This is a genomic window from Sulfuricaulis sp. (assembly GCF_040901545.1).
GTDB lineage: Bacteria > Pseudomonadota > Gammaproteobacteria > Acidiferrobacterales > Sulfurifustaceae > Sulfuricaulis.
Genome location: NZ_JBBDYL010000045.1, coordinates 1 through 56,005 on the forward strand (window position 1 = coordinate 1; position 56,005 = coordinate 56,005).

General features: G+C 59.9%; 58 protein-coding genes, 1 pseudogene and 1 riboswitch (1 of these 60 cut by a window edge). Of the genes and pseudogenes, 26 read left to right on the plus strand and 33 right to left on the minus strand.

Annotated elements, in window-relative coordinates:
• On the minus strand, nt 1–742 hold a 742-nt coding region (locus WD823_RS08345), incomplete at its 3' end, for a phosphomethylpyrimidine synthase ThiC (protein ID WP_368429034.1).
• A gap of 55 nt (nt 743–797) precedes the next feature.
• A riboswitch (TPP riboswitch) is annotated at nt 798–893 on the minus strand.
• 155 nt (nt 894–1,048) lie between these two features.
• Here WD823_RS08345 and WD823_RS08350 point away from each other — a divergent pair.
• The 4 genes and pseudogenes from WD823_RS08350 (at nt 1,049) to WD823_RS08365 (ending at nt 3,961) form a co-directional block, all read left to right on the plus strand.
• On the plus strand, nt 1,049–1,702 hold the full coding sequence (locus tag WD823_RS08350; protein ID WP_368429035.1) for a protein-L-isoaspartate O-methyltransferase: 654 nt from the start codon (nt 1,049–1,051) through the stop codon (nt 1,700–1,702).
• Between the two features lie 161 nt (nt 1,703–1,863).
• Nucleotides 1,864–2,186: pseudogene (locus tag WD823_RS08355) on the plus strand (rhodanese-like domain-containing protein).
• A gap of 18 nt (nt 2,187–2,204) precedes the next feature.
• On the plus strand, nt 2,205–3,548 hold the full coding sequence (locus WD823_RS08360; protein ID WP_368429036.1) for a TolC family outer membrane protein: 1,344 nt from the start codon (nt 2,205–2,207) through the stop codon (nt 3,546–3,548).
• Entirely contained in the window at nt 3,545–3,961 is a 417-nt protein-coding gene (locus tag WD823_RS08365; protein WP_368429037.1) for a nuclear transport factor 2 family protein, read from the plus strand. The genes WD823_RS08360 and WD823_RS08365 overlap by 4 nt, the downstream gene beginning before the upstream one ends.
• 195 nt (nt 3,962–4,156) lie before the next feature.
• Here the strand turns inward: WD823_RS08365 and waaA are convergent, their stop codons facing one another.
• Genes waaA through WD823_RS08380 form a run of 3 tightly spaced genes read right to left on the minus strand, consistent with a single transcriptional unit; the run spans nt 4,157 to nt 7,580 of the window.
• Nucleotides 4,157–5,428, minus strand: a complete 1,272-nt coding sequence (waaA, locus tag WD823_RS08370) for a lipid IV(A) 3-deoxy-D-manno-octulosonic acid transferase (RefSeq protein ID WP_368429038.1) — start codon at nt 5,426–5,428, stop codon at nt 4,157–4,159.
• Nucleotides 5,428–6,444, minus strand: coding sequence for a lipopolysaccharide heptosyltransferase I (gene waaC, locus WD823_RS08375; protein WP_368429039.1), 1,017 nt, complete (start codon nt 6,442–6,444; stop codon nt 5,428–5,430). Before waaC ends, waaA begins: the two co-directional genes overlap by 1 nt.
• Before the next feature lie 8 nt (nt 6,445–6,452).
• Entirely contained in the window at nt 6,453–7,580 is a 1,128-nt protein-coding gene (locus WD823_RS08380; protein WP_368429040.1) for a glycosyltransferase family 9 protein, read from the minus strand.
• A 305-nt stretch (nt 7,581–7,885) separates the two neighbouring features.
• Between WD823_RS08380 and WD823_RS08385 the strand changes: the two genes are divergently transcribed.
• Nucleotides 7,886–9,028, plus strand: coding sequence for a glycosyltransferase (locus tag WD823_RS08385; RefSeq protein ID WP_368429041.1), 1,143 nt, complete (start codon nt 7,886–7,888; stop codon nt 9,026–9,028).
• Between the two features lie 6 nt (nt 9,029–9,034).
• On the opposite strand, the gene WD823_RS08390 is transcribed toward WD823_RS08385, so the two are convergent.
• The 8 genes from WD823_RS08390 to WD823_RS08425 all read right to left on the minus strand — a co-directional run bounded on the left by WD823_RS08390 (nt 9,035) and on the right by WD823_RS08425 (nt 17,698).
• Nucleotides 9,035–9,808, minus strand: coding sequence for a glycosyltransferase family 2 protein (locus WD823_RS08390; RefSeq protein ID WP_368429042.1), 774 nt, complete (start codon nt 9,806–9,808; stop codon nt 9,035–9,037).
• 7 nt (nt 9,809–9,815) lie between these two features.
• A complete protein-coding gene (locus tag WD823_RS08395; protein WP_368429043.1) occupies nt 9,816–11,054 on the minus strand; it encodes an O-antigen ligase family protein in 1,239 nt (412 codons plus the stop codon).
• Between the two features lies 1 nt (nt 11,055).
• A complete protein-coding gene (locus WD823_RS08400) occupies nt 11,056–11,931 on the minus strand; it encodes a glycosyltransferase (RefSeq protein ID WP_368429044.1) in 876 nt (291 codons plus the stop codon).
• A complete protein-coding gene (waaF, locus tag WD823_RS08405; RefSeq protein ID WP_368429045.1) occupies nt 11,928–12,980 on the minus strand; it encodes a lipopolysaccharide heptosyltransferase II in 1,053 nt (350 codons plus the stop codon). The genes WD823_RS08400 and waaF overlap by 4 nt, the downstream gene beginning before the upstream one ends.
• A 211-nt stretch (nt 12,981–13,191) precedes the next feature.
• Complete coding sequence (locus WD823_RS08410) at nt 13,192–13,365, minus strand: zinc-finger domain-containing protein (RefSeq protein ID WP_368429307.1); 174 nt, start codon at nt 13,363–13,365, stop codon at nt 13,192–13,194.
• Nucleotides 13,366–13,459: 94 nt separating this feature from the next.
• The gene (locus WD823_RS08415; protein ID WP_368429046.1) at nt 13,460–14,383 is read right to left on the minus strand and encodes a branched-chain amino acid transaminase; all 924 of its coding nucleotides are present in this window, start codon (nt 14,381–14,383) and stop codon (nt 13,460–13,462) included.
• 103 nt (nt 14,384–14,486) lie between these two features.
• Nucleotides 14,487–17,471 carry a bifunctional [glutamate--ammonia ligase]-adenylyl-L-tyrosine phosphorylase/[glutamate--ammonia-ligase] adenylyltransferase gene (gene glnE / locus WD823_RS08420; protein WP_368429047.1) on the minus strand — a complete coding sequence of 995 codons (2,985 nt, stop codon included), beginning with the start codon at nt 17,469–17,471 and terminating at the stop codon, nt 14,487–14,489.
• A 71-nt stretch (nt 17,472–17,542) separates the two neighbouring features.
• Nucleotides 17,543–17,698, minus strand: a complete 156-nt coding sequence (locus WD823_RS08425; RefSeq protein ID WP_368429048.1) for a hypothetical protein — start codon at nt 17,696–17,698, stop codon at nt 17,543–17,545.
• 58 nt (nt 17,699–17,756) lie between these two features.
• Between WD823_RS08425 and glnA the strand changes: the two genes are divergently transcribed.
• The 3 genes from glnA (at nt 17,757) to WD823_RS08440 (ending at nt 21,018) form a co-directional block, all read left to right on the plus strand.
• Complete coding sequence (glnA, locus tag WD823_RS08430; RefSeq protein ID WP_368429049.1) at nt 17,757–19,178, plus strand: type I glutamate--ammonia ligase; 1,422 nt, start codon at nt 17,757–17,759, stop codon at nt 19,176–19,178.
• A gap of 234 nt (nt 19,179–19,412) precedes the next feature.
• Complete coding sequence (locus WD823_RS08435; protein ID WP_368429050.1) at nt 19,413–20,264, plus strand: sterol desaturase family protein; 852 nt, start codon at nt 19,413–19,415, stop codon at nt 20,262–20,264.
• A 112-nt stretch (nt 20,265–20,376) separates the two neighbouring features.
• Nucleotides 20,377–21,018 carry an O-methyltransferase gene (locus WD823_RS08440; protein WP_368429051.1) on the plus strand — a complete coding sequence of 214 codons (642 nt, stop codon included), beginning with the start codon at nt 20,377–20,379 and terminating at the stop codon, nt 21,016–21,018.
• A gap of 47 nt (nt 21,019–21,065) precedes the next feature.
• Here WD823_RS08440 and WD823_RS08445 read toward each other — a convergent pair whose 3' ends face one another.
• The 8 genes from WD823_RS08445 to WD823_RS08480 form a co-directional block, all read right to left on the minus strand.
• Nucleotides 21,066–21,482 carry a type II toxin-antitoxin system VapC family toxin gene (locus WD823_RS08445; RefSeq protein ID WP_368429052.1) on the minus strand — a complete coding sequence of 139 codons (417 nt, stop codon included), beginning with the start codon at nt 21,480–21,482 and terminating at the stop codon, nt 21,066–21,068.
• Nucleotides 21,469–21,702 carry a DNA-binding protein gene (locus WD823_RS08450; RefSeq protein WP_368429053.1) on the minus strand — a complete coding sequence of 78 codons (234 nt, stop codon included), beginning with the start codon at nt 21,700–21,702 and terminating at the stop codon, nt 21,469–21,471. Before WD823_RS08450 ends, WD823_RS08445 begins: the two co-directional genes overlap by 14 nt.
• A 191-nt stretch (nt 21,703–21,893) precedes the next feature.
• Nucleotides 21,894–22,577 (minus strand): Eco29kI family restriction endonuclease, encoded by a 684-nt coding sequence (locus WD823_RS08455; RefSeq protein WP_368429054.1) that lies wholly within the window; start codon nt 22,575–22,577, stop codon nt 21,894–21,896.
• Nucleotides 22,574–23,812 (minus strand): DNA cytosine methyltransferase, encoded by a 1,239-nt coding sequence (locus WD823_RS08460; protein WP_368429055.1) that lies wholly within the window; start codon nt 23,810–23,812, stop codon nt 22,574–22,576. Before WD823_RS08460 ends, WD823_RS08455 begins: the two co-directional genes overlap by 4 nt.
• Nucleotides 23,809–24,222, minus strand: coding sequence for a very short patch repair endonuclease (locus WD823_RS08465; RefSeq protein ID WP_368429308.1), 414 nt, complete (start codon nt 24,220–24,222; stop codon nt 23,809–23,811). Before WD823_RS08465 ends, WD823_RS08460 begins: the two co-directional genes overlap by 4 nt.
• A 418-nt stretch (nt 24,223–24,640) precedes the next feature.
• Nucleotides 24,641–26,278 carry a chaperonin GroEL gene (groL, locus tag WD823_RS08470; protein WP_368429056.1) on the minus strand — a complete coding sequence of 546 codons (1,638 nt, stop codon included), beginning with the start codon at nt 26,276–26,278 and terminating at the stop codon, nt 24,641–24,643.
• 37 nt (nt 26,279–26,315) lie between these two features.
• On the minus strand, nt 26,316–26,606 hold the full coding sequence (groES, locus tag WD823_RS08475) for a co-chaperone GroES (protein ID WP_368429309.1): 291 nt from the start codon (nt 26,604–26,606) through the stop codon (nt 26,316–26,318).
• 191 nt (nt 26,607–26,797) lie between these two features.
• Nucleotides 26,798–27,238 (minus strand): FxsA family protein, encoded by a 441-nt coding sequence (locus WD823_RS08480; RefSeq protein WP_368429057.1) that lies wholly within the window; start codon nt 27,236–27,238, stop codon nt 26,798–26,800.
• Nucleotides 27,239–27,389: 151 nt separating this feature from the next.
• Here WD823_RS08480 and cutA point away from each other — a divergent pair, with 151 nt between their 5' ends.
• The 6 genes from cutA (at nt 27,390) to accC (ending at nt 33,066) form a co-directional block, all read left to right on the plus strand.
• Nucleotides 27,390–27,716 carry a divalent-cation tolerance protein CutA gene (cutA, locus tag WD823_RS08485; RefSeq protein WP_368429058.1) on the plus strand — a complete coding sequence of 109 codons (327 nt, stop codon included), beginning with the start codon at nt 27,390–27,392 and terminating at the stop codon, nt 27,714–27,716.
• Entirely contained in the window at nt 27,713–29,998 is a 2,286-nt protein-coding gene (gene dsbD / locus WD823_RS08490) for a protein-disulfide reductase DsbD (RefSeq protein WP_368429059.1), read from the plus strand. The genes cutA and dsbD overlap by 4 nt, the downstream gene beginning before the upstream one ends.
• Before the next feature lie 48 nt (nt 29,999–30,046).
• Nucleotides 30,047–30,601 (plus strand): TlpA family protein disulfide reductase, encoded by a 555-nt coding sequence (locus tag WD823_RS08495; RefSeq protein ID WP_368429060.1) that lies wholly within the window; start codon nt 30,047–30,049, stop codon nt 30,599–30,601.
• A 211-nt stretch (nt 30,602–30,812) separates the two neighbouring features.
• The gene (gene aroQ, locus WD823_RS08500; protein ID WP_368429061.1) at nt 30,813–31,253 is read left to right on the plus strand and encodes a type II 3-dehydroquinate dehydratase; all 441 of its coding nucleotides are present in this window, start codon (nt 30,813–30,815) and stop codon (nt 31,251–31,253) included.
• Nucleotides 31,254–31,266: 13 nt separating this feature from the next.
• Nucleotides 31,267–31,722 (plus strand): acetyl-CoA carboxylase biotin carboxyl carrier protein, encoded by a 456-nt coding sequence (gene accB / locus WD823_RS08505; RefSeq protein WP_368429062.1) that lies wholly within the window; start codon nt 31,267–31,269, stop codon nt 31,720–31,722.
• A 3-nt stretch (nt 31,723–31,725) separates the two neighbouring features.
• Entirely contained in the window at nt 31,726–33,066 is a 1,341-nt protein-coding gene (gene accC, locus WD823_RS08510; RefSeq protein ID WP_368429063.1) for an acetyl-CoA carboxylase biotin carboxylase subunit, read from the plus strand.
• 56 nt (nt 33,067–33,122) lie between these two features.
• Here accC and WD823_RS08515 read toward each other — a convergent pair whose 3' ends face one another.
• The 10 genes from WD823_RS08515 to WD823_RS08560 all read right to left on the minus strand — a co-directional run bounded on the left by WD823_RS08515 (nt 33,123) and on the right by WD823_RS08560 (nt 42,608).
• On the minus strand, nt 33,123–33,863 hold the full coding sequence (locus tag WD823_RS08515) for a DUF3592 domain-containing protein (RefSeq protein ID WP_368429064.1): 741 nt from the start codon (nt 33,861–33,863) through the stop codon (nt 33,123–33,125).
• Between the two features lie 101 nt (nt 33,864–33,964).
• Nucleotides 33,965–34,297, minus strand: coding sequence for a hypothetical protein (locus WD823_RS08520; RefSeq protein WP_368429065.1), 333 nt, complete (start codon nt 34,295–34,297; stop codon nt 33,965–33,967).
• 82 nt (nt 34,298–34,379) lie between these two features.
• Nucleotides 34,380–34,595, minus strand: coding sequence for a hypothetical protein (locus WD823_RS08525; protein WP_368429066.1), 216 nt, complete (start codon nt 34,593–34,595; stop codon nt 34,380–34,382).
• A gap of 126 nt (nt 34,596–34,721) precedes the next feature.
• The gene (locus WD823_RS08530) at nt 34,722–35,645 is read right to left on the minus strand and encodes a DUF3592 domain-containing protein (RefSeq protein ID WP_368429067.1); all 924 of its coding nucleotides are present in this window, start codon (nt 35,643–35,645) and stop codon (nt 34,722–34,724) included.
• A gap of 457 nt (nt 35,646–36,102) precedes the next feature.
• Nucleotides 36,103–36,696, minus strand: a complete 594-nt coding sequence (locus WD823_RS08535; protein ID WP_368429068.1) for a hypothetical protein — start codon at nt 36,694–36,696, stop codon at nt 36,103–36,105.
• Nucleotides 36,697–37,006: 310 nt separating this feature from the next.
• Entirely contained in the window at nt 37,007–38,086 is a 1,080-nt protein-coding gene (locus tag WD823_RS08540; protein WP_368429069.1) for a hypothetical protein, read from the minus strand.
• Nucleotides 38,087–38,311: 225 nt separating this feature from the next.
• Nucleotides 38,312–38,641 carry a hypothetical protein gene (locus WD823_RS08545; protein WP_368429070.1) on the minus strand — a complete coding sequence of 110 codons (330 nt, stop codon included), beginning with the start codon at nt 38,639–38,641 and terminating at the stop codon, nt 38,312–38,314.
• 373 nt (nt 38,642–39,014) lie between these two features.
• Complete coding sequence (locus WD823_RS08550) at nt 39,015–40,109, minus strand: hypothetical protein (protein WP_368429071.1); 1,095 nt, start codon at nt 40,107–40,109, stop codon at nt 39,015–39,017.
• Nucleotides 40,110–40,287: 178 nt separating this feature from the next.
• A complete protein-coding gene (locus tag WD823_RS08555) occupies nt 40,288–41,559 on the minus strand; it encodes a CARDB domain-containing protein (protein WP_368429072.1) in 1,272 nt (423 codons plus the stop codon).
• Nucleotides 41,560–42,041: 482 nt separating this feature from the next.
• Nucleotides 42,042–42,608, minus strand: coding sequence for a hypothetical protein (locus WD823_RS08560; RefSeq protein WP_368429073.1), 567 nt, complete (start codon nt 42,606–42,608; stop codon nt 42,042–42,044).
• Nucleotides 42,609–42,909: 301 nt separating this feature from the next.
• Here WD823_RS08560 and prmA point away from each other — a divergent pair, with 301 nt between their 5' ends.
• From prmA to WD823_RS08620, 12 genes are all read left to right on the plus strand, one after another.
• Nucleotides 42,910–43,800 (plus strand): 50S ribosomal protein L11 methyltransferase, encoded by an 891-nt coding sequence (gene prmA / locus WD823_RS08565; RefSeq protein ID WP_368429074.1) that lies wholly within the window; start codon nt 42,910–42,912, stop codon nt 43,798–43,800.
• 129 nt (nt 43,801–43,929) lie between these two features.
• Nucleotides 43,930–44,733 carry a zinc-ribbon and DUF3426 domain-containing protein gene (locus tag WD823_RS08570; protein WP_368429075.1) on the plus strand — a complete coding sequence of 268 codons (804 nt, stop codon included), beginning with the start codon at nt 43,930–43,932 and terminating at the stop codon, nt 44,731–44,733.
• 271 nt (nt 44,734–45,004) lie between these two features.
• A complete protein-coding gene (gene dusB / locus WD823_RS08575; RefSeq protein WP_368429076.1) occupies nt 45,005–46,042 on the plus strand; it encodes a tRNA dihydrouridine synthase DusB in 1,038 nt (345 codons plus the stop codon).
• Nucleotides 46,039–46,281: a DNA-binding transcriptional regulator Fis gene (gene fis / locus WD823_RS08580; RefSeq protein ID WP_368429077.1), complete on the plus strand. Its 243-nt coding sequence runs from the start codon at nt 46,039–46,041 to the stop codon at nt 46,279–46,281. The genes dusB and fis overlap by 4 nt, the downstream gene beginning before the upstream one ends.
• A 79-nt stretch (nt 46,282–46,360) precedes the next feature.
• Complete coding sequence (gene purH / locus WD823_RS08585; RefSeq protein WP_368429078.1) at nt 46,361–47,932, plus strand: bifunctional phosphoribosylaminoimidazolecarboxamide formyltransferase/IMP cyclohydrolase; 1,572 nt, start codon at nt 46,361–46,363, stop codon at nt 47,930–47,932.
• A gap of 30 nt (nt 47,933–47,962) precedes the next feature.
• The gene (locus WD823_RS08590; RefSeq protein WP_368429079.1) at nt 47,963–48,388 is read left to right on the plus strand and encodes a GNAT family N-acetyltransferase; all 426 of its coding nucleotides are present in this window, start codon (nt 47,963–47,965) and stop codon (nt 48,386–48,388) included.
• Nucleotides 48,389–48,435: 47 nt separating this feature from the next.
• On the plus strand, nt 48,436–49,725 hold the full coding sequence (gene purD / locus WD823_RS08595; protein ID WP_368429080.1) for a phosphoribosylamine--glycine ligase: 1,290 nt from the start codon (nt 48,436–48,438) through the stop codon (nt 49,723–49,725).
• A gap of 102 nt (nt 49,726–49,827) precedes the next feature.
• Nucleotides 49,828–50,376, plus strand: a complete 549-nt coding sequence (purE, locus tag WD823_RS08600; protein WP_368429081.1) for a 5-(carboxyamino)imidazole ribonucleotide mutase — start codon at nt 49,828–49,830, stop codon at nt 50,374–50,376.
• A 5-nt stretch (nt 50,377–50,381) separates the two neighbouring features.
• Nucleotides 50,382–50,927 carry an L-threonylcarbamoyladenylate synthase gene (locus WD823_RS08605; RefSeq protein WP_368429082.1) on the plus strand — a complete coding sequence of 182 codons (546 nt, stop codon included), beginning with the start codon at nt 50,382–50,384 and terminating at the stop codon, nt 50,925–50,927.
• A gap of 114 nt (nt 50,928–51,041) precedes the next feature.
• Nucleotides 51,042–51,962: an oxygen-dependent coproporphyrinogen oxidase gene (hemF, locus tag WD823_RS08610; RefSeq protein ID WP_368429083.1), complete on the plus strand. Its 921-nt coding sequence runs from the start codon at nt 51,042–51,044 to the stop codon at nt 51,960–51,962.
• Nucleotides 51,959–52,360: an acyl-CoA thioesterase gene (locus WD823_RS08615; RefSeq protein WP_368429084.1), complete on the plus strand. Its 402-nt coding sequence runs from the start codon at nt 51,959–51,961 to the stop codon at nt 52,358–52,360. The genes hemF and WD823_RS08615 overlap by 4 nt, the downstream gene beginning before the upstream one ends.
• 52 nt (nt 52,361–52,412) lie before the next feature.
• The gene (locus WD823_RS08620; RefSeq protein ID WP_368429085.1) at nt 52,413–52,991 is read left to right on the plus strand and encodes a hypothetical protein; all 579 of its coding nucleotides are present in this window, start codon (nt 52,413–52,415) and stop codon (nt 52,989–52,991) included.
• A 12-nt stretch (nt 52,992–53,003) separates the two neighbouring features.
• Here the strand turns inward: WD823_RS08620 and WD823_RS08625 are convergent, their stop codons facing one another.
• The 3 genes from WD823_RS08625 to mtnB form a co-directional block, all read right to left on the minus strand.
• Complete coding sequence (locus WD823_RS08625) at nt 53,004–53,762, minus strand: slipin family protein (protein WP_368429086.1); 759 nt, start codon at nt 53,760–53,762, stop codon at nt 53,004–53,006.
• A 1-nt stretch (nt 53,763) separates the two neighbouring features.
• Nucleotides 53,764–55,155 carry a nodulation protein NfeD gene (locus WD823_RS08630; protein ID WP_368429087.1) on the minus strand — a complete coding sequence of 464 codons (1,392 nt, stop codon included), beginning with the start codon at nt 55,153–55,155 and terminating at the stop codon, nt 53,764–53,766.
• Between the two features lie 398 nt (nt 55,156–55,553).
• Nucleotides 55,554–56,005, minus strand: the 3' portion of a protein-coding gene (gene mtnB, locus WD823_RS08635) for a methylthioribulose 1-phosphate dehydratase (protein ID WP_368429310.1). Its footprint extends 184 nt past the window's final position; the window shows 452 of its 636 coding nt (coding positions 185–636); its start codon lies off the right edge, out of view; its stop codon occupies nt 55,554–55,556.

Here is a 56,005-nt window from a genome sequence, read left to right on the forward strand (position 1 = left end):
TGATCTTCACCAGGAAATTGCGGCCGATGATCATCGGCTCGGATTCCGGGTGGTTGATGTTGTTGGGGATGATGGCGCGCCCGCGCGCGACTTCCGCGCGCACGAACTCGGGGGTGATTTCATCGGTCGCTCCCGGCATCCTGCCTCCCGCGACATTAGCACGTCCCTGTGCGTCAGAATGCGCGCCCCAATGCGTTCCGCGATGCTGCCGGAGGAGCTTGGCGTAGCGCGGATCTTTGCGCAGCTCGTTCAGCCGCAGGGTCTCGCGGATGGCGATGTATTCCATCTCGGGCGTGATCATGCCCTGGCGCGCGTAATGCATCTGCGAGACGTTCGCGCCCGGTTTGGCGCGCTGCGGCGTGCGAATGTGCTCGAAGCGCAGGCTCGCCGTCCTCGGGTCGCGGGCGCGCGTGCGGCCGAATTCGGAGCTGGGGCCGTCGAGCTGCACCGTGTCGTGGCGCTCCAGAATCCACGGCTCGCGCAGGGCCGCGAGACCGGCACGCAGGTCGATACGTGCCGCGGGATCGGTATACGGTCCGGAGGTGTCGTACACCGTAATAGGCGGATTTTCCTCGGCGCCGTGGCTCGAGGGCGTGGGGCTTAGCGTGACTTCACGCATGCCAACCTTGAGGTCAGGGCGCGAACCCTGCAGGTAAATCTTGCGCGAGGCCGGGAACGGACGGATGGCCTCGGCGGAAAGTGTGGAGGTCGGCTGCAGAAAATCTTTCGGGTTGGCGCTCATGGAACTACCTCTCTCAATACAAATAAACAAGGGTATGAGCGCGGGGTGAAACTGAAGAAGCGTCGGATAGCTTTCCTACGCCGGGATTAACCGGTTCAGGTTCGAAGGGTGTATCTCAGCTGGCCACCAGCCAGCACCCCTAGCTCACACAGATGGTTTCAAGCTAAAGGATTCGTGCAGGGATTGCAACCGCGGCCCCGGTTTATGATTGATATTTATGCTTCAACCTTGCGCGCCCCGGCCAAACTGCTTAGGCTAGTCAGCCCTTTACCCCAGTTTTTCGTGAGTTTTATGTCTATGTCCGCCATGAATTTCGATGAGGCGCGTCGGAACATGATCCAGCGTCAAGTCCGGACGTGGGAAGTAATCGATCAAACCGTGCTCGATCTCATCGCCCGCATGCCGCGCGAAGATTACGTGCCCGCCGCGAGCCGCAACATTGCTTATGTCGACATGAATATTCCGCTCGGCCACGGTGAGGTGATGCTGGCGCCGAAACTTGAAGCTCGCCTGCTGCAGGAACTGGAAATCGACCCGCAGGACAAGATACTCGAAATCGGCACCGGCAGCGGTTACATGGCCGCGCTGCTCGCGAACCTGTGCCGGGAAGTGGTGAGTGTTGAAATCCGCCCGGAATTTTCCGCCGCCGCGGGCAGCCGGCTGGCGCAGCACGGCGTGCGCAACGTCACGCTTGAAATCGGCGACGGCGCGCGCGGCTGGGACCGTCAGCCACCCTACAACGCGATTCTCATCACCGGGTCGCTGCCGATTCTGCCGCATGCCTTTCGCGATACCCTGGCTCCCGGCGGGCGCCTGATTGCCATTGTGGGCCAACATCCCGCGATGGAGGTCAAACGCATCCGGCGTCTTGATACGCGTTCGTTCCAGGAACAGTCGCTGTTCGAAACCAGCCTCCCGCCGCTGCGCAATGCCATCGAACCTTCCCGGTTCGTGTTCTGATGAATAGACAGGATTAACAGGATTTACAGGATCAAAAATTTTTAAGTAAAAATCTTGTTGGTCCTGAGAGAGAAATCATGAAAATCTACCGGGGTACTCCTCTGTGATCTCTGTGTACTCTGTGGCGAAAATTCATATTTCAGAGGTTTTGTAAACATTCCATGATCCGGCAAATGACCGTCAACGAGCTCGAGAAACGGCTTGGCGAGGACAACGCTCCGCCTGTCTTGCTCGACGTGCGCGAGCCGTGGGAATGGGACGCCTGCCGGATGCCGGGGGCCATCACCCTCTCCCTGGGCGAGATTCCGGCGCGCGCGGAGGAATTGCCCGCGACGCCGAGATCGTCGTGCTGTGTCATCACGGCATTCGCAGCGTGCAAGCGGTGATGTACCTCGAACGCGCCGGGTTAACCCATCTCCATAATCTGGTGGGCGGCCTCGACGCCTGGGCGCGCGAAGTCGACCCGATAATGCCGATCTACTGAGCAACCCGGCACGGAACGATGCTGACCCAGCGATTTTGCAAAGGCTTGCCGGTGCTGCTGGCGGCGTTGCTGCTCCTGCCGGCCGGCGCCAAGGCGGAGGACCTGGTCGCGGTTTATAATCTCGCGCGGCAAAACGATCCGAAATTCCGCGCCGCCGAATCCAATTATCTCGCCGGCTTGCAGAAACTGCCGCAGGCGCGCGCCACCCTGATGCCGACCCTCAACGCCCGCGCGGCGCGCGACCGCAACGACACCGAAACCGTCACCGACGCGTTCATTCCCGGACGGCCGTCGGGACGCTTCGAATTCTCCAGCTCGGAATATTCGCTCAGCCTCAGCCAGCCGGTTTACAACGGCGTGGTGTTCGCCGGGCTGAAGCAGGCGAAGGCCGAGGTGCGCCGGGCCGAGGCCGAGTACGCCGCCGCGGGGCAGGACATGATGCGGCGCGTGGCCGAGGCCTACTTCGGGCTGCTCGCGGCGCAGGACAGCCTCGATTTCGCCCGGGCCGAGAAGCGCACGATTCAGCGCCAGCTCGAATCGGCCGAGGGCCGGCTCAAGGTCGGCCTCACCACCATCACCGACGTGCACGACGCGCGGGCGCGTTATGAAATCGCCTCGGCCCAGGAGATCGAGGCCGATAACCAGTTACAGGACCAGCGCGAGGCGCTGCGCGAACTCATCGCCCGCGCCCCCGGGACGCTGTCGAGGGTGGGAACCGCCATGCCGCTGGTGACGCCCGAACCCGCGGACATCGACCAGTGGGTGGAGCAATCGGTGGCGCAGAATTATTCGCTGCTGGCGAAACGGGAAGCCGCGGAAAGCGCGCGCGAGGAAGTGAAGCGCCTGCAGGCCGGGCACTATCCCACGCTCGACCTGGTCGGCACGCGCACGCGCAATGACGCCGACGGCAGCATCACCGGCACCGGGATCCGCAGCGACAACACCGTGGTGGGGTTACAATTGAACGTGCCGCTGTATCAAGGCGGACTCGTCAGCGCGCGCACCGAGGAAGCGTCGCATCGCTTCGACGCCGCGCAACAGGAACTCGAGGCGAGCCGGCGCCAGATCGAGCGCAGCACGCGCGCCGCCTACCTCGGGGTGGCGGGCGGCGCGGCCAAAGTCACGGCCCTGTTGCAGGCGGTGACGGCCGGCGAATCCGCGCTGGCGGCCAAAACCGAGGGCTTTGCCGCCGGCGTCAACACCAATCTCGAGGTGCTGGATGCCAGCCGCGACCTGTTCCGCGCCAAGCGCGATCTGGCCTCCGCGCGGTATGATTACCTGCTCAACCTGCTGCGCCTGAAGCTGGCGGCGGGAACCCTGAGTGAAACTGACCTGGTGCAGATCAACGGATGGCTGCAATGAGCGAGGCCCGCTTCGACACCCCGCAGGAAGCCGAAAGCGCGTTTTACGCCGCGTTCATCAAGCGCGACGCCGACGCCATGATGGCGGTGTGGGCCGCGCACGAAAACATCAGTTGCATCCATCCGCTCGGTCCGATACTCCGGGGGCCGGAGGCGATTCGTGAATCCTGGGAAGCGCTGTTTCGCAACGCGCCGGACATGCAATTCATGATCAAAGAAAGTTCCCGCACCCAGAACGGCGAACTCGCGATCCATATCGTGGAGGAACACATCCGCATCAAGAACCGGGCGCCGGGCTCGCCGGTCCAGGCCACCAACGTTTATCGCCTGACCGAAAACGGCTGGCGCATGATATTGCACCACGCCTCGCCGTCGCCGCCCGAGTCAAAACCCGAGCCGCAGACGCTTCATTGAAAAGAACGAATCGACAGGATTTACAGGATTTACAGGATTAACAGGATTAACAGGATTACTTCAAAAACCACAAGACCAAAAGTATTTAACAAAACAAAGTGCGGTGACTAAAACTAGCGCGAAAAAATATACAGGATGCGATTAGTCTTGCAATTTCAGCTTTTTAATCCTGTTAATCCTGAGAATCCTGTCCATTTATTTAATTAGCTGTTCAATCAGGCGCATGTTGGCCGCGAGCGCGCCGCGGTTTTCTTCCACCATTTTTCTTCCGGCTTCGCCGGCGCGGTCGCGGCGGTTGGCATTGCCGAGAAAATCGGAAACCGCGGGCGCGAGCTGCGCCGGAGTCCTGATCTGCACGCCGGCCCCGCGCTCCAGCGTCATCAGGCTGATCTCCTGAAAGTTGAACATGTGCGGCCCGAAGACGACGGGCTTGCCCACGGCCGAGGCCTCGAGCAGGTTATGCCCGCCGATCGGAACCAGGCTCCCGCCGATAAAGGCGCAGTCGGCCGCGGCGAAAAACAATGGCAATTCACCCATGGTGTCACCGACCAGAATCTCCACCGCGGGATCCACGGCGCCGGGGGTGTCACTGCGCAGCGCGGTCTGAAATCCCTGCTTGCGGCATAATTTGGCCACCGAGGAAAATCGTTCGGGATGGCGCGGCACGAGCACCAGCAGCATGTCAGCAAATCGCGGTTGTTGCTTCAGCTCCGCCAGCGCCGCCAAGACCATCTCTTCCTCGCTGGCGTGCGTGCTCGCGGCCAGCCACACCGGCCGACCCTGTCCCCAGGCCAGCCGCAGCACTTCCGCGGATTCCCGCAGGCTCGCGCCGCCGTTCAGCTCGAATTTGATGCTCCCGGTCACCTCCACCGACTCCGGCGCCGCCCCGAGAGCATACAGCCGTTCCGCGTCCGCATGCGATTGCGCCGCAAAACGGTTCACCTGCTGCAATGTCGTGCGCACCAGACCGGCGAATCGCCGGTACTTGTCCGTCGAGGGCAATGACAGGCGCACGTTGGTGACGAACACCGGAATGGAACGCTCACGGCACAGATGAAAAATATTCGGCCACAGCTCGGTTTCCATGATGATCGCCAGCGCGGGCCGGGTACGGTCGAGAAAGCGGCTGACCGCCGAGGGATAGTCGTAAGGGACGTAACAATGCGCCACCGAATCGTCGAAGAGTTGCCTGACCTGCGCCGAGCCGGTTGGTGTCATGGTGGTAATGAGTATTGTGTAATCGGGATAACGTGACATGAGTTCACGCACGAGCGGCACGGTCGCGCGCACTTCCCCGACGGACACGGCGTGAATCCAGATGACGCGCGCGGTCGACAGCGGCGCGATGAATCCGAAACGCTCCTTGATTCGTTTCCAGTAATCCGGGTTGCTCAGTCCGCGCCAGCACAGGCGCACCAGCACCAATGGCAGCAGCAGACGCAGTAACCATATATATAAGTCACGCATCACACGACCTTCAATTCCGTCAGCGCCTGCCAGACCGACTCCGCATTGGGAATCTGCCGGGAATCGCCTACATTACGCACCCGTTCCGGCCGGGCCGCGACCACGCCGGTGAGCGTCGGCGAGGTGTCGGTAAAAATCGCCACCGTCGGGCGCTCGAGGGCCGCACTAAGGTGCACCAGCCCGGTGTCCACGCCCACCACGGCCGGCGCGCGGCCCATGAGCGCGGCCAGTTCGCGCAGGCCCAGCCGCGGCAATACGACGGCATTCGCCAGTTGCTGCGCAAGCTTTTGGGCATGCCGCTGCTCATCCGGACTTCCCCACGGGAGTAACAACGGCATTCCCCGGCCGGCCAGTTTATTTCCCAGTTCAATCCACTGCGCGTCCGGCCAGCGTTTGCTGGCACGGCTCGTGGCGTGCAACCCGACGATGCTTTTTCCGGGAACGGAAAATGGAGATGTTATCTCGGGGGGGCGGATGCCGTAATCGGGTGGGCTTTGCGGCAGCGGATATCCCAATGCCTGCGCGGCGAGATCGCGGTTGCGTTCGACCGCGTGGCGCCCGCGCGCGACGTGAAATGCCTGATCGTAAAAACACGCGGCCAGCGATTCACGCGCCGTGGTTCGGCCCGGCCCGCGGGTCGGGCCGCGTGCCAGGCGCGCCAGCAACGCGCTTTTCAACAATCCCTGAGAATCGAGCACGATGTCATAGGTTTTGGTCTGAAGATCACGGCGGAAACGCGCGATATCGCGCCACGTGGCGGGTGCCATCAGTCGACGACGCCAACGACGCATGCCCACGGGGATCACCCGCCGGACGCGAGGATGCATGGCCGGGATGTCGGCAAAATCTTCCTCCACCACCCAGTCTATTTCAGTCCCGGGTGACTGCGCGAGCATGTCCGCCACCACCGGCAGATTGTGGACGACATCGCCCAATGAAGAAGTTTTAACGATCAGCAGCTGCATGCCCTGCCAAACCCGATCGGTGCACGCGCGACGCGGACGGATGCCGGCCAATCGTTATCCTACTGTCGGCCACTCTGCCTCCCGGCACCGTCAGCCAAGGCCTGCTCCACCGCGGTGATCACCATCGCCGCCGGAAGATCGTCCAGGCAACGGCTGTAACTTTCCTTGTGCCGCTCGCATCCCTCCATGCGGCACGGCATGCATTCGGCGATCCCCTGCACCAGCAATACATTGCCCGCGTGCTGCCAGGGGCGGTTGAGCATGGCATAGGGGCTGGGATCGCTGTTTCCGTGCGCCGGCCATGGTCCCCACTTCACCGGGTTGGTCGGCCCGTAGATGGCCACCACTGGCACACCCACGGCGGCCGCCTGATGCGTCACGGAGGTATCCGGCCCGACAAAGATCGCCGCGGAGCGCAGCAACGGCGTGATCGCGCCGAAGCCGGTCGTACCCGCCAGGCTTGCCACACCGGTGTCAAACGACTTAGCAAGTGAAGCACAGAACGCGCGCTCGTCCGCGTCCGGACCTCCGGTCAGAACGACGTCGAGTCCTCGAGTGCGGAGGTGCGCGATGAGCGCGACCCAGCCCGCGCGGGTCCAGCGCTTGTAACGCCACATCGGGTAAGGATGCACCACCGCGTACGTTCCCGGGGCCAGGGTTTGCAACAGGTGGGGACGGACCGCGTCCGCGGCATTCGGAACTTGCGGCGGGACCACTTCGTAATGACGGGCGATCGCAAGCAAATCGGCCAGACGCAGGTTTTGCACGACCGTGTGGGTGGTCACGTCGTCGAGCACCGTCACCGCCTCGCAGGACCAGCGTTTCCACGCGCTCTTCCAGCCATTGTCCGGGACGATGCCGATACGCCGGGACGACGCGAGCAGCGCATAAAAATGCCCGCGGTCGTTGGCCTGGGTGGTGAGCGCCAGATCGTAACGGCGAAAAATGCGCCGCGCGAGCGCGCGGTAACCCGCCAGGTCGGGATGCTCGTCGCTTTCGATGACCGTATTGCAATCCGGATTGCCTTCGAGCATTCCACCCTTGTTCGTGTACACCAGTGCGTCGATGACCGCCGCCGGATAAGCGCGCCGCAACGACCTGAGCAACGGCGTTACCAGCAGCACATCGCCGACCTGTCGGGTCGCGATGAGCAGGATGCGTTGGGGAGCCGCGGCGGTCGCCGTCATGGTTGACGCCCGTGCGGTTTCGGGTTTCGGTGTATCAACGGGTGCGCACCGTCTCGCGACCGGGACGATTCGGCCGGCAAATAATGATCGGCGAATTCCATGTTAATTTTTCTTGCACGCATGCCGGGCTTGATTTGATTGTAGAGACAGCCACCATGGCGCATCGATTCTCTTCATAATAAGGCCGGCGATATTCACGGCATGCCGGGAACTGTGTACACTCCGGTTCCTTCCCTATTGTAACTGATCGTCGTCGCGTCACGATTCAACACGCGACGGTCGTGCCAAGGCGGCGTGGCCCGGACATGGACAAAGCTGAAACCCTACACGTTGTCGAGCCCACGCTGCAGGATGAGACCGGTCACTGTCTCAGTTTCCTCGAATCCGTATTCCTCGCGAGGGACCGGCCTTTTCCGGTTGTCTTCTGGGTGGGCCGCAAGGCCCGCCTGCGGCATTTCGTGGCGTCAGGCGCGAGCGTCCGGCCCTATTTTCACCGGCGATTCCGCAAGCTCCAAGCCTTTCTGCTCTATCGCGCTTTGCTCGCCGGGACCGGGCGGTTGTTCCTCCCGACCGCCGGGAGAACCGACCTGATCCTGCTCCATTGGGCCGCGAGAAAACCGATACCGCCCGGAAAGGTGATCCTCTATTTCCACTGGCTGCGTTCCTCACCGGAGCGGTTGCGTTCTCTCGCGCGGTTGGCGCGGAAGCAGCCGCAGCTGACGGTACTGGGGCCCACCGAAACCGTGGCCAAAATCCTGCGCGACAGCGGTTTCGCCGATGCGCGCATGGCTCCGTATCCGCTTACGCCGCATCCGTTTCCCCGCGCCGTTCCGTTCACGCATGTGCTCTATGCCGGGGCCGCGCGCCAGGACAAGGGGATCGCGGCCGTCGTGGATTTTGTCGCGCGCCTCGCCGCCTCGGGATCAAATCTGCCGGTCATCGTGCAGACATCGCCCGACCACCAGCACCGTTACGATTCCAAAACCGCGGACGATCTCGCACGGCTGGAGCGGATCGGCTATCCGCGCCTGACGATCCGGCCGGAAACCCTGTCGAAGGAAGATTACGCCGCGCTTTATGCCGGGGCTGTCTGTTTGCAACCGTATCGCCGGCAGGATTTTAGCGACCGCGTGAGCGGCATCACGCTGGATGCCCTGTCGTTGGGCGCGCCCGTCATCACGACTGCCGGCACCTGGATGGGTCGGCTGGTGGAGCGCTACGGAGCCGGACTGACCGTGAAGGATTTCTCACCGGCATCGCTCCAAGTGGCCGTGGAAACCGTCCGGAAGCAGTACGACGTCTACGCCAGCCGCGCGTGCGAGGGCGGTGCCGCCCTGCGTGTGGAGCACAGCGGCCAACACCTCATGGATATTTTCACCGAAAAACCGGGATCATCGCCGGCGTCAGCCGGCGGCCGGCGCGGCCTGGCTGCTCATCCGCCCGGGTGAACCGGGTCACCGATCGTCGATGCGCGTGCCGATCGTCTGCTCCAGGTACATCAACTTCAGATAGCGGTAGTAGGACGACTGCGCGCCGGCAACCGCCAGGATGATGCCCTCGCGACCGTCCAGGAAACCGCGGCGGAACAGATACGCGCGCACGAATGACCACAGACCGTGTGTCAGGGCGCGCCCTATACCGCCGCGACGCCCTTTCTGATACATGGCGCGCGCGCCGGCGCTCGTATACCGATTGAGTTTTTCCAGCAACTGATCGAGGCTATGATACGCGAGATGTGACAACGGATTCACGAGCCTTCCGGGATGACCGTCGAACAGCAACCGTTCATGGACGATGTCATCGCTGAAGCGCGCCGCGGTTCGCCGGAACAGGCGCGCCACGTAATCCGGCCACCAATCGCCATGGCGGATTTCACGCCCGCAAAAGACCGACAGGCGCGGGATTTCGAATGCGCTCACCCTGCCCGGTTCGCGCAACGCCGCCTGAATCTCCGCGCGCAAATTCCCGGTGACCCGCTCGTCCGCGTCCAGCGACAGCACCCATTCGCCGGTCGCATGAGTCAGCGCGCGATTTTTCTGCGCGCCGAAGCCCTGCCAGTTGGCGTTGACGTGGACCTGGCCGGTGTACTCGCGGCATATGCTCACGGTACCGTCGGTGGAACCCGAATCGAGAACGACGATCTCGTCCGCCCACCGCACGCTCTCGAGACAGTCGCGGATGTTGTCGGCCTCGTTGAGCGTGATGATGACGACGGAAAGTCTGGCCATTACCGGTTCACACGGATTCCGGCGTTGAGGGCGTGGCGCGGCGGCGCGGCAAGGCCGCGAACACCACGCCGGCCATCACGGTATAGACCTTGCCCTCGTGGGTATAAAGCAGCGAGGTATTGAACAGCCCCGCCACCGCCATCATCGCCACGATGCCCTGCGCCAGCACCCGCCAGTCCGGTGTCAGGGCCGCGGTTGCCCGCCACTGGCGGATTAGCATCACGAGATAAACCACCAGTCCCGCCAGGCCCAATTGCGTCGCGATCATGAGATATTCATTGTGCGCGTCGGAAAGCTTGATTGTCTCGCGGCCGGAGACAAGCTCGGCGTATTCCTTTTTCCAGCTCCCCGTGCCGCCGCCGAAAACGGGATGGCGCGCGATCAATGTCAAAGTATTGAGGTAATGCTCGAGACGAAGACTGACGCCGCCCTCGGTACTCGCGTTAGATTTTCGATCGACGGAGGAACTGAATTCGTGAATCTCATTGACGGCCAGATGCACGCGCTCCTCGAACACGGCGGACGTGGCATACAGCAAACCCACCAGCGTCACGGCCAACAACGACGCAATCATGGCTCCGCGCCAGCGCCACTGCTGCAAGCACAGCGCTCCCACGAGCACGAAAAACACCACCCAGCCGGTGCGTCCCGAGGTCATGAAAAACAGATTGTAGGCGGTAAGTACCGCGCCGAGCACGCACGGCCAGCGCCAGCGTGGATGGCGCAGCGCCCAGCTCAATAGGAGATAGAGCAACAGGGCCATGAGCACCCCGTGAAGGATGTGGGTCTTGGCGATGGAATAATCTTCGGCAAAGGCATCCGGAGGCAAAAGTCCGAGCAATTTTGCGTAGGAGAGCAGCAGCACGAACCCCATCGAGACCACGAACGACGCGTACGCGCGTGTCCGCCACTCGGTCTGGTCCAGGATAGAAATCACGACCGGAATGTACAGCAGCTTACTGTACTTGCCGAGCACGGCGCGGACGTCCTCAAACCCTGCGCTCGAATAAAGCCCACCCAGGCATAGCAGCCCGAAGAACACGATCGCGTAACGTGCCACCGGATTCTCCCAGATTCGGAATAGCTTACCGGCCCAGTCACCGGTGGCGAGCCAGGCCAGAACCGATAGCGAGCTTGCCACTGCAAAAAGGGTTGTCGAGAACGGCAATGAGAATATGGAAATCACGGCCAGGCCCTTGCCCGTCGCGTCGATTCGCCGTGACCAGACGGTGTCACGCCAGGCCATGCTAGGCGCCCTTTACGATCCGGTAATGTCGCTTGCTCAATTCCCAGCCGAAGGCGCGCTCCAGCGACATGAGCCACCGGTGCTTGCGCTCGCGTCGCGTCGGCGAATGGCCGGGGTCCGGAACGAACGAGGTTTCCACTTCGCGCGCCAGCCAATCCCGCATGATTGCCGGATGCGTGCCCTCAAAACAGCGCAATGCCTGCGGATCGATGGTGTAGGAATTGAACGCGGGCGGCGCGTGGCCCCAGTAGCGGCTGACGCGCTGGATTTTTTCGCGCATGCGATCCTGCCGGCGCGCATGACCATAGTGATAGATATGGGCACCGGCCAGCGCCGCATACGGGTAGCGTCCGCGCTTATTGTGATCCATGACGACAAAAAACAGGCCGTCGGGCGAGTAGTTGCGAATGCTGTTCCGGATGATGCGCGGCGCCCGGCGGTACCAGCCCGGACTGACCGCGATCCATTCGCTGCCGCCGAAAAAATGGTAATAGTCGAAAACCAGGGCTTCGACCCCGGGATTGTCCGCGTGCCGCTCCATGGCGGCCCGGATCGCAGGCAAATCGCTTTCGTGCACCACCTCATCCCCTTCCAGGTAAAACGCCCAGTCACCGGCGCAATTGAACTGCGCGATCATCTTCTGTTGCGCGTAGACGTATCCCCGGTCGGTCATGGACTCATTCCACTGCGTCTCGATCGTGCGCAGCTTGGGCTCCTCCCGCGCCAGCGCGCGCAGGCGCTCCGGCGTGTCGTCATCGCCCCGCGCCACCGCCACCACGAACTCGTCGCAAATCGGCAGCACCGAGCGGATGCTTTCGATGAAGGGATAGCCGAGCAGCGTGCCATTGCGCACGAAGGTGAACCCGCTGACTTTCATGGTCTGATTTCCACCGCGGTGCCTTTCGGCCCGGCCAGGCGGTAAAGCGTATGGAGCACGGCGGCGGGCATGATATCACGCAGACATCGATAATGACCGAACGGGCACTCGCGCTCGAAACAGGGACTGCACTCGACACTCAGATACAAAATCGACGCCTCCTCGCTCATGGGCGGGGTGTGACCGGGGTCGGTCGAGCCGTAGATGGCAATCAACGCGCGCCCCAGCGCCGCCGCAACGTGCATGAGTCCCGAATCGTTGGTCACCACCGCCGTGGTCAACGACATCAGGTCAATCGCCTCGCTGAGCGTGGTCTTGCCGCTGAGATCGAGGCAGCGATTTCCGGTCAATGACTGAATGGCGCCGGATACCGGGGCATCGTTTTCCGATCCGAACAGCCAGACCTCCCAACCCTCATCGAGTTTCGCCTTGGCCACGTCGGCGTAATATTCCGCGGGCCAGCGCTTGGCCGGACCATACTCCGCGCCGGGGCACAGCCCCAACACCGGCTTCACCGGCAGGCTCCTCACCAGCCGCGCCAGCGCCATGCGGGCCTTGTCGACGTCCGCGCGGATCCGCGGCGACGGTATTTCCGGGAGCGGCTCGTCCGGCGCGAGCGCGAGCGCGACGAACCGGTCCACGGTGCGGGGGAATTTATCCTGATCGAGTCGGCGAATATCGTTGAGCAGTCCGTAACGCAGTTCACCGGTAAATCCGGTGCGCACGCGGGCGCGCGCGGCAAAAGGAACCAGCGCGGATTTGAATGAATTGGGTAAAACGATGGCGCGGTCGTAGCGGCGCTTACGCAGCTGGCGTCCGAGCCGCAGGCGCGCGCCGAGTTTCAATTCGCCATGGCCGATGTCCAGCGCGATGGCCTCATCCACTTCGGGCATGCGCTCGAGCAGCGCGCGTGTCCAGCCCGGGGCAAGGACTTCGATTCGGGAACCGGGATGACGCTGTTTAAGGAAAATAAACAGGCTTTGCGCGAGCACCATGTCGCCGACCCAGGCCGGGCCCACGACGAGGAAACGTTCTGCCAGGCTTGCCACGTGGTTGTTAATTTAATTATCACGCATGACGAAAGAATCTTCGTAACTGATCATCCGGCCATTAACATTCGAGTCGGCAAGATTCTAGGCAGTACCAGAGTCGGGTTCAACCGGAAAAAGAAAAGCAGAAAATTAACTGACTGGAAATAACCCGCCCAGCAACAAAAAAATACCCCTAGGGACAGGCGCCAGCCAGGACCAGGCGCAGGAATCAATCCTTGAGCACGAACACCGCCCCGCAATACATGCAGCGCTCCTCACCGCTGTTTTCGATCGGGAGATAGACGCGCGGATGTGAATTCCACAGCGACATGCCGGGCATGGGACAGGAAAGCGGGAGATCCGCGCGCGTGACCTCATAGCGGTTCTGCGCGTTGGGCTCAATGTTGCCGCTGTCGGACTTTGGCGTGCTTGTCGTTTTGTGTACCAATGACATTCTCCTGACAAGTGCTGAGGACTTAGGACTTAGCACTCAGTCCTCACCCGACCGGCGTCAGCCACTCGGGATATTTCGCACCGCGTCCGTGCACGATTTCGAAATAGAGTGACTGAAGTTTCTCGGTGACCGGTCCACGCTTACCGGGCCCGATGGTGCGGCCGTCGAGTTCGCGGATCGGGGTCACCTCGGCGGCGGTGCCGGTGAAGAAGGCCTCGTCGGCGATATAGACCTCGTCGCGCGTGATGCGTTTCTCGACCACCTTGACGCCGAGATCGGCGGCCAGCTGAATGATGGTGGCGCGGGTGATGCCGTCGAGCGCCGTGGTCAGATCCGGGGTATACATCACGCCGTCACGCACGATAAAAATATTCTCTCCGCTGCCCTCGGAGACATAGCCTTCGGTGTCGAGCAGCAGGGCTTCGTCGCAACCGGCGGAGAGCGCCTCGCGAAAGGCCATCATGGAGTTCATGTAGTTGCCGTTCGCCTTGGCGCGACACATGGTGATGTTGACGTGATGCCGGTTGATGGACGCCGTGCGCACGCGAATGCCGTTTTTCTGGCCGTCTTCACCCAAATAGGCGCCCCAGTTCCAGGCGGCGATGATGACGTGCACCTTGAGGTTGTCGGCGCGCAGGCCCATGCCTTCGGCTCCGTAAAAACACATCGGGCGGATGTAGGCCGAATCCAGTTTGTTGCTGCGCACCGACTCGCGCGTGGCCTCGATCAGCGTGTGCTTATCGTAAGGAATCTTCATGCACAGGATATGCGCCGAGCGGAACAGCCGGTCGATGTGCGCCGCCAACCGGAAGATCGCCGGGCCCTTCGGCGTTTTGTACGCGCGCACGCCTTCGAACACACCCATCCCGTAGTGCAGCGTGTGGGTCAGCACATGGGTGGTCGCCTCGCGCCACGGCACCAGCTTGCCGTCGTACCAGATGACGCCGTCACGATCCGCCATCGACATCTTTTATATTCTCCAAAAAGCAATAGACAGGATTAACAAGATTAAAGAATTGATCTGGAGTAATCCTGTAAATCCTGAAAAATCCTGTTAATCCTGTGAATTCTTAATTCATCACTTCATCCCAGATCTGCCGCACTCTTTCCGGCCAATCGCCCAGTTCCGCGGGGTCCGTGAGCGACCCGCGTTCCATCAGCTTTAACCGATGCTCCACGAGGAGGTAACGCCGGTAAGCCTCCGCCAGCAACCGCGCCTGCCTGGCTTCCAGCAGACCCTCCGTTTTCAACGCTTCCAATATGTGGATATTGTCCGTGTGGCGAGTCAGCCCGGGATGATCGTGCGCCCACCGAAGGACCCAGTATTGCACCATAAATTCGATATCGACGATACCACCCGGGTCGTGCTTAACGTCCGCCTGCGGCGTGTCGTGACGCGCCTTCTCGGCTGCCATCTTTTCCCGCATCTTCCGCACCTCGGCTTTGAGCGCGGCCTCGGCGCGCGGGCGGCACAGGATCTCCTCCCGGACCCGGGAAAATTCCCGCGCCAATTTCTCGCTTCCGGCCACCGGTCGCGCCCGGACCAGCGCCTGGTGTTCCCAAGTCCAAGCTTGTCGCGATTGATAGTCGCGAAAGGCCGTGAGACTCGTCACCAGCGGGCCGCTTTTCCCGCTCGGACGCAGACGCATGTCCACTTCATACAGAATCCCCCCGGGTGTGCGGGCGGTCAGGACATGGATCAGCCGCTGGCCGAGGCGGGCAAAAAACGCCTCGTTCGGGAGCGAGCGCGGCCCGCGGGTGGCGCCTTCCTCGCAAGCTTCATAGAGGAAAATCATGTCCAGATCGGAACCGTAACCGAGCTCCCGGCTGCCCAGCTTGCCGTAACCGATGACGGCAAAAGCGGGAGGGGTTTCCGTTCCCGGGCAATGCGGCGCGCCATGCTTGCGCTCGAGATCGCGCTGTGCGATCTCGAGCCCCGCCGCCAATACGCATTCGGCCACCGTGGCGAGCGCCGCGCCGGTCTGCTCCGGCGCCTGGCCCGGGACGAACTCCGAGACGATTTCGTCCCGAGGCTCCGGGCTGACCGGGAAAGCGGTTGCATCGGCCCGCTTGTGATCATGGCCCGGAGCACGGACATCCCGGGCCAGATCGGCGGCCGCCACGCGCAGCACGTGACCGTGACGAAACTCCCGCAAGGCCTCCATCTGCCATTCCATATCCTCCACGGGAATCTGGTCCAGCCTCTGGCGCAATTCTTTCCGCAGTGCGTCGGACGTGGGTAACTCATGCAACGTCGGATCGAGCAGTTCATCGAGCAGGATCGGGTGCTGCGCGATCCAACTCGCAATCCAGGGGCTTGCGCCACCGAGCCGCACGAGCTGGGTGAGCACCTGCGGATTTTCGCTGATCAGGACAAAATAAACAGTACGCCGGCCAATGGACTCGAGCAGGTTGACGAGTCGCTGCAGCGTCATGAGCGAATCGGCGCTCGCGCCTGCCGCTTTCAGAATTAACGGCACTACGCGGTCCATGCGCGCGCGGGCGCCGGTGGAAAACGCGGTGTACATCGGTCCCTCGCGCAGCGCCTTGATCAAATCCAGCGCTGCTTCCGATTTCTCATAGCCATGTTCACGCAGGATTTCTTTTGCGACATCGTTCTCGACCGTTCCCTGCCATACGGATGCAAGCTTGCCGGCTTCGTGCTCACCAGCCGCTTCATTTCCGGTGCGAAACAGCCGCGCAAAGTGACGATGCACGCGATCACGGTGGCGTTCGAGTTCGTTGTTGAAGCTGCTCACCTCGGAGAACCCGCTGGCAAAGGCAATTCGCCGCTGCGAGGTTTCGTCCGTGGGCAGCTGCTGGGTTTGCTGGTCGGCGACCATCTGCAGGCGATGCTCGGTATTTCGCAGAAAGATATAGGCCTGTGCCAGTTCATGCCCGGTACCGGGCTCCAGGGAACCCGCCGTGACCAGACGCGGCAGCACCGTGAGCAGTCCGCGTTCCTGCAACTGCGGCTCGCGGCCGCCGCGGATCAATTGCTGCGTCTGGGCGATGAATTCAATCTCGCGGATACCGCCGCGCCCGAGCTTGATGTTGCCCTGCATGCCCTTGCGCGACATCTCCTGCTCGATCATGCCCTTCATGCCGCGGATTGATTCGATCGTCCCGTAATCGAGGTACTTGCGGTACACGAACGGCTTCAGCGTATGGAGCAATTCCTCGCCGGTCTCCCGACTACCGGCAATCACCCGCGCCTTGATGAAGGCGTAGCGTTCCCAATCACGCCCGTGCGTCTGGTAGTAGTGCTCCATGGCGGCGTACGAAAGGGCCAGTGGGCCGCTGGCGCCGTTCGGCCGCAGGCGCATGTCGACACGGAATACAAAACCGTCAGCGGTGTTCTCGCTCAGTGCATTGATGAGTGACTGACCGAGGCGGACAAAAAATTCGTGGTTGCTCAGCGCCTGCGGACCGTTGGTCACTCCCTCTTCCGGGTAGGCGAAGATGAGATCGATGTCGGAGGAAAAATTGAGTTCCTGCCCGCCGAGCTTGCCCAAAGCCAGCACCACCATTTTCTGGGGTTTACCGCTGTGTTCGCCGCGTGGTTCACCGGCTTTCGCGCAGGCCCAGACATGGAGCTTTTCCAGTGCCTCGTGCACGCAGGCATCGGCAAACTCCGACAACGTTGCCAGGGTTTCAGGAAGATCGGCCCATTCGGCCAGGTCACGCCAGGCGATGCGCAGCATCTCGCGTCGGCGCAACACCCGTAACCGAACCTTGAGCGCGGCTTCATCGGCGGCGTTCGCCAGCTCGCGCACGACGCGCCGCGTGAGTTCACCCGCCTTGTAGGCACGCAGCAGATCACCGGACTTGAGCAACTCTTGCAGCACTTCCGGATGCTGCGCACAGAGGCGCGCGACAAATTCACTGGCGGCGAATACCCGCGGCAGTAACGGCACCCACGTCTCGTAATCGCGGGGCGGCAGGTGTGCCAGTTGCTCGCGCAAGGCATGCCAGTAGTTCTCTACCCTGGCTCGCAACGGGATCGGAATCTTTTCTTGGGCGAGATCGAAGAGGTGTTGGGCGGAATCGGTCATGGCCATGGCCCCACCGCAGCCGGACGGCGGACCCGATCATGATACCCAAAGTGTCCGCGGATTACCGCGATTTACGCGGCGACTTGACCGGCGCCAGCGCTCGGGCGCAGGATAACTCCGAGGTTGTCACCGGTGATCCGGATTCCTTCCCCGGTGACGATCGGAATGATTCCCCCGACACATTCACCCGGATGGCGCGCGCGGGCGTGGCGCGACGAATCTCCCATCCACTGTCACGACGTCCGGGGTTCAAACAACAGGCCACGCCCCGCCCAGGAGGATCTCATGAACCCACAGGAGGTACTCAAGCTCATTACCGAGAAAGACGTCCAGGTCATCGACCTCAAGTTCGGCGACTTTCCCGGAACCTGGCAACATTTCACCATTCCGACCAGTCAGGCCACTCCGGAAATCTTCGAGGAAGGGCTGGGCTTCGACGGCTCCAGCATCCGCGGCTGGCAGGCGATCCACGCGAGCGACATGCTGGTGGTGCCCGACCCGGAGACCGCCGTGATCGATCCCTTCGGCGCCAAGACCACGCTGTCCATGGTCTGCAGCATCGTCGATCCGATCACGCACGAGAAGTACTCGCGCGACCCGCGCCACATCGCGCAAAAGGCCGAGGAACACCTGAAGCGCTCCGGCATCGCCGACACGGCGTACATCGGACCCGAGGCGGAATTTTTCATCTTCGACGGTGTGCGCTTCGACCAGAACGCGCACGAAGGCTACTACCACATCGAGTCCGAGGAGGGCATTTGGAACTCCGGGCGCGGCAACGACAACGGTCATATCAATCTGGGGTACAAACCGCGCCACAAGGAAGGTTACTTCCCGGTGCCGCCGACCGACTCATTGCAGGACATCCGCAACGAGATGATTCTCGAATTGGAGCGTGCCGGCATTGTCGTGGAGAAACATCACCACGAGGTGGCGACCGCCGGCCAGGCCGAGATCGACCTGCTGTTCGACTCGCTCACGCGCATGGCCGACAAGATGATGATGTACAAGTACATTACCAAGAACGTCGCGTGGCGCTACGGCAAGACCGTCACCTTCATGCCCAAGCCCCTGTTCGGCGACAACGGCAGCGGCATGCACACGCACCAATCGCTGTGGAAGAACGGCAAGCCGCTGTTCGCGGGCAACAAATACGCCGGCCTTTCCGACATGTGCCTGTGGTACATCGGCGGGATTCTCAAGCACGCCGCGACACTGTGCGCTTTCGTCGCCCCCACGACGAATTCCTACAAGCGCCTGGTACCGGGCTACGAGGCGCCGGTAAATCTGGCCTACTCGTCGCGCAACCGCTCGGCGGCGGTGCGCATCCCGATGTACACACCTTCACCCAAGGCCAAGCGCATCGAGGTGCGCTTCCCCGATCCGTCGTGCAACCCGTACCTCGGATTCGCCGCCATGCTCATGGCCGGGCTCGACGGCATCCAGAACAAGATCGACCCGGGCGATCCGCTGGATAAAAACATCTACGACCTTCCTCCCGAGGAGCTGTCGAAGGTGCCGAGTTGCCCGGCCTCGCTCGAAGCGGCGCTGGATGCGCTCGAACGCGACCGCGAGTTCCTGATGCAGGGCGACGTGTTCACCGCGGATGTGATCGACACCTGGATCGATTACAAGCGCGCACACGAATGCGATGCGGTGCGCATGCGCCCGCATCCATACGAGTTCATGCTGTACTACGACGCATAAGCGAAGGCAAGGCGGTTTGAGCAGGCACTCGCCGGCCCTTAAGGGTCGGTAGGCGGAATTATCCATCCATCCGCCTTATTCGCTTGGCGGAAAAACGTCCGCCATCTGCTTCTCGACCGGGAAACCGGTCTGCTCCAGGCACTCGGACATCATGAACCGGTGGTCGTGACAGGCCAGCTTGCATATCATTCAACTTCCCGTCCGAGCGTCAGCCTCCCGGCTGGCGGGAGACCCATGCCGCAAACACTGCTGCAATATGAAACGGCCATTCGCCTGGCGGCATTCTTCGGAGTGCTGGCCCTGGTGGCCCTGGCGGAGATCGCCGCTCCCCGCCGTCGCCTGACTGTATCCAAACTACGCCGCTGGGCGAGCAATCTCGGCATCGTGTTTCTTAACAGCGTGCTGGTGCGCGTGCTGCTGCCCGCAACGGCGGCGGGTTTCGCCATTTTTGCCGAAGGTCGTGGTTGGGGCGCTTTCAACTATCTCGACGTTCCGTCGTGGCTCGCTATCGCCACCTCGGTCATCATCCTCGACTGCGCGATCTACTTGCAGCACGTGATGTTCCATGCCGTGCCGGCCTTCTGGCGGTTGCATCGCATGCATCACGCCGATCTCGACTTCGACGTCACCACCGGCGCGCGCTTTCACCCCATTGAGATTCTGCTCTCCATGCTCATCAAATTTGCCGTCATCGCGGTCATTGGCGCGCCGGCCGCGGCGGTGATCATTTTCGAAGTGCTGCTCAACGCAACCTCGATGTTCAACCACGGCAATTTGCGCCTGCCGCTGGGGCTCGACCGCGCGTTGCGATGGTTCATCGTCACGCCCGACATGCACCGCGTGCATCATTCCATCGAGGATCACGAGACCAACAGCAACTTCGGCTTCAACCTGCCGTGGTGGGACCGCGTGTTCGGGACCTATAAGGACCAGCCGGATGCCGGCCACGAGGCCATGACCATCGGCATCCGCGACTACCGCGAGCTGCGTACGGCGTGCGACCTGCCGGGCATGCTGGTGCTGCCGTTTCTCGGGCGCGTTACCGGCTATGCCATCAACCGGCGGCATTGGGATAGCAAGCTATGATTCAGCGGATACTTAACAGTATTATTTCAGCCGCTGAACACGCTGTAGCGTTCGGCACGGCTGGATGGAAGCACCAAGGTTTCCCTCAAAAAACGATCAGGACGAGCAAGCCATGAAACCGATACTCCCGAAAAAAATCGAAGCATACTGTCTGCGTCATTGTACCGCGCGTGACAATTTGCTGCGTGAACTTGAAAAGTACACCCACCGGCACTGCGACGCTCCCCAAATGCTGATCGGGCCGCACGAGGGCGCTTTGCTCGCCATGCTGGTGCGGTTGACCGGCGCGCGACGCATCCTCGAGATCGGCACCTTCACCGGCTATTCCGCCCTGTGCATGGCCGAGGCACTGCCCGAGGATGGAGAACTTATCACCTGTGAAATCAACCCGGAGCGTGCCGAGATCGCCCAGTCATTCTTTGCCCGGAATGCTCACGGGCACAAGATCAAGCTGCGACTCGGCCCGGCGCGCGACACGCTCGCGAGCCTGCCCGCCTTGGCCGATTTCGATTTCGTGTTCATTGATGCCGACAAGGAAAACTACGTGAACTATTTCGAAGCGGTCCTGCCGCGCCTGCGGCCCGGCGGGGTGATCGTGGCGGATAATGTTTTATGGTCGGGACGTGTGCTCGCGCCAAAAAACAAAACCGACCGCGCCGTGGTCAAGTTCAACCAACACGTCCGTCGCGACCCGCGCGTGGAATGCGTCATGCTGCCGGTTCGAGATGGTGTGAGTTTGATCAGAAAATTTTGACGTAAACGGCGCTCGATCATGCCGCGCTCTATCCGAGCCACACACGCTTAATTGAATGGATTAAGAACACGTACTCCCGTCTTTGCAAAATCATCGTGATTTCGTGTCACCACCGTCAGGTTATGAATCAGCGCTGTCGCCGCGATCAATTTATCGAGCGCATTTTCGTAATTAGGGACGCGTAGTCGTCCCCACAGCTGCGAGACGTCCGCGTCAACATCGAGGATATAGTCTTCGTAATGGCGCAGTAGTAATTGCAACCACTTTTCCAGACGATTCGCCTGCGCCACGTCGCCGCGGTGGCGAATCAACTCGACGCCACGGCGAAGCTCGCCCACGGTGACAACTGAAAGAAAAACGGGAAGCTGATTCGAGGCAACACGTTTAAAGAAATCGCGCACACCGGCGTTGGCCCGGGTTCCCTTGCGACCTTCGCTGATGACGTTGGTGTCAATCAAATACATCGCGCGTGCGCTTGTCTTCCTTGCGGGTAAAATCCGCGTCGCGACCGACATTCGGCATGGTCGCGAGCACCTGGACAAAGGTCTTGCGCCGCGTGCGGGCGAGCGCCGATTCCAGAATTGACCGGTGCTCCGCTTCGGCGCTGCGGCCGTGCCGCACCGCGCGCTTCTTCAGCGCCTGAACGATGGAACGGTCAAGATTGCGAACAACTAGGTTAGCCATGGTAATGTCTCACATTGGAACCGATGCTATCAATGATAGCATCCGCTTTAGCGCTACACAACTTCGTCCCATGGTCGCGACCCGCGCATCGAGTGCGTGATGCTGCCGTTGCGCGACGGCGTGAGTTTGATCAGAAAGCGCTGATCTTAAAAAAATTAGCCCCCAGATTGCGTTGCGCTTAATCTGAGTAGTTAGCTTTGCTCACCATCTGACTCGAATGTAGGGTTATCTTCACCGGCGAAAAGAATTGCCGGTGACGCAGGAATCGTCATCGACCGAAGATAGGTTGAAATGTCAGTAGTAATTTGCTGCGGCGTCTCGCGTCGAGGCTTGCATTTTGCTGCCCAAGCTCTTCCGGGATGCAATACATCCCACCGAGGGCGCATTCCCTCGTACCTGCCCTTACCCGGGTCGTGGTTTCCGAACCCATCGACGATGTTATTCCAGATCGGAGAAAATTTTGCTATCAGCAATGATTCACCGAGCGGAATCCAGATGTCGTCCACTACAAGAAAACGGCAGGAAAAGTCCTTGATGTCGAGATTATCGACATCTCGAATGCTCTCGGCATGTTCCGATAATCGATTGTAAAGAACCTTGCCAGCGGAAGCGCTAAGACCGGTCCCACCCTTGCGCGCACCAGCGGGAACGGCCTTTCCTACATAGATAGGCGCCTCGAATTTGCCACCGCGACATCGCTTGACAAGCGGCTCATATGGCTTGAAGTTTCCGGTGTAATAAATGGCGTAGATGCCCGCGCCACTAAACGGTTTGATTTTTCCGAGGGATACTGGCTGCTGTTGAAGCAATGCTTGCGCGACACTCGCGCCGATATTCACCCGATCCAGCGGGTTAAATGGCTTGGATTGGCTCACCGAGACACCGCTTTCTGCCTTGAAAATTTGGTTTGAGACATTCGCGTTTCGATTAATTTCTCGGCAACACTGGCGGCCACGAAATGCGCGAGCGCGACGGGAACCGCGTTTCCCAGTTGCCGCATGGTTTCGGTCCACGACCCATGAAAAACAAAACCATCTGGAAAGGTTTGCAACCGAGCTGATTCCCTGACGGAAAAATATCTAAGCTTGCCATTTTCGTGAACCATCATGTTCTCGCCACCAGGCACGCCGTGATCTCCCGCTTTAAGAGTTTTGGCCGGCATGTCCAGCGGGCTGCCCGTGTGCCCAGGATATGCGCGCGCGCCATTCTGGAAACGGTGGTTCAGATACATGGAGTGTTCACCGCGCGCGCTCGGCTCCGGCAAGTCCATGAGCGCGTCACGCACAGTCCGCCATGGTTGTCTGGTTGGTGGAAGCCCCAAGCCACGAAGTCGCTCTACTTTTTGGGCAAGCGAGGCGGAAAGCGCGGGTCTGCGACGAGTGGATATACCATGCCTATCCCAATACTCGCCGGTCACCCACTGGTCGGTAAGAAGCGCATCGAGCGAGTACGTTTCGATTGGGAATGACCACTGAACATTCAGATCGCTCCTGAAACCAACAATAAACACTCGCTCACGACGCTGGGGAATGCCGTAGTTCGCCGCGTTCACCAAGGTGGGCACAACGTTATAACGTAATCCTATTGCACCAGCGCCACGTCCAGCGGAAGTCTTAACAACTTGGAGACGCTCATAATGCTCGCGCCAACTTTCGTCGGGTTTACTGACAACCTCCGGAAACTCGAATTGAAGGAGTATGTACTGGTAGTAGTTGGCGAATGACGAACGCGTGAGTCCCTTTACGTTCTCAATGATAAATGCCCGTGGTTGGCACTTGCGAACTACCTCCACCGCCGCCGGAAACATGTCCCGTTGATCCCTGTGCGCCTTGTGTTTTCCACCCATTGAGAATGGCTGGCAAGGAGGTCCGCCCGCGACGAGATCAATTCCACCACTAATTGACTTGGGGTTGAAATCGCGATTCCATTCTCGGACATCTCCCTCGAAAAGTGGCCAGTCTTTTACGAGCGGATACTCGCGTGATTGATTTTCCCGGATCGTGTCGCAGGCCCACTTGTCCCATTCGACCACGACAATGGGCTTGAAACCAGCGAACGAGATGCCCATGCTTAGCCCGCCCGCGCCCGAGAATAGCTCAATCGCATTCATGCCTTGCCGCCTCCTGTCGTCAAGAAACGCTTGATTCTCCGCGATAGTAACTCGGGTTTCGCTAATTGGCACTCCCATACCACAAGACTCGACCAACCGAGGCGCCGTATCCGCGCCAAGTTTCTTGCATCCCGCCTTTTATTCCCCTCAAGTTTATCTGTCCAGAAACGAACTCGACTCTTGGGAATGCGAGCTAATTTGCAACCTCTGTGACGATGCCAAAAACACCCATGCACGAAAATCGCCTTGCGGCGCCTTGGAAAAACGAAGTCTGGCCGCCCGGGAAGCTCGGTGCCGTGGAGATGATACTTGAAATTCATGCAGTCTAAGAGATGTCGGGCAGTCTTCTCGGGTCCCGTGTACTTTGACTTTACCATCGCCATGCGTTCAGAACGTTCGCGCTTAGTCATGGTATCAGCCACGTTGTTTTCTCCGTAATTAGACGCCTGCACCTTTTCCTGCCGGATGATAACTCACGAGAACTAGCAAAGCTCTGAACTACCGAGCGTCATGGTATTTGTTTTTTAACCCCGTAGCGCGCGCCGAGTACCGCAGTCCCACCGGGAGGTTTCAAGCGAGACCGTGTTCGAGCCCGAGGCGCGTCGTTCAGCGCCCGGCGAGTTGGTCGAGCGCCCGGTGGGGCGAGGAACGCAAGGAAGAAGTCGCGCGCTCCGGGGGGAATGGTTTTGGTGACTTTTGCCGAAACAAAAGTCACCCAGGGTGCGGGGCGGAGCAACCCGCAATTACTAACGCCGCCGAGGGCGGCTCGAAAAAAGAAAGCCCCGCATTGCGGGGCTTTCATTGTTACTACACGGCAACAACGGGACCTTACATATCCATCCCGCCCATACCACCCATGCCGCCGCCGGACATTTTTTCCTCGTCCTTCGGCAGCTCGGCGATCATGGCCTCGGTCGTGATCATGAGACCGGCGATGGACGCCGCGTTTTGCAGCGCGATGCGCGTCACCTTGGTCGGATCGAGAATACCCATTTTGAGCATGTCGCCATACTCATCGGTCGCGGCGTTGTAGCCGTAGTTGATGTCCTTGCTTTCGGCGACCTTGTGATACACCACGGAGCCCTCGATACCGCCGTTTTCCACGATCTGGCGCAGGGGTTCCTGCATGGCGCGGACGGCGATCTGGATGCCGACGTCCTGGTCATGGTTTTCACCTTTGAGCTTATTGATCGCCGCGACGGCGCGCACCAACGCCACACCACCGCCCGGAACGATGCCTTCCTCGACCGCGGCGCGCGTCGCGTGCAACGCATCTTCCACGCGCGCCTTCTTTTCCTTCATTTCCATCTCGGTCGCAGCCCCAATCTTGATCACGGCGACACCACCGGCGAGCTTGGCCGCGCGTTCCATCAGTTTTTCCTTGTCGTAATCGGAGGTGGCCTCCTCGATCTGGGCGCGAATCTGCTTGATGCGGTCTTCGATGTCCTTCTTCTTGCCCGCGCCATCGATGATGGTGGTGTTGTCCTTATCCACCACGACACGCTTGGCGGAACCGAGCATGCTGGGTTCGGCCTTTTCGAGGCTCATGCCGAGTTCATCGGAGATCACGGTACCGGCGGTCAGGGTGGCGATATCCTGCAGCATCGCCTTGCGGCGATCGCCGAAGCCCGGGGCCTTCACGGCGCAGACCTTGAGGATACCGCGGATGTTATTGACCACCAGCGTCGCCAACGCCTCGCCCTCGACGTCTTCGGAAATGACGAGCATCGGCCGTCCCTGCTTGGCTACGCTCTCGAGGATCGGCAACATTTCGCGAATGTTGGAGATCTTTTTCTCGTAGATCAGAATCAGCGGATTCTCGATTTCCGCGCTCATCGTGTCCTGCTTGTTGATGAAGTACGGAGACAAATACCCGCGGTCGAATTGCATGCCCTCGACGATTTCCAGTTCGTTGTCGAGACCGGAACCCTCTTCCACCGTGATCACGCCTTCCTTGCCGACCTTCGCCATGGAATCGGCGATGATCTTGCCGATGGATTCATCGGCATTGGCGGAGATGGTGCCCACCTGGGCGATCTCCTTGGGGTCGGAGCAGGGCTTGGAGATTTTCTTCAGCGCTTCGACGGCAGCCGACACCGCCTTGTCGATCCCACGCTTGAGGTCCATCGGGTTCATGCCCGCGGCCACGGACTTCAGGCCCTCGCGCAGCATCGCCTGGGCCAGTACGGTGGCGGTGGTGGTGCCGTCGCCGGCGACATCGGAGGTCTTGGAAGCGACCTCTTTCACCATCTGGGCGCCCATGTTTTCGTATCGGTCTTTAAGTTCGATTTCCTTGGCGACGCTGACGCCGTCTTTCGTGACCGTCGGGGCGCCGAAGGACTTCTCCAGCACCACATTGCGGCCCTTGGGACCGAGCGTGATTCTGACCGCATCGGCCAGGATGTTGACGCCACGCAGCATACGCGCGCGGGCGGGATCGCTAAAAATTACGTCTTTTGCAGCCATGGTGTCCTCTCTTCCTTAAACAATTCGCTTGGGTTGATTACTTTTCGACTACGCCCATGATGTCTTCTTCGCGCATCACGAGCAGTTCTTCACTGCCGATCTTGACCTCGGTACCGGAGTACTTTCCGAACAGGATCTTGTCGCCGACCTTGACGTCGAGCGGACGGACCTTGCCGTCTTCGAGAATCTTGCCGTGACCCACGGCGATGACTTCGCCCTGAATCGGTTTTTCTTTCGCGGTATCGGGAATGACGATGCCGCCGGGCGATTTACGCTCTTCTTCCAGGCGGCGCACGATCACGCGGTCGTGAAGCGGACGGATTTTCACAGATGGTTCTCCTATCGTTGCGGGTTTGGCACTCATGTTGTTCTCCTTCAAAAAAAACTGAATTTGTTCCCTTCCGGGTATTAAAATGGCAAAAACCCCATATAACCGGATGCTTACGGCATATTAGCACTCAACCTCAGTGAGTGCTAATGATAATCGGCTGCGGCAGCTTGTCAACCCGGGCAGGGGACTTATTCCTCACGGCGTGATTCCCCTTCCAAGGGGGGGCGAGGAGGCTCATCCACCCCGGGACCCGGTTCTCGAGGCGGTGGGGTGCCGCTATCCAAGCGGTTAAGGCGCAGGTAGTAACGGGTAATGGCCCGCCGCAACGGGGGGGTGAGCAGGATAAAGGCGGCTATGTCAGTCAGAAAACCGGGGATAACCAGCAGAACCCCGGCCACCAATAAGGCCAATCCCTCCAGCATTTCTTGCGCCGGCGATTCGCCCCGGGCGATCATCCCCTGGACCCGCATGGCGGTGGCAAATCCCTGGATACGGACCAGCCAAATACCACCCACCACACCGGCCACGACCAGCAACAACGTCATGCCCACCCCGATCCGGGATCCGACCTGGATGAACACCGCAATCTCCGCTATCGGCAGCAAGAACAATAACAGGATGACAATCATTCAGAGTACCCGGGCCTCCCGGTTGGACAACGGGAGCATAACCGGTCGGCCTCGGCCCCGCCTACATGCACTTCAATGGCGCGCATTCGCTACAATGACAGAAACTCAACAAACATCCTCGGCCTGACCTAGCGGAACACCAGAAAAATCAGTGAAACAGCATGCATATCAGCTGGTTCTGACGACCTGTCCCGATGTCGCGACGGCGGAACGCATCGCCCAGGCACTGGTCAGCGAACGTCTTGCGGCCTGCGTCAATATTCTCCCCATCGCCAAGTCAATCTATTTATGGAAGGGCCAGGTGGAGTCCGCCGCTGAACATCTACTTATTATCAAGTCCATGGTGCGGGGCTACCGCATGATTCAAAAACGGATTCTAGACTTGCATCCCTATGAACTTCCCGAAGTGATCGCGGTCCCTGTTACCGGGGGCTTTGCCGATTATCTTGCCTGGATCCGTGACCCGGATAAAACATGATCTTTAAAATTCTCGTTGCTTCGGTTTCGCTGTTCCTGTCTCCGGTGCATGCCGCGCAATCCCAGGAACAGGAAGAGTTGCTCGAACCCGACCAGGCCTTCCAGCTTTCCACCCGTGTAATTGACACAACGACTCTCGAGGCGAGTTGGCAGATCGCGCCCGGGTATTACCTGTACCGGGACAAGTTCAAATTCGAGCCTCTCGACGGTACCAAGATCGACAGCCCAATTTTTCCGCGTGGCAAGAAAAAGCAGGATCCGTTTTTCGGCGAGGTCGAGACTTATACCAAGTCCGTCAAGATACGCGTGCCTTACACGCGGCAGCAAGGGGTACAGACGGCGCAACTACGGATCACCGCACAGGGATGCAATGAACCGGTCGGGGTTTGTTATCCCCCGATTGTAAAAGATGTGGTTTTCAAACTGCCGCCGGCAACCGGAACCGGCGCGCGCGCCGCAGGGTCGTCCAGCGCCCCGGTGGTTGAAATAAGCTCCCTGGGTGACTTTACGCGCGGACCCGCATTGATGAGCGGCGCCGTGGAACCCGTAGACCCGGAAATGGCTTTCATCGTGAGCGTCTCGGCCCCGGGTGGCAGCAACCTGCTCGCCCGTTTCGACGTGGACGAGTGTTGTTATCTGTACCGCGACAAAACCAGCTTTGAACTCGCGGCGGTTGACGGTGGCGCGGCACCCGCCGGGATCCGGCTGGGGCCCTACTCCCTGCCACCGGGCAAGGCCAAAACCGATGAGTTCTTCGGCGAGACGGAAGTTTATTACACCGGCATTGAGGTCAGATTGGCGGTTGCCGGTTCGACCGCGCCGAATGCAAAGTTCCAGCTCAAGGTCAACTATCAGGGCTGTTCGGAAAAAGGCGTGGTCATCTGTTATCCGCCGACCACCAAAACTTTCGGGATCGAGTCGCGCCAAGGCGGTTTGGCCGTCGTGGCCGGACCGGCGGTGGCCTCCTATTCATCTTCATCGAAGCTAGGCGGACAACGCGATCAGCGCGGTTTGGTTTTATCCGTGCTGGCTGCCTTTGTCGGTGGATTGCTGCTCACCTTCACGCCCTGTGTCCTGCCGATGGTTCCGATTCTCTCGGGAGTTATCGTGGGCCAAGGCAACACGCACCTGAGCAAACTGCGAGGAGGATTGCTGTCATACAGTTACGTGCTCGGGACGGCCGTCACGTATACCGTGGCCGGCGTTTTCGCCGGATACAGCGGTGAACAGTTGCAGGCGTACTTCCAGAATCCCTGGGCTATCGGCGCTTTCAGTGCCCTGCTGGTGGTACTGGCGCTGTCCCTGTTTGGATTCTACGAGTTGCAGCTGCCCCATTTCATTCAGTTGCACCTGCACCGCCGCACGCGTCACCTGAAGGGGGGCAGTATCGTTGGTGTGTTTGTGCTGGGCTTGATTTCAGCGCTCATCATCGGCGCCTGTGTTTCGCCGGTGTTGATCTCGGCGTTGGGGGCTGCCATCGCCAGCAAGGATCCCGTGCTCGGTGGGGGCATCATGTTCGCGCTGGCTCATGGACAAGGGGTTATCCTGATAGCGCTGGGGATCGGCGCCGGATTCCTGTTGCCCAAGGTCGGCAAATGGATGGATCGTGTGAAACACCTGTTTGGCGTGCTGCTGATCGCCGTAGCCATATATCTTCTGGGTTATTTGCCCGAGGTGCCGGTACTGTTCCTGTGGTCGGCGTTGTTCATCATCTCCGCGGTCTATCTCGGCGCCGTGCAAAGCCTGCCGCAGAATGCCAGCGGTTGGCGCTACTTATGGAAGGGAGTGGGGCTGTTTTTGCTGATATGGGGCGTGCTGGCGCTGGTCGGCGGATTCTCCGGATACCGGGATATATTCAGTCCGCTGCCGCTATCTGCCCTGTCTTCGAACCCGGGGACCGCGATCCCATCTCAGGAAGGCCGCTTGTTCGAGCGGGTCAACACCGTGCGCGCACTGGAAGATCGGCTGGCGGCCGCCAAAGCAGCCCGGAAACCGGTCATCCTCGATTATTACGCCGACTGGTGCACCGATTGCCTGCGCATGGAAAACTCCACCTTTGCCGACCCCGGGGTGCGTGATGAATTGCGCAACCGGTTTGTGCTGTTGCAAGCCGACGTGACCGATCCGAATGACCCGGAAGGCAAAGCGATCAAACGCCGGTTCGGCGTCTACGGGCCGCCGGCGATGTTATTCTTCGCGCCGGATGGAGCAGAGCGCCGGGACATGCGTACCTACGGATTCCGCAACGTGGATGAATTTCTCATCCTGGTGCGGAAAATCTGAACACGCCAGCGCCTCCATTCGGACTTGATTTCCCCCCCTTTCAAGAATTTGATCCTGCTCATCGCGGCGGTGGCCGCGCTGGTAGCCGGTTACCGCTTGTCGCTTTCATTGCAATCATCCGCTACCACACCTACGACCGCCGTCGCCTACGGCGGCGGTCAGGCCATCGACTTTACGCTGAACGATGTGGAGGGGAAGAACCGCTCCTTGAAGGAATGGCACGGCCAGGTCATCGTGCTGAATTTCTGGGCCACCTGGTGCCCGCCGTGCCGGGAGGAAATCCCGCTCCTGATTAAACTGCAACAACAGTATGCGGCTAATAATCTTCAGGTGATCGGGGTCGCCATCGACAACTTGAACGCTGTCCGGAGTTACCGCGAAACTGTGGGCATGAATTACCCCACCCTCCTCGGTGATGACAACACCATGCAGCTAATCGCCGACTACGGCAATCGTTCGGGGTCCCTGCCCTACACCGTCATCATCGACCGCCACGGCGCGATCGCCGCCCGCAAGCTCGGTATCTTCACCCGGGCGGAATTGGAATCCCTGCTGGATCCGCTATTGACCAAAACGCCGCCCCTGTCCCCGAAACCATCCTGAAACTTCGCTGATTTCGCTTATTTATCAGGCCAGTGACCAGCGTTCCGGCTAGTCGCATGGCCGGCTGGACAAGTTATCGATTGGCATGCACAATGTAAGAAGAACGAAGATCGCTACAAATACATGCATAATTCACGGAAGATCGCGAAAATATTCGCTAGTTGCGCTTGCAACCTGGGACGGCGGGTTCCACGCCCCACGGTGAAACCCCATGGCTGAAATTCTGGTATTGAATGGGCCCAATCTTAACCTCCTCGGGACCCGGGAACCGGAACACTACGGCACCATGACGCTTGAGGCCATCAATGAGCGCCTGGCGCGCCAGGGCCAGGCCGCCGGCCATCGTCTGAGCTTTTATCAGAGCAATGCCGAACATGAGCTGGTCGGCCGGGTCCAGCAGGCGATCAAGGACAACGTGGCGTTCATACTCCTCAATCCGGCCGCCTTTACCCACACCAGCGTCGCCTTGCGCGACGCCATGGCCGCGGCGCGCATACCGTTTATCGAGGTGCACCTGTCCAACGTCCAGGCCCGCGAGTCGTTCCGGAAGCATTCCTATTTCTCCGATCTCGCTGTCGGCGTGATCAGCGGCTTGGGGGCCCAGGGATACGAGCTGGCGCTGACCGCCGCCCTGGAGCGGTTAAAAAAATAACGCAAGCCTCGACATGGATATACGCAAAGTCAAAAAGCTGATTGAAATGCTGGAGGATTCGAATCTCGGCGAGATCGAAATTCGTGAAGGCGAGGAATCGATCCGCATCAGCCGGGCGAGTTCCAGTGGCGCGCCCGTGGTGACCATGTCCCACGCGCCCCCCGCCCCACCGGCCGCCGTGGCGCCCCCCGTGGGAGTTCCCGTTGCCCCGCCACCGGCCGCCACCGTGCCGGCCGGACAGACGATCACCTCTCCCATGGTCGGGACGTTCTATCGTTCCGCGTCGCCCGACGCCCCGCCGTTTGTCGATGTCGGCAAACCGGTCAACGTCGGTGACACCCTGTGTATCATCGAAGCCATGAAGATGATGAACGAAATCGAGTCCGACAAGGCGGGCGTCATTAAAGCCATCGTGAAGGAAAACGGCCAGCCGGTGGAGTTCGGCGAGGTCCTGTTTATCATCGAATAACGCATGATTGAAAAAGTGGTCATCGCCAACCGCGGCGAGATAGCGTTGCGTATCCAGCGCGCCTGCCGGGCGCTCGGCATTCGCACCGTGGCGCTGCATTCCGAGGCCGACCGCGAGGCCAAGTACGTCAAGCTCGCCGACGAGTCCGTGTGCATCGGCCCGGCGCGCGCCGCGGACAGCTACCTGAATATCCCGGCCGTGATCAGCGCCGCCGAGGTCACCGACGCGCAGGCGATCCATCCCGGCTACGGCTTCCTCTCGGAGAACGCCGACTTCGCCGAGCGCGTGGAACAGAGCGGTTTCATATTCATCGGCCCCAAAGCCGAGACCATCCGGCTCATGGGCGACAAAATTTCCGCCATTCGCGCGATGAAAAAAGCCGGGGTGCCCTGCGTTCCCGGCTCCGACGGCCCGCTCGGCAGCGGTGAAAAAGAGAGCCACCGGCTGGCCGCGCATATCGGTTACCCGGTTCTCATCAAGGCCGCGGCGGGCGGCGGCGGCAAGGGCATGCGCGTGGTGCACACCGAGGCGGCGCTGCTGAATGCCGTGTCGCTGACCAAGACCGAGGCCAAGGCGGCTTTCGGCAATGACACGGTCTACCTGGAAAAATATCTCGACAACCCCCGCCACATCGAATTCCAGGTGCTGGCCGACACCCATGGGCATGCGATCCATCTGGGGGAACGCGACTGCTCGATGCAGCGTCGGCATCAAAAGGTGATTGAGGAATGTCCCGCCCCGGGGCTGCCCGAAAAACTCCGTCACAAGATGGGCGATCGCTGTGCCGAGGCGTGCCGCAAGATTCAATACCGCGGCGCCGGAACGTTCGAGTTCCTGTACCAGGACGGGGAATTTTATTTCATCGAGATGAATACCCGCTTGCAGGTCGAGCACCCGATCACGGAAATGGTCACCGGCGTGGACATCGTGCGCGAGCAGCTGCGTATCGCCGCCGGCGAAAGGCTGGCTTACCGCCAGAAGGACATCGCCTGGCGCGGGCACGCCATCGAATGCCGCATCAACGCCGAGGATCCGAAAACCTTCACCCCCTCACCGGGACGAATTACCGCCTGGCACCCGCCCGGCGGACCGGGCATCCGCGTGGACTCGCACGTGTACAACAACTACACGGTGCCGCCGTTCTACGATTCCATGATCGCCAAGCTCATCGCCTTCGGCGACACGCGCGATATGGCGCTGGCGCGCATGCGCATCGCGCTCTCCGAGATGATCGTGGACGGCATCAAGACCAACATCGCGTTGCACCAGGACATCATGAACGACGCCGCCTTCATCCGCGGCGGCGCGAATATTCACTACCTTCAAAAGAAACTCGGGCTCTGACACCCACTCCCGCAGCACATGATCGTTGCACGGTAACCCGTGTCGCTACCCGCTACTCAATTCCCGAGCCACAAACTCTTGTCCGATCTTTCGCGGTCGTACTTGACCTTGCCGGTGTTACCCTCTTTCCATTCCTGCGCCTCTTGCGGCGCGAGATAAGGGCTCTTGCCCTCGTGCGTCCGCCCACGGTGGTCGTTATAGCGGTAGCGGACAACCCATTGCGGTACCCGGTTGATCGAGAAGCTGGTCGGCTCCACCGCCGTAACGACCGCCTCGGCCGACATGCCAACGCGCAACAACCGCGCGCGCGACAGACGCTTGCCGAGGGAGAACACGACAATGGTCCCGCCCGCCAGTGCGAAAACTCCGCCGAGGCCGGTCATGATCGCGGGCCCAACCCAGTCGGGTTTACCGGCGACCCGGTTCGATGTTGGATTGTTCGGCAAATACGAAACCGTCACCGGCCCCTGCTCCTGTAAGCGCTCCCAGAGATGCACGTCCACCTTGCTACTGCCCTCGTGCGGAATGCCGTTCGAAGGCTGGAATCGGTAGCTGACCCAGTATTCGGTGCTGGTACTGGACCCGCCGCTGCTGGACCTGCTGCGTGCAGTACGAATATCGCGCGTGAGCACTTTGCCCTCGGTGTTCACCGCCGCGGCGGCGAAACGCTGCTCGGACTGCCACATGAAATAACCGCCGATGGCGAAGGGAATGCCCACCACCAGCCAGATGCCGCCGAAAACCAGGCCGAAGTTGCGGCGGATGAATGAACCGCCGAGCGTCAGATGCATAGCCATAGCAATGTCTCCACAGTTTGATCAATGTTTTTACGCTTGATGACACCATCGCGTCGTCGAAGTACCGTCCTGGTCATCGACTGGACGATTGCAATTCAAAACTATATTACTGAGCCGGGGCATTCACGATTGTTTGCATCGCCTTCAAGACGTGAGCCGCGGCTACGCGGACCGGACCAGCGGACCATAGCAAACAAAATCAACGCCAGCCCGCTGGCCGAGATCCAAAACCACCCTCCGAACCCGTAATGTTGATAGTAAAAACGAATGAGACTGAAGCCGGACTTGCCGAATTTAAAACCGAGTGATCGAGAACCGAGGTAATTTAGATAATTCGATAATGGATTAGCGGGATGGTCCCGGCGCACACGAAAAAACATCCCGAACCAGCCAGCCAGCAACAACACAAAGCCTAAAATTACGACGGTTTCCATGGAACGGTCTCCTCGTGTTAGTTACCTCGTGCGTCTGGTTAACCTGCACCACATCTTGTACGCCGATGGCGAGCCTCCTCCCTTAGCCATTGTCGTCATGCGCCCGCGAACGCGATCCCCGTACGCGCCACCACGTAATTAAGGCGCCGCCGGCAAGCAGTTCGATCCCGTTGGCACCGATCACGACAAAAATGCCGCGGATACCCGCGCCAAATACGGTCGTCCTTGCGTAATGCGCTCGCGGCGCCCGCCAGAAATACCCCACGGCCGACATCGACCGTCCAAAGCGCGAATTCATCCGCTCGGTCTTCCAGCAAATCTCCGCCGCCTAGATAGAAAAGCGGCTTGCCCGTGGCGGCAACAGCGAGTCCTGCTCGGCAACGAGGATGTGTCCAAAAAGCAGCGACAACGGCTTTCATATCACTCACGGATTTGCCGAAACCTTACGCCGCCGCCGGCCGATCAGCAGAAGCACCAAGCCTGTGATGAAAGCGACTAGGGTCATGTTCCTCCACACCGAATACTGTGCCCTTTGCCCGGGAATGCGGTTGGTTTCGGGCGCGTCGCGCAAGTATTGCACCTCGACGAAGCCGCCCGCTTGCAACTTGGACGACGTGCCGTGCAGAACTTCACTTGCGCCTTCCAGACCGCGCCCCTCGCGCGTGGTGAATCGATATGCCCACTTACCTTGGCTCGTAACGCCAGTCGCGGTCCCTTGAACGATCACGCCTTGACTGGCGTAGTGCCACTCCTCGAAAGCCAGTGCGGCGAAAACCAGGCTAAGAAAAACAAAGATGGCGCCCACCGTAGCCAGTGTCGTCTTGCGCGCGGTCCGGCTAAACCGGGACGGGGTTTCCGTGGCAGTCTGCGCTCCCGATGCGGCGACAGCCGCATCATTGGAATCGGGAATCTCCCCGCGCCAGTCGATGACGACTTTTTTATGGTTCTCGCGATCGACGCGGACCTTCAACATGGTCCCTGGCACGAGTCGCTGAAGCAGCTCCGGATCGACGGCCTGCTTGATCTCGACCGTATAGGCCATGCCGCGCGCCTCCACGCTGAGCGCGAACCTTACGATGGGATAGTAGCGGTTGTAGCGCCAGCGCGTGGGTTTAAGCGCAGTGATTGTTGCGGAGCCTGGCATTCCATTGACGAGCACCTCCTCGTCGCCGGTGAACGACGAGAAGAGCCGGACGAGCGCGGGAACCCCGAATAGCGCGATTACAAATAAGATAGCGGCCGCCGCAAGCGACTCCCATTGCGCCTCCGGCACGACGACGGCAATCACGACCATCGCTGCCGCCATGACCAGCGCGATGCCGCTCGCGACTTTGCCCCAGAGCTTCATCCGAGTAGGTGTCCCGCCGCCGTATATTTCGATTGTGCGTCGACCCTCCGCATGGCGCGACGGATCTTCTCAAGCTCTCTCCCGCCCTTCGGGACACGTCGATCGTGAACCCATCCGGCTGTGAGCCGGAAAAAAACCGCCGGGCCGATGAGGGACAGGCGCTGATTCTTCATATCCCACGAAAGTCCTTGGAGCGAAGACGCTTGTCGCGGCATTGCGAGCGATTGGCTTAGAGTCCAGCGCTTGTTGTCCTTGGTGAAAGCCATTCTGATAATTCACCATTGGTTATTTATCACTCGCCGCCAAGTTCACGGCGGCGACCACTGCATGAATTTTTTCAGCTTGGCGTCAGAATCAAAGATCAGGAGAACCGCGTCTAACGCGTTTGACGCCATGATCGGTGCGTGCATGAAACTTGTGATACTCCGGCCCGGACCGCAGGCCGGGAGTCGAATTTCTATTTCAAGGTGATCGGCTGAGTCACCGTTGCCGTTTTCTTCGAGTTCAGATCGCGCACGACAAAACGAACGCCATACTCGCCGGGTGGCGCGCCGGTCAGCGTGACTTTGAGGTTGAGAAAGAGGTCCTGGACCGCGCTCTTGGTCGGCAGGCGGAATGACCCGAAGCGGTCCTGACTCACCAGAACCTTGCCGGCAGCGGTCAGAATCCGAAGGTCGACTTCGAATGCGGGCTCGTAGGTGCCTGTCGCCGTCCGCGGGTAGACGAGATTCTTCGGCTCCAGGTAAAACTGTTGTGCCTCACCGCCTCTGAAGACCGCATTGGCGCGCGGAGCGAAGTCACCGTAGAACTTGGCAGGTTGATTCACCAGAATAAAGGGCTTCACGGTCAGCGGCGCCGCCACCCGCACCGTTTCAAGCGCCTCCTCCAGCGCCTTGATGGTTGCCGCGTGGTCACCGCCTTTGTCCGCCGCGGCGGCGCGCGCGAGCAGCGCATTGATATCCGCAGCCGCTGCCGGCTGCGCAGCCACGGCCCCCGTGCTGATGCTAAGCGCCGCCATGAGATGCAAGAAAAACCGGTTCTGTTGCTTCATGAATAAACTCCTGACGATTGCGTTGAACATTGTCGGTGTGGCACCCAATGCCAGATGAGAGTTGTCTTGGCCGCGGGCTGCTTATGGCACGACCGTGCGATCAACTCGCCCCAGACTGGCCCGCGTCCCCAACTTTGATGGCCTTCAACAACCTTTGATCGTTCACCTTGAACTTGAAGGTGTTGCCGGCCTTTTGGACGCACACCGTGATCGTCAAACCCTCGGCATCGATGACAACCACTTTAAAAGCGTTTACCGGACCTAAGACTTACGCCGGCAAGCCGGTGCTAAATCGAAAAACTCTTACGTTTTAGAAATCCGTGATTTGTCCTTCCTTAATCGCGACCGCCTCCGACTGGCCGGCGACACTCACATACACCGTGCCGATCGGGAGGCCGAATTCCTTGTTACCGTAGCCGGATGTGAGTTCGGTCTTGCCGTCCTTATCCAGCACGCCTATCCGGGTACCGCCGGGTGCGGTCACCCGCAGCACACCGACCTTCACCTTCGTGTCATGACCGGATTGAACCGTCACGTTGTCCACCCGCTTGCCGGAAATAATCACCGTATAGCTGCCGGGAAGCAGCTCAAAAGCTTTGTCGCCGTAACCGGACGTGGCTTCCGCGTCTCCTTTGGACACACCGATGCGCGCGCCCGCTTTGGTCCCCGCGGGATAGGTAACCACAAGACGCCCTAAGCGGCCTTTCATTGTCGGATTGGGAACAACCGAACAACACGAGCTGGGGGAGATTGCGGGAGCTTGCTTGACCATTGGTTGGGCCTGTTCGGCCGCAGCAGTTTGGGTCTGTGCCAACGGGGCTGCCGGTGTCTCTTGAGGCGTCGCGGCCGGGGTCGACGCCTCGGTGGCCGCTACTAACGTATCACTACTCTGCGTGAAGTCACCTTGCGACGGATATTCATCCTTGGTTGCCCCAGGCTGGATTTCGCTCCCTCCCTTGATAGATTTCACGGTGGTCTTCAGATCTTGCCCTTGGCGCACGATATCAATAACCTTCGTCAAATTCTCGCTCAGTCGATCCAAGGCCGGTTTTTTTTCGGCCTCCGGTTGGAATGCCGCCATGTTGTTCTGGATTTCCTGCAGTTGCGTCACATCGTCGGCGATCTGGGTATCGGCTTGGGTTGTGTCCGCCCCTTGTTGGCGCGCCTGAGCTCGCGCCTCCATGTGGCTGGCAAGCTGATCCAGCAGGCCAGGCAACTGGGAATACGGCACCGCCGCCGCCCCAGGACCGGCTTGCTGAGCCTTGAGCGCTTCGGCATTGCGCTTCGTTTCGTCGATCAGCTTGGCCGCCTGCGTGGATTGAGGCTGGGCCGCCGCGGGTACTTTCTCTTCTTTCTTGCCGCAACTCACGAGTAGCGCGAGCGCGAGCACGGTGATACTGGTTTTGATTATCCTGGTGGCAAACATAACGTTCCTCGCTGGTTGGTAGATGACAAGTCCTTCCCCGGCTGAGACTGCGATTTAAGATTACCGCGCCGTCCTCAGCCTGACCTTCATTTCGCGGCACCACATTTAACTTAACTTTTTCAGCTTCTTTGATTTATTCAGATACTGCCTCGGCCAGTGTTAGCGCTGCCCGGAACATCAAGACAAATCTCATTTAAGCTTCTTTCTCTTCTTGTCCGGATTGTAGTTATCGTGACATTGGCACTCGCAGAATCCGCCGCTCTTCTCGACCGCCACGATGTTTTGGCAATAGCTCCCGTCGGGCTTGCGGATCGTGATGCTCGCGCAGAACTGCTTGCAGCTCTGATCCGCCGCAGGCTTACCGGTCTTCATAGGCGGCTTGTCTCCTGCCGCTTCCACGGCTTCACTGGCGATGCCGGCAAAGCCGATGGCTAGCACCAGGCCCAGAAGAATTTGTTTAACATTCATAGGGCGGCGTTCGCCCATTGTTTTTAGTTCCCACTCATGATTGCGATTCATAATTAATATTTCTCCTAATGAGTAATATGCGGATTGCGGTAGATAGTCGTTTCAATGAATATGTTGCCTGCTGTGTCGTACTTCCAATATCCTCTTCATCATGTCTCCTCTCTATCATGATTTGCGGCCTTGCATCAGTCCCGCAACAGCGCTCCACCGGGATTCCCTCAAGCGGTGTCGGTAGTGTCGGAGGCGGATCCGACCAGCAACAACACCGCAAGCAGCGCGGGCGATAACTTAATCAAGGACTGAATCGATCGCTCGAGCACGGCACCGGGGCGGTCAACTCAAGCGTACAGCGGCAAGGGACTTCCGCATACATCCCTCCTTGGCTCGCGGACGTCTCATCTCACCGAGTCCCATTGGGAATGACTCATTTTCCTGACTTGCCGCCGCCGCACACATTCACGGAGACCTTGGTAAGCTCGCCGCGCAGCTTGCCGCCGAAGTACGCGTCGAAAACCGCGTTGAGGGCTTCGCGTACGGCGTCTTTCGCCAGCTTGTCGATGTCATTCTGCACGCCGGTGATGTTCATGTCACCGATCGCGACGCGCAGTTCGTCAGTATCTCGGCTCCAACTCACCCTGCAGAGCTGGTTCTGATCGAACGTGATCATCGGCTTGGCCTTGTAGACGAGCTTGATATCGGATAAGCGCACGCCCATGCCGGCGGCGATGTCGGCGCAGGGTCCGAGCTGCACCTTCACCGTCAGTCCGTCGGCGGTGAGCTTCGAGATGTTCTGCTCGACCGTCAGCCCTTGGCTGGTCAGGGTGAAGGCGGGCGGGTCCACTTTGAAGCGGAAACCGCTCGTCGACTTGAAGCGCACGCACGAGACGCGATGTTTTTTGCCTAAGGGGTCCCTGACGTAGACGTCGTTCTTGTACGACTTGTTCAGGAACTGGAAGTTGAGATCCAACAGCGCCGCGTTCTGCGCCGCCTGGCTCATCATCTGCTGCCCCTGCGGATGCGTCGCCAGCGGCCGCGGCGTCGCCGCGGTCACATTACCAGTCAGCTGCGCTGCGCGCGACTGGGTCGGTGGCGCGGAGGCCGGGGCTGCCGGGGTGGTTCCGGGCACGGCTTGTTTCGCGGCCGTGGAGATTTTCAGGATGGTGCAGCAAGACTTTTTCCCGTCCAGCGATACCTGCTTGGTATCGAAGTTGACATACACCGGCGCGCCGACGCGCAGTCGGCTTCGCAGCGCCGGATCGGCCACCCGGAACTGAAACGTGCGCGTGCCGCGGATCTCCCGGGCGGTGACCAGGCCGTCTTTGGCGATGTTCGTCACGTTGTGCTCGGGCTCAGCCGCCTGGGCGGGCGGCAGGAAGGCCAGCCAAAACAGCGTGAGTCCGGCCACAATACCTGTCCTTACGGCGTGCCATTGGAGCGCCGCGGCCAAAACCGTACAGAGGCCGGTTGTCGTCGCTACCGAATGCTTGGGTGATATCCGCTGAGGCATGGTGATCTTCATGGTCGTTCTCCTCTTCATGATTCAGGTGAGCGCCAGGACGCTGGCCTGGTCGCTGACATCACGTGGATCGACTTGCAGCATCTCCTTTCCAAGGCATTCAGTTCCTCGGCTTGCTCCGAAAACCGGAGCGCGGCGTGAATCTTCTCGCCGCGCTCCGTAATCTAAAGATCTGGCCCCTTTAGAGCCTCTCGTCCTTGAAATTGTTGCTCTCGTTGGATTCCTCAATTTGGAAATGGCGGTCAAGAATGATGCGGATGGCGGTGTGGTTGGCCGAGACGACGCTGCCACCGATGTGGAAACTCGTGGTCTGGCCGGGAGCCAGGGCCGGTATCGTGTGGGTCGGGACAAGCTCGGGCCACCCGGTCACGGGCCAGACCCCGCCAGGAAGCGACGTGCCCCACACCTGAGTCGACGGCGACGGAGCGTTGCCCTGATTGATGATCGTCACTTTGGGCGTGTAGGTCTCTTTCAAGAGGCCCGAGTAGTCCCGCTTGATGCTCTTGATCGCCAGGTCCGGGCAGGGACGCCCGCTGTTAGGCGCCTCGGCGACGTTATTGTCGTCATGAAGCTCCTTGACCTGATTCTGCGGATCGACGACGACCTTGAGATTGCGCGTCTCCAAGCACTTGGGTTTGGAGTAGTTGGAAGGTATCGGCACCTTGAAATTCTTCGTTTGTTTCCCACCCATGCTCGGCTGCTGAACCGTTATCTTGCTCGTTCCCATCCAGATATCGATCGAGATCGGCGGACCCGAGGGAGGCGCCGGTGCTGCCATTTTCACCGCGCTGCCCTGCTTCGCCGGCACATTAATGCCGACTTCGCCTCGGTTGACCAGGTTGAAGGTGATCTCTCCCAAGCCGTTGAATGCGAGGTCCTTGACCACGAGGTCGGAAGAAGTCCGCAACGCCATGATTTCGGGGTTGAGCGCCTGCGTCTGGGAGCCAACCTGCGTCGTCCCGGACGCAGCTTGTGTTTCGGCTTTGGTGGATGTCGCCGGCTTCCCGCGAATGGCCGTCGCCGTGCTCCCTTCAGAGGCGGTGACGTCGACCTTGGGGACTTGGACCGTCGTTGTCTGCCTGGTTGGCGTTGTCGTTCCGCCCGGCTTGTTTTTTGGCGCCGCCGGTGCCGTGCCGGGCACCGGTTGTTTCGCGGCCGTGGAGATTTTCAGGATGGTGCAGCAAGTCTTTTTTCCGTCCAGCGATACCTGCTTGGTATCGAAGTTGGCATACACCGGCGCGCCGACGCGCAGCTTGCTTCGCTGCGCCGGATCGGCCACCCGGAACTGAAACGTGCGCGCGCCCTTGGCCTCCTTGGCGGTGATCAGCCCATTCTGGGCGATAGTCGTGACAGCGCAGCACGCGGCATTCGGTGAAGCAGCCTTTGGGAGAAACAGCCCACCTGTTACAAAAATAATCGCGATGACACTGAAAGCACGAGCCAACCGATTCATGTTGTGGTCTCCACGATGTATTGGTACGACAACATTCCAGTTCTATGAACTACCGCGCTACGGAAGCGTTTTCAATTGAAGTTAATATCAACGACAACCGGCTGCCTATTTCGGAGTCGTGGACACCACTGAGTCGCCACACTTGCACATGCATCCAGCGGGTCCTCCCTGTGCCGGACTGCCACATTGCACGGTTGAACCGTCACCCTGCGTCACCTTGATATTTTTGCATGCTTTCGAACAGGACGGTTTTGATGATTTGGTGAGCGGCTTGTCGCCTGCCGCTTCGACAGTCCCGGCGCCGATGCCTGCAAGACACAGCGCGAGCATGAAGCCGCAAAGAACCCGTTTGACGCTACTTCCCGATTTTGTCGTAATCATCGCATGTCTCCGAGTTAATGTTGTGATTCATGGTTTTTTGTTCGCTCTCTAAAAGTGTTTTTTTGGTTCGGGCTGGATTTCCTGTTGGCGCGCGTTCCGTGTCACGGGAGGGGAATGTGCTGGCATGGAAAGTTGGCCACTAATCCACTGGAATTTATTTTCGCGCGAATCCAATTATCAACGTGGTTATTCACGCCCGCCAGGTTGAGACCGTCGAGGCGCAGGTTAGTCACGCATACCGTTCCCTGGTTCGGGGCCAGGGTCACGGTGTAATGCCCACCGATCCGACCCGTTCCCTGGTGCGTGTCGCTGCCGGCTTTCCCGGAGACTCTGGCCTTGATTCCGAACTTGTAGCTAAAGTTTGACTTTGAGCACTTCAAGTCCACGTCTTTCGGATCCTTGATCGTCACGTTCACGTTGACTTTGACAGGCTGGTTCAAAACCTCGCCGACCTTGACCTTGCCTGAAAAGGTCGTAGGCGGTTGCGCCTTCAAATGATTCAAAATGACCGCTTCGGCCGCCGCCTCGCCGCCGGGAATCGATTGCATGAGGGCGCACGTCGAATGCGCCGCCCGCACCGCGCTACTGCCGGTCGCAAATATTATGAGCGTGACGTAACCGAGCAGCGCCAATTGCTGCGGCACAGCGAAATTGGTTGCAATAGTCATTGCGGTTGCCGGTAGGCAGAACGGCGCCTCGCGGCCTTTGCTCGCGCGCGAAACAGCGTCAGGGGAAGAGCATCATGGGCTAACATGTCCAACCTCCGATGCCGGACCGGACCCAAATTGTCATTTATATTTAACGACTAGCGAAGAGTTTGCTTATTATTCGCTTAATTATTATGTGCCTATTTTTTGTGCAGGCAGTACTGTACTCCCCTAAAATCTGGAATGTCAATTTCATCGTGCCGCTCCTCCCATTATTTATTCGAAGCGAGTCGCTAGCCGTGATCGTCTGACCGTCCGACTTATGCCGTGGCTCAAACTGAAACTGCTTGTCGATGACGCGCGCGCCCAGCCGCTCGCGGACGCGCTCGAGGTATGGGGCGCGATCGCGGTGACGCTGGAAGACGCCGCCAACCAGCCATTATATGAAACCCATTGGGACAAAAATCCGCTGTGGTCGCAGGTCCGCGTCATCGGTTTGTTTCCGGCGGACGTGAATACCGAGGATATCCTCGCGCGGGTTCGCGAGTGGCTGGGCCTTGCGGAAGCGCCACTGCATCAAATCGAGCAACTCGGCGACGAGGACTGGGCGCATTCATGGATGGCGCACTACCACCCGCTGAACGTCGGCCGTCATCTGTGGGTCGTGCCGAGCTGGTGCACGCCGCCGGAACCGACGGCGATTAACATCATCCTCGATCCGGGACTGGCCTTCGGCACCGGTGAGCATCCGACCACGGCGATGTGCCTCGCATGGCTGTCGGAACAACCGCTCGCGGGCAAGACCGTGCTCGATTACGGTTGCGGCTCGGGAATTCTCGCCATCGCCGCGCTCCGGCTCGGCGCCGCGTCCGCATGCGCGGTGGACATGGATGCCACGGCGCTCGAGGTGACACGCGCGAACGCCGCGCGCAACGGTATTCACTGCGGATTGGAAATCATGCATGCCGACCGGCTGCCGGCAAGGTTTCAAGCGGACATGGTGGTGGCCAATATTTTCTCGGGAACGCTGATGGAGCTCGCCGCGGAGATCACGTCACGCGTCCGCCCGGGTGGTATGCTGGCGCTGTCCGGTCTGCAGGCCGGTCAGGAGGGGGAAGTGCGTGCGCGCTACGACCCCCCCTTTCCATTGACGGCGCACGAGCGCTCGAAGTGGGTATTGCTCACGGGGCGCAAACCGGCCGATCCCGGCTAAGGGAAGCTCTGATTAAGTCCCGATCCGTTGTTCCGGCGCAAGATTACGATGTCACAAACTTATATATGTGCGGCTTGCGCCGGCCGGACTGTTTGCACATTAATCAGAGCTTCCCTAAGCTCATATCAAATGTACGCCCGGTGTCCCGCTTGTCAGACGACATTCAAGATCACGCTGGCGCAGCTTGAAGTGCGCAGCGGCCTGGTCCGTTGCGGCATCTGCTCGGCCATTTTTCGCGCCGATAAGAATCTGATTCAGTCGTTGTCCGACGTTGGCCAACCTGCCGACAACGCCGAGACGGAGAAGGTCGCTGCCCCGACCGCCAAACGCAAACGCTCCGGGAGAAACAAGTCCACCGCGACCCGCCGGCGCCGGAAGATCGGGGCCGAAACGGCGCCGCCGGACGAGGATGCCGCGATTCCGATCGTTACCGAGTTGCCGGTGCTGGTCCAACCCCGTTCATTCTGGCGCGCGTTTTTCTGGATGCTCGGAATCCTCGCGCTGCTGACACTGCTCGCCGGTCAGTCGGTGTATTTTTACCGCAATGAACTGGCCGTCGATCCCTCATGGCGGCCGTGGGTGGCGAAATTTTGCGGCTATGCCGGCTGTGAACTCCGGCCGCTGCGGGACATCGGTCGAATTGAACTGCTGAAAACCACTATTGCGCCCCATCCGAAATACGAAAACGCCCTGCGCATACGGGCCACGCTGGTGAACCGCGCCGATTTCCCCCAGCCTTATCCGGCGATGGAGGTCGGTCTCACCAACAACACCGGGACCCTGCTCGCGCGGCGCATCTTTTTCCCCGCGCAATATCTTGAAACACCGGCCGTGAGCGATATGTCCTTGAACGTCATCGCCAATGCATTGCTCGATATCACGAATCCCGAAGGAAAAGCGTTCGGTTACGAGATTCGCCTGGTCACACCCTGACGAGTCGATGCTTGCACCATGCGAAATAATACTTGCGCTCGGAAAACAATCATTTGAAATGAATTTTCTTGCGCACGTTAGTCATTTTTTTCGGTTTAATCGGCATTTGAATGAAATAATCCTGTCTTATCATCGTCATGTTTTGATTTTCGAATTTATGTCTAAGCTTCAAAAAATATTTTTTGCCGTTCATCGAATACCCTCTTCCCTGTACTCGGAGTTTCTGGTTAAGATTGCGTCCCCCCGTCGTTCAAGGTAGAGAAATCCGATCATGAGAATCGGGCAATATAAATTGAAAAATAATCTGTTCCTCGCGCCCATGGCCGGTGTCACTGACAGGCCCTTCCGCCGCTTGTGCCGCGAGCTCGGCGCGGGCATGGCCGCCTCGGAGATGGTTTCGTCCAATTCCCTGCTGTGGGGCAGTGAAAAAACCAGGCGCCGCGCCGATCACACGGGCGAAGCAGCGCCGCGCGCGGTGCAGATCGTCGGCGCCGATCCTTCCATGATGGCGCAGGCCGCGCGTTACAACACCGATCACGGCGCGCAGATCATTGACATCAACATGGGTTGTCCGGCCAAAAAGATTTGCCGCGTTTACGCCGGCTCGGCGCTGATGCAGAACGAAAAACTGGTCGCCGAAATCCTGCAAGCGGTGGTGAAAAGCGTCGATGTGCCCGTAACGCTCAAGATCCGCACCGGCTGGGATCGCGCGAACCGGAACGGCGCGGCCATCGCGCGCCTCGCCGAGGCCTGCGGTATCCAGGCGCTGGCGGTGCACGGGCGCACGCGTGCCGACGCCTTCCAGGGCGAGGCCGAATACGACACCATTGCCGCCATCAAGGCCGCGGTCTCCATCCCGGTGATCGCCAACGGCGACATCACATCGCCCGAAAAGGCGGCCGAGGTGCTGCAACGCACGGGCGCCGACGGACTGATGATCGGGCGCGCCGCCCAGGGAAATCCCTGGATTTTCAGGGAAATCGCGCACTACCTGGCCGCGGGCGCCAAGCACCCGCCGCCACCGGTTGCGGAGGTGCGCGACACGCTGCTGGCCCACCTCGAAAATCTCTACGCGTTCTACGGCGAATTCAGCGGTGTGCGCATGGCACGCAAGCACATCTCGTGGTACAGCAAAGGTCTGCGTGACGGCGCCGCCTTCCGCCACCGCGTGAATCAGGTCGAATCGCGCGCGGCACAGGTCGAAATGGTGCGTGAATTTTTCGACGCCCAGGATACGACCCGGCATCGGGCCCTGGGCTGCAGCGGAACAGCCGGCCGGCCGGCTCCGCTCACGGAGTTGGCGGCATGACCAAGGAGCGCAAAGCACCGCTCTCCGCCTGCGTAAAGCAGTCGCTGGATCGCTATTTCAACGACCTCAATGGGGAGAAAACCTCTGGCGTGTACGACATGGTCATCGCTGAAGTGGAAAAGCCGCTGCTCGAGATCGTCATGCGTCACGTCAAAAGCAATCAATGCAAAGCGGCGGAAATCCTCGGGATTAATCGCAATACCCTGCGCAAAAAGCTCAAAACCTACAAGCTCAGCTGACGGAATTGATTGCGGAAGCGGACGGCGGAATTTAAAATTCCTCCTTTCCTACAATGGCCTATTTCCCGATCCGCACTCCATGACTACCATCCGGCGCGCGCTGATCAGCGTCTCCCACAAAAGCGGCGTGCTGGAGTTGTCCCGCGAACTCAAAAAGTTCCACATCGAAATCATTTCCACCGGCGGCACCGCGAAGCTGCTGACCGACAACGGCATCGATGTGGTCGAGGTGTCGGATTACACCGGTTTTCCGGAAATGCTCGACGGCCGGGTGAAGACGCTGCATCCGAAAATTCACGGCGGCCTGCTCGGGCGGCGCGATATCGACAGTCACGTGAAGACCATGCGCGTGCATGGAATCCCGCCGATCGATCTCGTGGTCGTCAACCTCTATCCGTTCGAAGAAACCGTGGCGCGAGCGGACTGCCGCCTTGAAGACGCGATCGAAAACATCGATATCGGCGGCCCCACCCTGCTGCGCGCCGCGGCCAAGAATCATCACGCCGTGACCGTGATCGTCGATGCCAACGACTATCGACCCGTGTTGGATGAAATGAAACAAGCCAACGGGTCCGTGAGCGCGGCGACACGCTATCGTCTGGCGGTCAAGGCCTATGAACACACCGCCGCGTACGACGGCGCCATTGCCGACTATCTCGGCCGCCGGAATCCGGACGGCACGCACACGGATTTCCCACCGACGTTCAACATGCAATTCGTCCATGCCATGCCGCTGCGCTACGGCGAGAATCCGCATCAAAAAGCCGCGTTCTATGTCGAGCGGCGGCCGGCCGAGGGTTCCGTGTCCAGCGCGCGCGTATTGCAAGGAAAAGAGCTGTCTTTGAACAATATCGCCGACGCGGATGCGGCACTCGAATGCGTCAAATCCTTCAGCGAACCCGCGTGCGTGATCGTCAAGCACGCCAACCCGTGCGGCGTGGCCGTGGCCAAGGATTTGCTCAGTGCCTATCAGCATGCCTATGTCACCGATCCCACCTCGGCCTTCGGCGGCATCATTGCAGTCAACCGGCCGCTCGACGCGGCCACCGCCCAGGCCATCCTTGAACGCCAGTTTGTGGAAGTCATCGTCGCTCCAGCGGTCGACGAAGAGGTCAGTCGCATCCTCGCTTCCAAACCGAATGTCCGCGTGCTCGTGTCCGGCCCTTGGAAAAAGACGACCCCGGCCAGTACGGATTTCCGTCGCGTCACCGGCGGACTGCTGGTGCAGGACGCCGATTTCGATTTCGTAACGGAAAAGGATCTGAAAGTTGTCACGAAACGCGCGCCGACGCCGCAGGAGCGCGATGACCTGCTGTTTGCCTGGAAGGTGGTGCGGTTCGTAAAATCGAACGCCATCGTGTTTTGCCAAAACGGCCGCACCGTCGGAATCGGCGCGGGGCAGATGAGCCGCGTCACCAGCGCGCGCATTGCCGCGATCAAGGCGGCCGACGCCGGCCTCGAGGTGCGCGGCAGCGTCATGGCCTCGGACGCATTTTTCCCGTTCCGTGACGGGCTCGATCAGGCGGCCGAGGTCGGCATTACCGCCGTCATCCAGCCGGGCGGATCGATGCGCGACCGGGAAGTCATCGAGGCTGCCGGTCAACACAACATCGCCATGGTGTTTACCGGCGTGCGGCATTTCCGGCACTGAAGCCGAAAAATAACGTCACTGGGAATTTCAATGAAAATCAGCATCGCCGCCACCGATGACGAACTCGTCCGATGCCATCCGGTCATGGCGGAACTGCGCCCGCACCTGAGCGAAACGGAATTCATCGAACAGACGCATCGCCAACAGCGGGACGGGTTCCAGATTGTCTACCTGGAAGACAAGAACCAAATCGTGTCCGTCGCCGGATTCCGGATTCTGGAATATCTCGGTTGGGGCAAGACGCTGTACATCGATGATCTGGTAACGGTGAGCACCGCGCGCTCGCGGCGGCACGGGGGCAGGCTGTTCGACTGGCTGGTGGAACACGCCACGTCCCGTGATTGCGATCAACTGCACCTCGATTCGGGGGTGCAACGCCACGCCGCGCACCGGTTTTACCTCCAGCGCCGCATGGATATCACGTGTCATCATTTCGCGCTGAACCTGAAGCGCTAGCCGAACGAACTGGTTTTACGGTCTGCCGTTAAATTGCACTAAACCCGATGAAAGTGCTCGTTATTGGCGGTGGCGGTCGGGAACACGCGCTGGCGTGGAAGGCCGCGCAATCCCCCCGGGTCAAAAATATTTTCGTCGCCCCCGGCAACGCCGGCACGGCGCAAGAAAACAAATGCCAGAATGTCGCCATCAGCGCGGAAGACCTTGACGGCCTGCTGAAATTCGCGGTTGAAAACAAGATAGACCTCACCGTCGTGGGTCCCGAAGCCCCGTTGGTGGGCGGTGTGGTGGATTTCTTCCAAGCCGGGGGGATGCGGATTTTCGGTCCGGTAAAAGCGGCAGCGCAGTTGGAAGGCTCCAAGGCTTTCGCCAAGCGCTTTCTAGCCAAATACGAGATACCTACGGCACGTTATGTCGAGTCTTCTGACTATGAAACATCCGTAACTGCCTCTCAAAGTTTTTCTTTTCCATGTGTAATCAAAGCTGATGGACTTGCCTCAGGTAAGGGGGTCGTTATAGCCAGCGACCGGAAGGAATTACTCTCCACTGCCAAGGATATGCAAGAAAAGAAAATACTTGGTGCGGCAGGGCAACACGTCATCATTGAAGATTTTTTGGAAGGGGAAGAAGCCAGTTTCATTGTTATGGTGGACGGCGAACACCTCCTGCCGCTCGCCACCTCGCAGGATCACAAGCGCGCCGGCGACGGCGACACCGGCCCGAATACCGGCGGAATGGGGGCGTATTCGCCCGCGCCGGTGGTCACGGCCGCGCTGCACGCGCGCATCATGCGTGAGGTTATCGAGCCGACGGTGCGCGGGATGCGCGCGGAGGGTCTTCCGTACACCGGTTTTCTGTACGCCGGGTTGATGATCGCGCCGGACGGCACCCCGAAGGTGCTCGAATACAACTGCCGCTTCGGTGATCCCGAAACCCAGCCGATCATGCTGCGGCTGCAATCCGATTTCATCGAGCTCATCGAGGCCGCGCTTGACGGCCAACTCGACCGGGTGCAGGCCCGATGGGACGCGCGTGCCGCGCTGGGCGTGGTCATGGCCGCCGACGGTTACCCCGGAACATATCAAAAGGGTGATGTCATCTCCGGCCTGCCGTTGCAGCCGCAACCCGACTGCAAGGTTTTTCATGCCGGCACCGCCTTGGAGCATGGAGCCGTGGTCACGAACGGCGGGCGGGTGTTGTGCGTCACGGCGCTGGGCGCTACAGTTGGCGCGGCGCAACAACGCGCCTACGAACTTGTAAAAAAAATCCGGTGGCGCGGCGCGCAGTATCGCACCGACATCGGCCACCGCGCGATCGCAAGAGAAAATCGTGAATAGACAGGATTAACATGATTAAGGCGATAAATTTTTTGCTTTCCTTTAAGAACTAATCCTGTAAATCATGTTAATCCTGTCCATTTAATTTTTTCGGATACAGCCATGACCAAACCGTTTGTCGCCATCCTGATGGGTTCGGACTCCGACCTGGAGACCATGCAGACCACGGTCGAGACGCTCGACAAATTCCACATCGCGCGCGAGGTGCGGGTACTGTCCGCGCACCGCACCCCCGACGCCACGCACGCCTACGTCAAGGACGCGGACGCCCGCGGGTGCGCCGTGTTCGTCGCCGCCGCCGGCATGGCGGCACACCTCGCCGGCACCGTGGCCGCGCTCACCCACAAACCGGTAATCGGCGTGCCCATGGCTTCGGGCCCCCTGCAGGGTCAGGATGCCCTGCTCTCCACCGTGCAGATGCCGGGAGGAATTCCCGTCGCCTGTGTCGCGATCGGCAAGGCCGGCGCCATGAACGCCGCCTACCTGGCCGCGCAAATCCTCGCCCTCGGCGACCAGGAACTGGCGCAATGGCTGGCGGACGAACGCCGGGCCAATGCTTCGGAAATATTGGCCGAGGACAAGGCGCGGCGTGAAAAACTCGGCTCTGTGGAAGCCGGAAGCACCGGTCACGGAACCAAGCACGGAAAGTAAGCCCGTTGATCAGCGGCGAGGTGATTCACGCGGCACGCATCCTGCAACAAGGCGGTGTCGTAGCCTACGCCACGGAATACTGTTTTGGACTGGGGTGCAACCCCATGAACCACGCGGCGGTGCGGCGGCTGCTGCGCGTCAAACACCGCCCGGCCGGCAAGGGCCTGATACTCATCGCCGCCGATATCGATCAACTCGCGCCCTTCGTCAACAACGTCCCATCCCATGTGCTGGCCACCTGGCCCGGTCCGCACACCTGGCTGCTCGAACCGCGCAGCGACGTGCCGCGGTGGATCACCGGCGAGCATCCGCGCCTGGCGGTGCGCGTCACCGCCCACGCCCAGGCCGCGGGCTTGTGCCGCATGGCAAGGATGGCCCTCGTCTCAACCAGCGCCAACCGCGCGGGCGGCCAACCGACGCGCAGCTATCGCGAGACCCTGAGACGATTCAACGGCGAGGTGGATTACGTGTTGCCTGGAAAGGTGGGCGATGCACCGGCGCCGACGCCGATCCATGACGCTGTCAGCGGCGAACTGGTCCGCCCAGGATAAATCCAATACACAGGATTAACAGGATTTACATGATTAAAAACAAAAGCAAAAAACCAGTTTCATGCTTTTTAAAATCCTGTTAATCCTATAAATCCTGTCCATTCTATTTTTTACATGGCTTTCGACATACAGGTTGTACGCAATTACCTCCTCGACCTGCAGGATCGCATCTGCACGGCGCTGGAACAGGAAGACGGCAAGGAAAAATTCCGCGACGACACCTGGGAGCGCCCGGAAGGAGGTGGCGGACAATCGCGGGTGCTCACCGATGGCGCGGTATTTGAACAGGCGGGCGTGAATTTTTCCCACGTCCATGGGAAAAATCTCCCACCCTCGGCCACGGCGCAACGCCCGGAAATCGCTGGTCGTTCATTCCAGGCTGTGGGCGTTTCGCTCGTGATTCACCCGCGCAATCCGCATGTGCCCACGGCGCACTGCAATGTGCGGTTTTTCAGCGCCGAGCGGAACGGCGCCGACCCGGTATGGTGGTTCGGCGGGGGGTTCGATCTCACGCCGTATTACGGCTACGCGGAGGATTGCGTGCACTGGCACACAACCGCCCGATCGGCGTGCGAACCGTTTGGCGCCGATTATTATGCCCGCTTCAAAAAATGGTGCGACGATTATTTCTATCTCAAGCATCGCAACGAACCGCGCGGGATCGGCGGCTTGTTCTTCGATGACTTCAACGAAAAGAATTTCGCGCACGCCTTCGGATTCATGCAAAGCGTGGGCAATCATTACCTGCCGGCGTATTTGCCGATCGTCCGGCGGCGCAAATCCGTGCCCTACGGCGAACGCGAACGCGATTTTCAGTTATATCGCCGCGGGCGGTACGTCGAGTTCAATCTGGTCTACGATCGAGGTACGCTATTCGGGCTTCAGTCCGGCGGCCGCGCCGAATCGATCCTGATGTCGCTGCCTCCGGTCGTGAAGTGGCGTTACGACTGGAAACCGGCCGCGGGCACACCCGAGGCGAAACTCTACGAAGTCTTTTTAAAGCCCCGCGACTGGATCGCGACGGAGAGCCTATGACGAATCAAACACAGCTTCCCAACCGGCACGCGACGCTGCGGCTGGTACCCATGCCGAAAGACACCAACGCCGGCGGCGATATTTTCGGCGGCTGGATCATGTCGCAGGTCGACATCGCCGCCTCCATCCCGGCTAGCCGGCGCGCCAAGGGGCGCGTGGTGAGCGTGGGGGTCAACGATTTCAAATTCGTCGCACCGGTTTTCGTCAACGACATCGTCAGTTTTTACTCCGACGTCATCAAGGTGGGCACCACTTCGATCACGGTGAAAGTCGAGGTTTTCGTCGAGCGCGGGCAACGCTCGCCGAAACCGGGCGAGGTGGTCAAGGTGACCGAGGCGGTGCTGACCTACGTCGCCGTGGATGAAAACCGGATCAAGCGCCCCGTGCCGCCGGAATGACGCGGTCTCCCGGCGGGTGGACAGCATGGGCTCCGGCCGCTAGGCTCTTTTCATGAACCGGATGGAGTCAAAGGATGATGCATGGCAGGAACGCCCCATTGCTTACTCGACGGTCGCGTTCGCCGTCATCATTCTGCTGAGTTTCATCCCCGGCCTTCACGCGGCCGATTCGCCGGTGCTGATGATCCTGGAGCACGTGGAAGCCAACGCGAAGATCCAAACCAAAATCGAAACCAAGGGCGGTTTGATCGCCTCTCCGTTCAAGGGCAAGCCACAGGAAAAATGGAGCATCCGCCCCGGCGAGGCCCTCACCGCCGAGTCCCGGCCCGGTGAACGGGCGGTCAACTTCTTCCAGGGCTCCGGCATTCAAAGCACGCTGCTTTTTATCGTGAGGGTCCGCTATTTTCAAAACAGCGAAGGCAAGTGGGTGCCGCAGTTTCAGCTTAACGAAGAGCCGCTGGTGGTGCGTGGCAAGGACGGCCGCTGGAAACCGCTCACCACGATTCACGGCGTACCCAACCTTATCGTACAGACCGGCACCGCGTTGCCCAATGCCGAAGGATACTCCACTGCGCTCGAGCTCGGCTTCACCACCGGCGCCACGCCGATCGACGCGTGGCTGGTGCAGTGATCGTCGGCTGCGTTACTTTTTCTTCAGATAATCCAGAAACGGCGTAATCAGATCCATCGGCAGTGGGAACACAATCGTGTTGCTCTTGTCGTTGGCCATGCCGGACATGGTCTGCAAATAACGCAGTTGCAGGGCCTGCGGGCTCTTGCTGATGAGGTCGGCCGCCTGTACCAGCTTCTCGGCGGCCTCGTATTCACCCTGGGCATGAATCACCTTAGCGCGCCGCGTGCGCTCGGCCTCGGCCTGTTGCGCGATGGCGCGTACCATCGTGGGATCGATGTCAATGTGCTTGATCTCAACGCTCGAAACCTTGATACCCCAGGCGTCCGTGGCCGCATCGAGGATCTTCTGGATGTCAGTGTTGAGCTTGTCGCGCTCGGCCAGCATTTCATCGAGTTCGTGTTTGCCAAGCACCGATCGCAACGTGGTCTGGGCCAGCTGGCTGGTGGCGGAGTAATAATCCTCCACCTGGATAATAGAACGCTGCGGGTCAATCGCGCGGAAATACACCACGGCATTGACCTTTACCGAAACATTATCGCGCGAGATCACGTCCTGCGGCGGCACGTCCATTACAATGGTGCGCAGATCGACCTTCACCATGGATTGAATGCCGGGGATGATGACGATCAGACCCGGCCCCTTGACCTTCCAGAAACGCCCAAGCATGAACACTACGCCGCGCTCGTACTCCCGCAGAATGCGGAAGGCGGAGAAAATCAACAGCACGATAAAAATAAAAACAAAACTCGTTGTGGTGATGAATCCCATGTTAGTTACCCTCCGGGTTAAACGGTTCCACCGTTAGAATCAGGCCCTCTATTTTGACGACTTTTACTTTCTGTCCGCGTTTGAGCGCCGCGGTGGTATGCGCCCGCCAATCCTCGCTGTGCACCCGCACGCGGCCCTCATCCTTGAAATTCTCAAGTGCCTCGCCGGTGGCACCGATCATTTCCTCCTTTCCACTCACTACGGTGCGCTGGCGCGCTTTCATCGCCATGATGACGACACTGATGAAAAACACCGCGCTGACTACAGCCACCGTGGCGATCAGCGGCCAGGAGATGGTATAACCTTCAACGTCGGTGTCCATGAGAATGATTGAACCAATGACAAACGCCACCACCCCGCCGATGCCGAGCGCACCGAAGCTCGGCATGAACGCCTCGGCCACCATGAAGGCGATGCCGAGCAGGATCAACCCCAGGCCGGCAAAGCTGATGGGCAGGACCTGAAAGGCATACAGCGCGAGCAGCAGGCAGATGCCGCCCACCACGCCGGGGAGCACGTAACCCGGATTCCACAGTTCGAAGAACAGTCCATAGATGCCGAGCAGCATGAGGATGTACGCCACGTTCGGATCGGCAATGACCGCGAGCAGGCGGTTGCGCCAGTCCGGATCGTAGGAGTGGATCGCTAACCCTTCTGTATTCAAGGTGATGTCACGGCCCTGCATGTTCAGCTTGCGGCCATTGACCTTTTTCAAAAGGTCGGAGGTGTCGGCAGCGATTAAATCGGCGACGTTCAGTTTCACCGCTTCCTCGGCCGGAATTGAATCCGCCTCGCGCACCGCTTTTTCCGCCCACGTCACGTTGCGTCCGCGCATTTGCGCCAGGCTGCGGATGTAGGCGATCGCGTCGTTCATGGCTTTTTCATCCATGCCTGGCTTGGCGGGTTTTTCCTTTTTATCCTTCTTATCATTCTTGTCCTTTGAATCTTTTTTGTCTTCCTTATCCGCCGGCTTGGAGCCCCCACCCGGATCGGGAACACCGCCGATGTGCACCGGTGTCGCGGCGCCGACATTGGTCGCGGGCGCCATGGCGGCGATGTGTGACGCGAGCAGGATGTAAGCCCCGGCGCTGGCGGCGCGCGCGCCAGAGGGCGCGACGAAGGTTACGACCGGTACGGGTGAGGCGAGAATATCCTTGATGATGCGGCGCATCGAGGTGTCGAGCCCACCGGGCGTGTCCATCCTCAAAATCACCAGTGTCGCGGCCTCGTCTTTTGCCCGTTCGAGTCCACGAGCAATGTAGTCGCTCGTTGCTGGGCCGATGGCACCGCTCACGTTAAGCAGCACCACCTGTCCCGGCGCAACGGGATCCTTGCCCAGCAGCAGGAGCGGCCAGGCGGCGAGCAGAAAAAACAGGATGCGCCAGCGCCTCATACGGTAACACCATACCAGACTCCGGGCCTCGGGGAGAACTATGCCCCGGTGGGAGGAAACAGTTATGCTGGTTACGAGCCGAACAGCAAGGAAACGACCCTTACTCTAAAAGAACCGATGCACCGCGTCGGGCTGGCGCTGGTGCGGCGTGTGGGGATAGATCGCGGACGAGGTGGCGGCGCAGACGCGCAGCCGGCGAGCATCGCGACCGCCAGGGAAATAACCGGCATGGCAAATCGAATACGCATAGTGCCTCCCTCGATCATATGTTTATTCTTCCCGCGGAGGCGCTGACCCGATTGGACCACGCCGCGCGATGTTATGCTGTCCGCAAGACGGTGTTTTTAGAATTTCGGGTGTGACGTACTGCGCCCTCTGGCGCAAAAGATGCAATAAAATCAGCGGCGATGCGGATGTGACAGATAGCGCAGGATGAATTCGAGGGTTTCAAAGCGGTTATAGGCCTCCTGCAGGCTCGCGCCCCAGACCGTGGGGCCGTGACCGCGTACCAGGAGCGCAGTCAGCGCGGGCCTTGCCTTCTTGAAGCGCGTTTCGATTTCTTTGGCGATTTTTGCGACATCGAGATGATTCTTGAACAACGGCAAATCCACCTTCGGGTTCTGTTCCCAAATATCGAAACCCTTGATCATCTCTAGCGGTGGGAGGCGCAGGCTCTTCGCACTCTTTTTCGCGCGCTCAGCCGCGAGGCAGGATTCCACAATGTGCCCGTGCAGGCAGGCGCGCGCCTGCGGGAACAGCCGATAAATAACCGCGTGGATGGAGGTTTCGGCGGATGGCTTGTCCCCGGTGTGGCGGGTTTCGATCACGGCGCCATCGTGCACGCGCACGC

What these genes read in the sequence shown, in the direction of transcription:
- fis (WP_368429077.1), top strand. Translation starts at nt 46,039, where the DNA reads ATGACCAAGGAGCGCAAAGCACCGCTCTCCGCCTGCGTAAAGCAGTCG.
- purH (WP_368429078.1), top strand. Translation starts at nt 46,361, where the DNA reads ATGACTACCATCCGGCGCGCGCTGATCAGCGTCTCCCACAAAAGCGGC.
- WD823_RS08425 (WP_368429048.1), bottom strand. Translation starts at nt 17,698, where the DNA reads ATGGGAGATTCGTCGCGCCACGCCCGCGCGCGCCATCCGGGTGAATGT.
- WD823_RS08525 (WP_368429066.1), bottom strand. Translation starts at nt 34,595, where the DNA reads ATGAATTCGCGCTTTGGACGGTCGATGTCGGCCGTGGGGTATTTCTGG.
- WD823_RS08395 (WP_368429043.1), bottom strand. Translation starts at nt 11,054, where the DNA reads ATGGCCTGGCGTGACACCGTCTGGTCACGGCGAATCGACGCGACGGGC.
- WD823_RS08385 (WP_368429041.1), top strand. Translation starts at nt 7,886, where the DNA reads ATGGACAAAGCTGAAACCCTACACGTTGTCGAGCCCACGCTGCAGGAT.
- dusB (WP_368429076.1), top strand. Translation starts at nt 45,005, where the DNA reads ATGAGAATCGGGCAATATAAATTGAAAAATAATCTGTTCCTCGCGCCC.
- WD823_RS08555 (WP_368429072.1), bottom strand. Translation starts at nt 41,559, where the DNA reads ATGAATCGGTTGGCTCGTGCTTTCAGTGTCATCGCGATTATTTTTGTA.
- WD823_RS08435 (WP_368429050.1), top strand. Translation starts at nt 19,413, where the DNA reads ATGCCGCAAACACTGCTGCAATATGAAACGGCCATTCGCCTGGCGGCA.
- WD823_RS08350 (WP_368429035.1), top strand. Translation starts at nt 1,049, where the DNA reads ATGAATTTCGATGAGGCGCGTCGGAACATGATCCAGCGTCAAGTCCGG.
- accB (WP_368429062.1), top strand. Translation starts at nt 31,267, where the DNA reads ATGGATATACGCAAAGTCAAAAAGCTGATTGAAATGCTGGAGGATTCG.
- WD823_RS08630 (WP_368429087.1), bottom strand. Translation starts at nt 55,155, where the DNA reads ATGAGGCGCTGGCGCATCCTGTTTTTTCTGCTCGCCGCCTGGCCGCTC.
- WD823_RS08480 (WP_368429057.1), bottom strand. Translation starts at nt 27,238, where the DNA reads ATGATTGTCATCCTGTTATTGTTCTTGCTGCCGATAGCGGAGATTGCG.
- WD823_RS08440 (WP_368429051.1), top strand. Translation starts at nt 20,377, where the DNA reads ATGAAACCGATACTCCCGAAAAAAATCGAAGCATACTGTCTGCGTCAT.
- WD823_RS08415 (WP_368429046.1), bottom strand. Translation starts at nt 14,383, where the DNA reads ATGTCGATGGCGGATCGTGACGGCGTCATCTGGTACGACGGCAAGCTG.
- dsbD (WP_368429059.1), top strand. Translation starts at nt 27,713, where the DNA reads ATGATCTTTAAAATTCTCGTTGCTTCGGTTTCGCTGTTCCTGTCTCCG.
- WD823_RS08615 (WP_368429084.1), top strand. Translation starts at nt 51,959, where the DNA reads ATGACGAATCAAACACAGCTTCCCAACCGGCACGCGACGCTGCGGCTG.
- WD823_RS08360 (WP_368429036.1), top strand. Translation starts at nt 2,205, where the DNA reads ATGCTGACCCAGCGATTTTGCAAAGGCTTGCCGGTGCTGCTGGCGGCG.
- WD823_RS08460 (WP_368429055.1), bottom strand. Translation starts at nt 23,812, where the DNA reads ATGAATGCGATTGAGCTATTCTCGGGCGCGGGCGGGCTAAGCATGGGC.
- waaA (WP_368429038.1), bottom strand. Translation starts at nt 5,428, where the DNA reads ATGCGTGACTTATATATATGGTTACTGCGTCTGCTGCTGCCATTGGTG.
- groL (WP_368429056.1), bottom strand. Translation starts at nt 26,278, where the DNA reads ATGGCTGCAAAAGACGTAATTTTTAGCGATCCCGCCCGCGCGCGTATG.
- WD823_RS08590 (WP_368429079.1), top strand. Translation starts at nt 47,963, where the DNA reads ATGAAAATCAGCATCGCCGCCACCGATGACGAACTCGTCCGATGCCAT.
- WD823_RS08625 (WP_368429086.1), bottom strand. Translation starts at nt 53,762, where the DNA reads ATGGGATTCATCACCACAACGAGTTTTGTTTTTATTTTTATCGTGCTG.
- WD823_RS08535 (WP_368429068.1), bottom strand. Translation starts at nt 36,696, where the DNA reads ATGAAGCAACAGAACCGGTTTTTCTTGCATCTCATGGCGGCGCTTAGC.
- accC (WP_368429063.1), top strand. Translation starts at nt 31,726, where the DNA reads ATGATTGAAAAAGTGGTCATCGCCAACCGCGGCGAGATAGCGTTGCGT.
- WD823_RS08365 (WP_368429037.1), top strand. Translation starts at nt 3,545, where the DNA reads ATGAGCGAGGCCCGCTTCGACACCCCGCAGGAAGCCGAAAGCGCGTTT.
- WD823_RS08550 (WP_368429071.1), bottom strand. Translation starts at nt 40,109, where the DNA reads ATGAAGATCACCATGCCTCAGCGGATATCACCCAAGCATTCGGTAGCG.
- glnE (WP_368429047.1), bottom strand. Translation starts at nt 17,471, where the DNA reads ATGACCGATTCCGCCCAACACCTCTTCGATCTCGCCCAAGAAAAGATT.
- WD823_RS08545 (WP_368429070.1), bottom strand. Translation starts at nt 38,641, where the DNA reads ATGAATCGCAATCATGAGTGGGAACTAAAAACAATGGGCGAACGCCGC.
- WD823_RS08560 (WP_368429073.1), bottom strand. Translation starts at nt 42,608, where the DNA reads ATGACTATTGCAACCAATTTCGCTGTGCCGCAGCAATTGGCGCTGCTC.
- WD823_RS08520 (WP_368429065.1), bottom strand. Translation starts at nt 34,297, where the DNA reads ATGGAAACCGTCGTAATTTTAGGCTTTGTGTTGTTGCTGGCTGGCTGG.
- WD823_RS08445 (WP_368429052.1), bottom strand. Translation starts at nt 21,482, where the DNA reads ATGTATTTGATTGACACCAACGTCATCAGCGAAGGTCGCAAGGGAACC.
- purD (WP_368429080.1), top strand. Translation starts at nt 48,436, where the DNA reads ATGAAAGTGCTCGTTATTGGCGGTGGCGGTCGGGAACACGCGCTGGCG.
- purE (WP_368429081.1), top strand. Translation starts at nt 49,828, where the DNA reads ATGACCAAACCGTTTGTCGCCATCCTGATGGGTTCGGACTCCGACCTG.
- WD823_RS08400 (WP_368429044.1), bottom strand. Translation starts at nt 11,931, where the DNA reads ATGAAAGTCAGCGGGTTCACCTTCGTGCGCAATGGCACGCTGCTCGGC.
- WD823_RS08450 (WP_368429053.1), bottom strand. Translation starts at nt 21,702, where the DNA reads ATGGCTAACCTAGTTGTTCGCAATCTTGACCGTTCCATCGTTCAGGCG.
- prmA (WP_368429074.1), top strand. Translation starts at nt 42,910, where the DNA reads ATGCCGTGGCTCAAACTGAAACTGCTTGTCGATGACGCGCGCGCCCAG.
- WD823_RS08380 (WP_368429040.1), bottom strand. Translation starts at nt 7,580, where the DNA reads ATGACGGCGACCGCCGCGGCTCCCCAACGCATCCTGCTCATCGCGACC.
- WD823_RS08465 (WP_368429308.1), bottom strand. Translation starts at nt 24,222, where the DNA reads ATGACTAAGCGCGAACGTTCTGAACGCATGGCGATGGTAAAGTCAAAG.
- WD823_RS08530 (WP_368429067.1), bottom strand. Translation starts at nt 35,645, where the DNA reads ATGAAGCTCTGGGGCAAAGTCGCGAGCGGCATCGCGCTGGTCATGGCG.
- WD823_RS08620 (WP_368429085.1), top strand. Translation starts at nt 52,413, where the DNA reads ATGAACCGGATGGAGTCAAAGGATGATGCATGGCAGGAACGCCCCATT.
- aroQ (WP_368429061.1), top strand. Translation starts at nt 30,813, where the DNA reads ATGGCTGAAATTCTGGTATTGAATGGGCCCAATCTTAACCTCCTCGGG.
- WD823_RS08570 (WP_368429075.1), top strand. Translation starts at nt 43,930, where the DNA reads ATGTACGCCCGGTGTCCCGCTTGTCAGACGACATTCAAGATCACGCTG.
- hemF (WP_368429083.1), top strand. Translation starts at nt 51,042, where the DNA reads ATGGCTTTCGACATACAGGTTGTACGCAATTACCTCCTCGACCTGCAG.
- WD823_RS08515 (WP_368429064.1), bottom strand. Translation starts at nt 33,863, where the DNA reads ATGGCTATGCATCTGACGCTCGGCGGTTCATTCATCCGCCGCAACTTC.
- WD823_RS08390 (WP_368429042.1), bottom strand. Translation starts at nt 9,808, where the DNA reads ATGGCCAGACTTTCCGTCGTCATCATCACGCTCAACGAGGCCGACAAC.
- glnA (WP_368429049.1), top strand. Translation starts at nt 17,757, where the DNA reads ATGAACCCACAGGAGGTACTCAAGCTCATTACCGAGAAAGACGTCCAG.